At 43.3% G+C, this 57,671-nt stretch carries 61 protein-coding genes and 2 riboswitches (1 of these 63 running past the window's edge); of the genes, 57 read left to right on the forward strand and 4 right to left on the reverse strand.

Annotation, left to right across the window (positions count from 1 at the left end; all coding sequences use genetic code 11):
* Positions 1-127 precede the first annotated feature (127 nt).
* The 13 genes from JJE29_01065 (at position 128) to JJE29_01125 (ending at position 19,253) form a co-directional block, all read left to right on the forward strand.
* Positions 128-1,726, forward strand: coding sequence for an IS1634 family transposase (locus JJE29_01065; protein MBK5251227.1), 1,599 nt, complete (start codon positions 128-130; stop codon positions 1,724-1,726).
* 68 nt (positions 1,727-1,794) lie between these two features.
* Positions 1,795-2,823, forward strand: coding sequence for a hypothetical protein (locus JJE29_01070; GenBank protein ID MBK5251228.1), 1,029 nt, complete (start codon positions 1,795-1,797; stop codon positions 2,821-2,823).
* On the forward strand, positions 2,824-4,440 hold the full coding sequence (locus tag JJE29_01075; protein ID MBK5251229.1) for a hypothetical protein: 1,617 nt from the start codon (positions 2,824-2,826) through the stop codon (positions 4,438-4,440). It begins immediately after the preceding gene.
* On the forward strand, positions 4,427-5,128 hold the full coding sequence (locus JJE29_01080) for a hypothetical protein (GenBank protein ID MBK5251230.1): 702 nt from the start codon (positions 4,427-4,429) through the stop codon (positions 5,126-5,128). Before JJE29_01075 ends, JJE29_01080 begins: the two co-directional genes overlap by 14 nt.
* Positions 5,128-9,525: a hypothetical protein gene (locus JJE29_01085; protein ID MBK5251231.1), complete on the forward strand. Its 4,398-nt coding sequence runs from the start codon at positions 5,128-5,130 to the stop codon at positions 9,523-9,525. The genes JJE29_01080 and JJE29_01085 overlap by 1 nt, the downstream gene beginning before the upstream one ends.
* Before the next feature lie 249 nt (positions 9,526-9,774).
* Positions 9,775-10,587: a hypothetical protein gene (locus JJE29_01090; GenBank protein MBK5251232.1), complete on the forward strand. Its 813-nt coding sequence runs from the start codon at positions 9,775-9,777 to the stop codon at positions 10,585-10,587.
* A gap of 231 nt (positions 10,588-10,818) precedes the next feature.
* The gene (locus JJE29_01095; protein ID MBK5251233.1) at positions 10,819-12,123 is read left to right on the forward strand and encodes a patatin-like phospholipase family protein; all 1,305 of its coding nucleotides are present in this window, start codon (positions 10,819-10,821) and stop codon (positions 12,121-12,123) included.
* Entirely contained in the window at positions 12,110-13,834 is a 1,725-nt protein-coding gene (locus JJE29_01100; GenBank protein MBK5251234.1) for a phospho-sugar mutase, read from the forward strand. The genes JJE29_01095 and JJE29_01100 overlap by 14 nt, the downstream gene beginning before the upstream one ends.
* A 142-nt stretch (positions 13,835-13,976) precedes the next feature.
* On the forward strand, positions 13,977-15,107 hold the full coding sequence (locus JJE29_01105) for a hypothetical protein (GenBank protein ID MBK5251235.1): 1,131 nt from the start codon (positions 13,977-13,979) through the stop codon (positions 15,105-15,107).
* A 135-nt stretch (positions 15,108-15,242) separates the two neighbouring features.
* Positions 15,243-16,628 carry a glucose-6-phosphate isomerase gene (locus JJE29_01110; GenBank protein MBK5251236.1) on the forward strand — a complete coding sequence of 462 codons (1,386 nt, stop codon included), beginning with the start codon at positions 15,243-15,245 and terminating at the stop codon, positions 16,626-16,628.
* Positions 16,629-16,642: 14 nt separating this feature from the next.
* Positions 16,643-17,824, forward strand: a complete 1,182-nt coding sequence (locus tag JJE29_01115; protein ID MBK5251237.1) for a hypothetical protein — start codon at positions 16,643-16,645, stop codon at positions 17,822-17,824.
* Positions 17,825-17,850: 26 nt separating this feature from the next.
* Complete coding sequence (locus tag JJE29_01120; protein ID MBK5251238.1) at positions 17,851-18,774, forward strand: AEC family transporter; 924 nt, start codon at positions 17,851-17,853, stop codon at positions 18,772-18,774.
* Positions 18,775-18,788: 14 nt separating this feature from the next.
* Positions 18,789-19,253 carry a DUF1893 domain-containing protein gene (locus tag JJE29_01125; GenBank protein ID MBK5251239.1) on the forward strand — a complete coding sequence of 155 codons (465 nt, stop codon included), beginning with the start codon at positions 18,789-18,791 and terminating at the stop codon, positions 19,251-19,253.
* A gap of 213 nt (positions 19,254-19,466) precedes the next feature.
* Here JJE29_01125 and JJE29_01130 read toward each other — a convergent pair whose 3' ends face one another.
* The 4 genes from JJE29_01130 to JJE29_01145 form a co-directional block, all read right to left on the reverse strand.
* Positions 19,467-22,268 (reverse strand): phosphodiester glycosidase family protein, encoded by a 2,802-nt coding sequence (locus tag JJE29_01130; GenBank protein ID MBK5251240.1) that lies wholly within the window; start codon positions 22,266-22,268, stop codon positions 19,467-19,469.
* 21 nt (positions 22,269-22,289) lie between these two features.
* The gene (locus tag JJE29_01135) at positions 22,290-23,012 is read right to left on the reverse strand and encodes a tRNA 2-thiocytidine(32) synthetase TtcA (protein ID MBK5251241.1); all 723 of its coding nucleotides are present in this window, start codon (positions 23,010-23,012) and stop codon (positions 22,290-22,292) included.
* A gap of 1,002 nt (positions 23,013-24,014) precedes the next feature.
* Positions 24,015-25,220, reverse strand: coding sequence for a methionine adenosyltransferase (locus JJE29_01140; GenBank protein MBK5251242.1), 1,206 nt, complete (start codon positions 25,218-25,220; stop codon positions 24,015-24,017).
* A 97-nt stretch (positions 25,221-25,317) separates the two neighbouring features.
* A riboswitch (SAM riboswitch) is annotated at positions 25,318-25,417 on the reverse strand.
* Positions 25,418-25,501: 84 nt separating this feature from the next.
* Positions 25,502-25,975 (reverse strand): small multi-drug export protein, encoded by a 474-nt coding sequence (locus JJE29_01145; GenBank protein ID MBK5251243.1) that lies wholly within the window; start codon positions 25,973-25,975, stop codon positions 25,502-25,504.
* A 297-nt stretch (positions 25,976-26,272) separates the two neighbouring features.
* On the opposite strand from JJE29_01145, the gene JJE29_01150 reads away from it, so the two are divergent.
* The 44 genes from JJE29_01150 to flhA form a co-directional block, all read left to right on the forward strand.
* Positions 26,273-26,854, forward strand: a complete 582-nt coding sequence (locus JJE29_01150) for a sigma-70 family RNA polymerase sigma factor (protein ID MBK5251244.1) — start codon at positions 26,273-26,275, stop codon at positions 26,852-26,854.
* A 64-nt stretch (positions 26,855-26,918) separates the two neighbouring features.
* Positions 26,919-27,146, forward strand: coding sequence for a DUF1659 domain-containing protein (locus JJE29_01155; GenBank protein ID MBK5251245.1), 228 nt, complete (start codon positions 26,919-26,921; stop codon positions 27,144-27,146).
* Between the two features lie 17 nt (positions 27,147-27,163).
* The gene (locus JJE29_01160; GenBank protein MBK5251246.1) at positions 27,164-27,376 is read left to right on the forward strand and encodes a DUF2922 domain-containing protein; all 213 of its coding nucleotides are present in this window, start codon (positions 27,164-27,166) and stop codon (positions 27,374-27,376) included.
* Between the two features lie 138 nt (positions 27,377-27,514).
* Positions 27,515-27,658 carry a YvrJ family protein gene (locus tag JJE29_01165; GenBank protein ID MBK5251247.1) on the forward strand — a complete coding sequence of 48 codons (144 nt, stop codon included), beginning with the start codon at positions 27,515-27,517 and terminating at the stop codon, positions 27,656-27,658.
* Positions 27,659-28,650: 992 nt separating this feature from the next.
* Complete coding sequence (locus JJE29_01170) at positions 28,651-28,764, forward strand: hypothetical protein (protein MBK5251248.1); 114 nt, start codon at positions 28,651-28,653, stop codon at positions 28,762-28,764.
* A gap of 85 nt (positions 28,765-28,849) precedes the next feature.
* Positions 28,850-28,996: a hypothetical protein gene (locus tag JJE29_01175; protein ID MBK5251249.1), complete on the forward strand. Its 147-nt coding sequence runs from the start codon at positions 28,850-28,852 to the stop codon at positions 28,994-28,996.
* A gap of 53 nt (positions 28,997-29,049) precedes the next feature.
* Positions 29,050-29,256 carry a hypothetical protein gene (locus tag JJE29_01180; protein ID MBK5251250.1) on the forward strand — a complete coding sequence of 69 codons (207 nt, stop codon included), beginning with the start codon at positions 29,050-29,052 and terminating at the stop codon, positions 29,254-29,256.
* 60 nt (positions 29,257-29,316) lie between these two features.
* Positions 29,317-29,679 (forward strand): response regulator, encoded by a 363-nt coding sequence (locus JJE29_01185; protein ID MBK5251251.1) that lies wholly within the window; start codon positions 29,317-29,319, stop codon positions 29,677-29,679.
* A gap of 21 nt (positions 29,680-29,700) precedes the next feature.
* Positions 29,701-30,684: a flagellar motor switch protein FliM gene (gene fliM, locus JJE29_01190; protein ID MBK5251252.1), complete on the forward strand. Its 984-nt coding sequence runs from the start codon at positions 29,701-29,703 to the stop codon at positions 30,682-30,684.
* A 3-nt stretch (positions 30,685-30,687) separates the two neighbouring features.
* Entirely contained in the window at positions 30,688-31,764 is a 1,077-nt protein-coding gene (gene fliY / locus JJE29_01195) for a flagellar motor switch phosphatase FliY (protein MBK5251253.1), read from the forward strand.
* 140 nt (positions 31,765-31,904) lie between these two features.
* A complete protein-coding gene (flgM, locus tag JJE29_01200; protein MBK5251254.1) occupies positions 31,905-32,195 on the forward strand; it encodes a flagellar biosynthesis anti-sigma factor FlgM in 291 nt (96 codons plus the stop codon).
* Between the two features lie 3 nt (positions 32,196-32,198).
* Positions 32,199-32,648, forward strand: a complete 450-nt coding sequence (flgN, locus tag JJE29_01205) for a flagellar export chaperone FlgN (GenBank protein MBK5251255.1) — start codon at positions 32,199-32,201, stop codon at positions 32,646-32,648.
* A 9-nt stretch (positions 32,649-32,657) separates the two neighbouring features.
* Positions 32,658-34,238, forward strand: a complete 1,581-nt coding sequence (gene flgK / locus JJE29_01210; protein MBK5251256.1) for a flagellar hook-associated protein FlgK — start codon at positions 32,658-32,660, stop codon at positions 34,236-34,238.
* 10 nt (positions 34,239-34,248) lie between these two features.
* Positions 34,249-35,139 (forward strand): flagellar hook-associated protein FlgL, encoded by an 891-nt coding sequence (gene flgL, locus JJE29_01215; GenBank protein ID MBK5251257.1) that lies wholly within the window; start codon positions 34,249-34,251, stop codon positions 35,137-35,139.
* Positions 35,140-35,159: 20 nt separating this feature from the next.
* Positions 35,160-35,594: a flagellar assembly protein FliW gene (locus JJE29_01220; GenBank protein ID MBK5251258.1), complete on the forward strand. Its 435-nt coding sequence runs from the start codon at positions 35,160-35,162 to the stop codon at positions 35,592-35,594.
* 3 nt (positions 35,595-35,597) lie between these two features.
* Positions 35,598-35,846: a carbon storage regulator CsrA gene (gene csrA / locus JJE29_01225; GenBank protein ID MBK5251259.1), complete on the forward strand. Its 249-nt coding sequence runs from the start codon at positions 35,598-35,600 to the stop codon at positions 35,844-35,846.
* 149 nt (positions 35,847-35,995) lie between these two features.
* On the forward strand, positions 35,996-37,174 hold the full coding sequence (locus JJE29_01230; GenBank protein MBK5251260.1) for a flagellin: 1,179 nt from the start codon (positions 35,996-35,998) through the stop codon (positions 37,172-37,174).
* Between the two features lie 227 nt (positions 37,175-37,401).
* The gene (locus JJE29_01235; GenBank protein ID MBK5251261.1) at positions 37,402-37,782 is read left to right on the forward strand and encodes a flagellar protein FlaG; all 381 of its coding nucleotides are present in this window, start codon (positions 37,402-37,404) and stop codon (positions 37,780-37,782) included.
* Positions 37,783-37,792: 10 nt separating this feature from the next.
* Positions 37,793-39,193, forward strand: a complete 1,401-nt coding sequence (fliD, locus tag JJE29_01240; protein MBK5251262.1) for a flagellar filament capping protein FliD — start codon at positions 37,793-37,795, stop codon at positions 39,191-39,193.
* A gap of 33 nt (positions 39,194-39,226) precedes the next feature.
* Entirely contained in the window at positions 39,227-39,592 is a 366-nt protein-coding gene (locus JJE29_01245; GenBank protein MBK5251263.1) for a hypothetical protein, read from the forward strand.
* 8 nt (positions 39,593-39,600) lie between these two features.
* Complete coding sequence (fliS, locus tag JJE29_01250) at positions 39,601-39,966, forward strand: flagellar export chaperone FliS (protein ID MBK5251264.1); 366 nt, start codon at positions 39,601-39,603, stop codon at positions 39,964-39,966.
* Positions 39,967-39,982: 16 nt separating this feature from the next.
* A complete protein-coding gene (locus tag JJE29_01255) occupies positions 39,983-40,444 on the forward strand; it encodes a hypothetical protein (protein ID MBK5251265.1) in 462 nt (153 codons plus the stop codon).
* 253 nt (positions 40,445-40,697) lie between these two features.
* Positions 40,698-41,114 carry a flagellar basal body rod protein FlgB gene (gene flgB, locus JJE29_01260; GenBank protein MBK5251266.1) on the forward strand — a complete coding sequence of 139 codons (417 nt, stop codon included), beginning with the start codon at positions 40,698-40,700 and terminating at the stop codon, positions 41,112-41,114.
* Between the two features lie 2 nt (positions 41,115-41,116).
* Entirely contained in the window at positions 41,117-41,551 is a 435-nt protein-coding gene (gene flgC, locus JJE29_01265) for a flagellar basal body rod protein FlgC (GenBank protein ID MBK5251267.1), read from the forward strand.
* Between the two features lie 18 nt (positions 41,552-41,569).
* Entirely contained in the window at positions 41,570-41,857 is a 288-nt protein-coding gene (gene fliE / locus JJE29_01270; GenBank protein MBK5251268.1) for a flagellar hook-basal body complex protein FliE, read from the forward strand.
* A gap of 3 nt (positions 41,858-41,860) precedes the next feature.
* Positions 41,861-41,947, forward strand: a riboswitch (cyclic di-GMP riboswitch).
* Between the two features lie 101 nt (positions 41,948-42,048).
* Positions 42,049-43,647, forward strand: coding sequence for a flagellar M-ring protein FliF (gene fliF / locus JJE29_01275; protein ID MBK5251269.1), 1,599 nt, complete (start codon positions 42,049-42,051; stop codon positions 43,645-43,647).
* 6 nt (positions 43,648-43,653) lie between these two features.
* Entirely contained in the window at positions 43,654-44,676 is a 1,023-nt protein-coding gene (gene fliG, locus JJE29_01280; protein ID MBK5251270.1) for a flagellar motor switch protein FliG, read from the forward strand.
* Positions 44,660-45,427, forward strand: coding sequence for a hypothetical protein (locus JJE29_01285; GenBank protein MBK5251271.1), 768 nt, complete (start codon positions 44,660-44,662; stop codon positions 45,425-45,427). Before fliG ends, JJE29_01285 begins: the two co-directional genes overlap by 17 nt.
* Complete coding sequence (gene fliI / locus JJE29_01290; protein MBK5251272.1) at positions 45,417-46,730, forward strand: flagellar protein export ATPase FliI; 1,314 nt, start codon at positions 45,417-45,419, stop codon at positions 46,728-46,730. Before JJE29_01285 ends, fliI begins: the two co-directional genes overlap by 11 nt.
* Positions 46,731-46,742: 12 nt before the next feature.
* Positions 46,743-47,186 (forward strand): flagellar export protein FliJ, encoded by a 444-nt coding sequence (gene fliJ / locus JJE29_01295; protein MBK5251273.1) that lies wholly within the window; start codon positions 46,743-46,745, stop codon positions 47,184-47,186.
* Between the two features lie 28 nt (positions 47,187-47,214).
* Positions 47,215-48,678 carry a flagellar hook-length control protein FliK gene (locus JJE29_01300; GenBank protein MBK5251274.1) on the forward strand — a complete coding sequence of 488 codons (1,464 nt, stop codon included), beginning with the start codon at positions 47,215-47,217 and terminating at the stop codon, positions 48,676-48,678.
* Positions 48,679-48,686: 8 nt separating this feature from the next.
* Complete coding sequence (locus JJE29_01305) at positions 48,687-49,181, forward strand: flagellar biosynthesis protein FlgD (GenBank protein ID MBK5251275.1); 495 nt, start codon at positions 48,687-48,689, stop codon at positions 49,179-49,181.
* Positions 49,182-49,226: 45 nt separating this feature from the next.
* Complete coding sequence (locus JJE29_01310) at positions 49,227-49,601, forward strand: flagellar biosynthesis protein (protein MBK5251276.1); 375 nt, start codon at positions 49,227-49,229, stop codon at positions 49,599-49,601.
* Positions 49,602-49,686: 85 nt separating this feature from the next.
* Complete coding sequence (locus JJE29_01315) at positions 49,687-50,607, forward strand: flagellar hook-basal body complex protein (protein MBK5251277.1); 921 nt, start codon at positions 49,687-49,689, stop codon at positions 50,605-50,607.
* 185 nt (positions 50,608-50,792) lie between these two features.
* Complete coding sequence (locus JJE29_01320) at positions 50,793-50,981, forward strand: flagellar FlbD family protein (protein ID MBK5251278.1); 189 nt, start codon at positions 50,793-50,795, stop codon at positions 50,979-50,981.
* A gap of 11 nt (positions 50,982-50,992) precedes the next feature.
* Entirely contained in the window at positions 50,993-51,796 is an 804-nt protein-coding gene (locus JJE29_01325; GenBank protein ID MBK5251279.1) for a motility protein A, read from the forward strand.
* Positions 51,786-52,517 (forward strand): OmpA family protein, encoded by a 732-nt coding sequence (locus tag JJE29_01330; protein MBK5251280.1) that lies wholly within the window; start codon positions 51,786-51,788, stop codon positions 52,515-52,517. Before JJE29_01325 ends, JJE29_01330 begins: the two co-directional genes overlap by 11 nt.
* 13 nt (positions 52,518-52,530) lie before the next feature.
* Positions 52,531-53,013, forward strand: coding sequence for a flagellar basal body-associated FliL family protein (locus JJE29_01335; protein MBK5251281.1), 483 nt, complete (start codon positions 52,531-52,533; stop codon positions 53,011-53,013).
* Between the two features lie 25 nt (positions 53,014-53,038).
* Positions 53,039-53,401: a flagellar biosynthetic protein FliO gene (gene fliO, locus JJE29_01340; protein MBK5251282.1), complete on the forward strand. Its 363-nt coding sequence runs from the start codon at positions 53,039-53,041 to the stop codon at positions 53,399-53,401.
* Positions 53,388-54,155 carry a flagellar type III secretion system pore protein FliP gene (gene fliP / locus JJE29_01345; protein ID MBK5251283.1) on the forward strand — a complete coding sequence of 256 codons (768 nt, stop codon included), beginning with the start codon at positions 53,388-53,390 and terminating at the stop codon, positions 54,153-54,155. The genes fliO and fliP overlap by 14 nt, the downstream gene beginning before the upstream one ends.
* Positions 54,156-54,167: 12 nt before the next feature.
* On the forward strand, positions 54,168-54,437 hold the full coding sequence (gene fliQ, locus JJE29_01350; protein ID MBK5251284.1) for a flagellar biosynthesis protein FliQ: 270 nt from the start codon (positions 54,168-54,170) through the stop codon (positions 54,435-54,437).
* A gap of 7 nt (positions 54,438-54,444) precedes the next feature.
* Positions 54,445-55,230 (forward strand): flagellar biosynthetic protein FliR, encoded by a 786-nt coding sequence (gene fliR, locus JJE29_01355; protein ID MBK5251285.1) that lies wholly within the window; start codon positions 54,445-54,447, stop codon positions 55,228-55,230.
* A gap of 4 nt (positions 55,231-55,234) precedes the next feature.
* Positions 55,235-56,446: a flagellar biosynthesis protein FlhB gene (flhB, locus tag JJE29_01360; GenBank protein MBK5251286.1), complete on the forward strand. Its 1,212-nt coding sequence runs from the start codon at positions 55,235-55,237 to the stop codon at positions 56,444-56,446.
* Positions 56,446-57,671, forward strand: the 5' portion of a protein-coding gene (gene flhA, locus JJE29_01365) for a flagellar biosynthesis protein FlhA (GenBank protein MBK5251287.1). The gene runs 862 nt beyond the window's last position; 1,226 of the gene's 2,088 nt are visible here — the first part of the coding sequence; its start codon is at positions 56,446-56,448; the stop codon falls past the right edge of the window. Before flhB ends, flhA begins: the two co-directional genes overlap by 1 nt.

Here is a 57,671-nt window from a genome sequence, read left to right on the forward strand (position 1 = left end):
CCTGCATTCCCGAAAAATTATAACGAGGAATGTCGTAAACCCTTGATTTGACGCTGTTTCAAGCATATTATCCTTGTAAAACCTTCCGAAACATGTTATAATTATAACGTGGAACGGAGGTACTACTATGGCTCTTGTATATGTGAAGAATAAGAAAAACGGCACTACCTATGTATATGAATCAACCAACTATTGGGACAAGGAAAAGCAGCAATCAAGAAGTAAGCGTGTCTGCATTGGTAAATCAGATGAAGCAGGTAATCTCATCCCATCAAAACGCTTCAGTGAACCCCAGCCTGTATCGCCTCTAAAGCGAGGACCAGTACCTGCGACGCAAGCAAAACGTAGTTTTTATGGAGCTACCTATTTATTTGACGCTTTAGGCGACAAGCTTGATGTCACCAAAGACTTGAGAACCTGCTTCCCGGACACCTATAAGCAGATCTTGTCTATTGCATATTACTTGATTCTTGAAGATCGGAATCCATTAAGTCGCTTTCCGAAATGGGAGCGTACTCACAAACATCCTTACGAGAAGAATATTTCATCTCAAAGAAGCAGTGAACTTTTTTCATCCATCACAGAAGACAGCAAAGAACACTTCTTCAAACTCCAAGGAAAACGCCGAACTGAAAATGAATACTGGGCCTATGATACAACCAGTATATCTTCCTATTCGGAATCGCTTAAGCAGGTCAAGTATGGCAGAAACAAGGACCATGATCCTCTGGCGCAGATTAATCTAGCATTGTTGTTTGGTGAAACATCCAATCTTCCTTTTTATTACCGGAAGCTACCTGGAAACATACCAGATGTCAAAACATTGAAAAACCTTCTTGCAGACATGGATTTTTTAGGCTTTGCCAAGGTGAAACTGGTAATGGATCGTGGTTTCTACAGCGAAGATAATGTCAATGCACTCTATCAAAATCACCTAAAATTCTTAATGGCAACAAAAGTGTCCTTGAAATTTGTACGTAAAGAGTTAGATCAGGTACGTGATACCATAAGGTCTAGGTCAAACTACAACACCATGTACCAACTTCATGCACATACAGCCATGATTGCTTGGGAGTATACACAAATCCGTCCTTATAAATGTGATGTCATCAAAGAGTCTCGAAGAATGTATCTCCACATCTATTACAATGGCGAGAAAGCCCTTGAACAGGAAAACAAGTTCAACCTTCTCCTGGATAAGCTTGAAGAAGAACTAATTTCAGGCAAGCGAAAGCCAGAAAATGAGAAGCAATACAATAAGTATTTTGATGTAACAACAACACCAGTAAGAGGAACCAAAGTAACTGCCAAACAGGAGGCAATCAATCAAGCTCAAAAAGACTATGGTTTCTTTGCATTGATTAGCAACGAAATCAATGAACCGATAGAAGCATTGGAAATCTACCGAAACAAAGACTTGATAGAAAAAGGATTTGGTAATTTGAAGGAACGTCTGAATATGCGACGTACAACCGTTTCATCTGATAGTGCCTTGGAAGGTAAGCTGTTTGTGCAATTCATAGCGTTAGTCTATTTGTCTTATATAAAAAAACAGATGTCTGATCAAGGTCTTTTCAAAAAGTATACAATGCAGGAGCTACTTGATGAATTGGATATCATTGAATGCTTTGAGCAACCAGGAAATAACATACGTATTGGTGAAATGACCAAGAAACAAGAGGGACTTTATCACAAGCTTGGTGTTAAGCCACCAACCACGTTATAATTGCTCGGGAATTCAGGTTACAACAAAGGACGATTAAACGGAAGCAAACAGCGGATTAAGGAGAACGTATGTTTAAAGGAAAGCTTTTTTCATTTAAGCGCAAAATTATCTCGATTGATGAATTGTCAAAAATTGCGAGTGTAGGCGAGTACTATGATTTTGCAATGCTCGTCGAGGGATTTATTGAGAAAGGTATACTAAAGCCGGTAAAGTCTTCAGGCAGGAACGGCAGGAGTCCGTCCGTTTTTAATGAGTACAGGATAATTAGGCCAAAAGCTGATTATGCTGAGGCTATTGAAGATATCAAGAAGCTGCATCCGCGGTTCGATCATTCCAAATATGCGAAACGACCATCGGATTATATCAAGAACAAGCGAGAAATCGATTTGCTAAGTGATTTCTTGTGGAAAAATGAAGGGCAGTTTAATGAAGTAATGTCGGTTAACGAGAGATCTTTTCAGATATGGGGAGAAGAAAAATTGTTGAAGGGTGGTTCTGTTGTCAAGAAAATTTTCAAGTACAATGGCTGGGACATGTCAGAACTCAATTGTTTTGAAACGCCTGAGCCTTTTTTTGACTATGTTTTTTCTTTTGGGGAAAAAACGAATGTTCTGATTCTCGAAAATAAGGACACTTGGTTTGGATTGAGGAAGATCATGAAGGAAGAAAGCAAGAACAGACTTTTTAGGGAATACAATGTGCTGCTTTATGGAGAGGGAAAGAAGATCATAAGCAGAAGAATGAGACTTGAGGACTATAATTTTTTGCTCGGGAATAGCAATAACCGATATTTCTATTTTGGAGATTTGGATTATGAAGGCATAGATATTTTTCAGAAGCTTGTATTGCGGAATGAGGGGATTAGCATTTCTCTTTGCACGGAGCTGTACACTTGGATGGTCGAGGAGTCGAAAAAGTATGAATTGCCATTCACTAAGAAAGGGCAGAAAGAGGTGGACGTTTCGGGTTTCCTGAGTTGGTTTTGCGAGGATGATGCCTTGGTGATAAGAAACATATTGGAAAGCAGAAGGTATATTCCCCAGGAAATATTGAATTACGCCATGCTAAAGAAATGTATGGATAAGGGGGAGGCATAGATGATAGACTTTCTCGACGGATTTGAAAAGAGAATGGAGATAGTGGGGGTTGTTGAATCCATTGTAAATCGCAAAAAAAAGGATATGGAGATTGAAAGTCTTTTCGGAGACAATGATTTTGTGAGCCTGGTTTTTTCGGTGCTTCTTTATATCATGGAGAAAACGCTTTCGGAGGACAGCGATTGCGATATTGACCATATTCAGGGTTTCATAGGGAGCATACTCCCGGAACATTATGGTCTTGAGATAGACAAGGGCGACCTTGGTAATTTGACGGGATATATAATAAAGAATGTGCTTCAAAATGAGGGAGTTTCATATTCTTTTAGTGCAGTGAGCTATTCGTCAGGAAATAAAATGGATATTCCGATTAGATTGATAAGGGACCGCGTGGTAGAAGACGGGGGCTTATATAGGGTAAATTATTCGTTGACGGATCAGGGATATGATTTTCTTTTCAGAACCAAAGAGGTGGATCAGGAAATCAAGATGACCATAGAGGAATTGAAGTTAAGGGAGCTTATAAAGCGAAAAAATTTCAAGAAGGCCCATGACCAAAGCCTGCAGCTAATACAGATGGTGCGGCAAAAGAAAAAGGAAATCAGTTTCTTTGTGTCGAAAATAAAGGAAAATATTCATGATGTGGATATTGGAGAATATGAACAGCTTGTAGACAGTACATATAAGTTGCTGGGTGAGGAATACAGCCTTATGGGGGATATCATGGATATGGCCCTGAAGTCGGAAAACAGGATTAGGGAAGATTGCCAAGCGGGCATGGAGCTTGACGATAAATTGAGAAAAGCTCAGCATGACATAAAGAAGATTGGCGAAAATATAAAAGCGGCTCTGAGCGAGCAGAGGCATCTAATAGTAAACCGCCAGAGCCTGACAAAGATATATAAGGCTACGATGAGCGATTCGTTTGAGCGCAATATTGAAAATAGGTATGACATGGAGGATATCATATTAAGACAGATGGAAGAGCATGTCGATATGGCAGATGAGTTCTGGCAACTTGTAAATCCGCTTTTCATGCCGAATGTATACTCTAACATCAATATAAGGAGCATGTATGAGCCCCAAGGAATGATACAGCTCGAAAGCGGCGAAGAAAGTGCTGTTATCGAAAAGGAAGAGCTCATGGAAGATTGCGAGAGGGAAAGGATTGAAGGAATAAATGAAACGTATGTAGAGATAATGGAATATCTTTTGACATATGTACGTGAAAAAAGAGAGGTCAGTTTTGATGAGGTGATAAATTCACTTGAGGCCGATAAGGAAACATTCGAAAAGTTCACCAAAGACAGGCTTCTCTTTATGACAATCCTGAAGCTTTATGACATAGGATCTATAGATGTTGAAGAATGGGAAAGACGGGGCGGGAAGGTTGTCATGAATCTGTCTGAAGAGTTTAACCTGGAGTATTGCCTCGGCAGGCTGGCGGATGAACGGGAATGTCTCCGCGGAGTCAAGAGGCTTGATGTATCGAAGCTTGGAGACGAACTCATAGAAGTGGAGATAAATAGAAGCAAGGAAGGCGCCTTAAAAGAAATAAGCAAGATAGAGATGTCTAATTTTTGTATAAAGGTGGTAAAACGGGATGAATTCAATTAACTCGGCAGTGAAAATTTTTAGGGTGCTATTGGAAAATGGGCAACTCGATAGGGAAGACAGCAGCGATCTTTTTGTCGAATACTTGAATTCGGAGGTGCAGGATGCTCTCGGCGAATTCGAGGAAGAAATGGAATGCAGGATAATAAAGATAAAAAACACTATTTACCTTCTTCCGAATTGCGATAACGGATTTTTGGGATTTAAAGGGAAGAATTTCAAGGGCTATTTTGGGTCTAATTCGACACTTAAGGACAACTATCTTGCTTACTATATCACGATGTTTCTATTGTTCAAGTTTTATGGAGGGAAAAATAAGAATCCCAAGCAACGGGAGTTTATTAGGGTGATGACACTGATAGAAGAACTTGATATGAGGTTTGATTCTATTTTAAGCAGGGCGCGGGAGGAAGTGCTTGAAAAAGAAGAGGAGCTTAATGTCAATCTGATAGGTATCGCCGAGCTCTGGAACCAGAAGATTGCACTCGAGATGAACAAGCGCACTACGAAGCACGGAACGGTAACAAGGGTTTGCAATTTACTAAGAGACGAGAAGCTTGTAAGATTCATAGAGGACAAAAAGGAAATACGCACGACTAAGAAACTCGACGATCTTATGACATATTATTTCCTTAACGACAGCAGGATTGACGAGATAAACGGACTATTCCGGACGGGGGGGGTGGAATAATGCCTCAGATTAACAGGATTAGGATTATTAATTTTTCATATAATAACAACAACAGGAACATACTTGACGAGACCTTCGATTTTTACCAAGGGGAAAACGCTCTTTTGAGCCTAAAGAACGGGGGCGGAAAGAGTGTGCTTGTGCAGCTGTTGTTTCAGCCGATTATTCCCAAATCCAAACTCATGGGCAGGAGGATAGAGGATTTTTTCATAGGCAGGAATACTCCTTCGTACGTGATGATAGAGTGGAAGCTCGAGGATGAAGGTGGCTATCTGCTTACGGGAATCGGACTGGCAAACAGGATAGCGAGAGGCGGAGAAGGCGAGGAACCGGGCAACAATGTAAAATATTTTACATTTACATCGGCATATCGTAATGAGAATGCTTTCGACATAGTTGGGATTCCCCTGGTCGAAAAACATGGAAACGGCATTAGCATAGAGGAGTTCAGGGAAGCAAAGAGAATCATTGGAGGGAAGGAAAAGGCCTCAGGTTCAGATGTCAGGATGTTTACCGAAGAGGATGCAGTTGAGTACAGAAGATATCTCGAGAGTTACAACATTTTTCGGGACGAGTGGAAATCGATAGTTCTCAAGATAAATGAGTCTGAGGGTGGGGTTATCGAGATTTTCGAAAAATGCAAGACATCGCAGATATTGATGAATGAATGGATTTTGAAATCGATTGAAAAAGTTGTAAATAAAGAGGACCGGGATCAGAATATGTTGGAAAAGATGCTCGAAAATCTGGTCGAGGAAATGATAGACAACGAAGCGTATATCTACGAGAAGGAAATTTACCATGAGTTTCTCAAGGATACCGAGGACCATCTTATCCGGCTTGACGAGTTGATGATTTCCATCGACAAGGAGAAGGAAATAGAGGATTCCATGGCGAGGATGTACGGAAGCCTCTTAAAAAGGCTCGGGATTGCCAACAAGGAGACGGAAACGCAAAGAATAGCAATATCTGCTTGCAAAGAGGAACTGAATAGGATAACTCTCGAGGAGCGTTCGAAGGAATACTACGATGCTCTTGATAAGGTCGGGAAATTGTCGAGAGTGAGAGCTGAAAAAGAGGAAGAGCTGAAGGCTGCCGAAAAAGAGCTTGAGAATAATAAGAGGGGAATCGCGGTTCAGGAAGCCGCAAGGGGATTCGCGCGCATAAAAGCGCTTAAGCAAGCAATTTCAATTATAAAAGAGAAGATCGGCAAGATAAAAAATGATGGGGACAATAGGAAAAAGATAAAGAACCTTGAATATTCGTTAAGGATTGCGTACGAGAAGGCTTTGGAGAAACTGAGGGGCGAGATAGACGGAGCGAGTTTGAGAAAGAAGGAAATAGAAAGTGAAATAGGTGAATTGGATGAGGTTTTGAGGGCCATCGGCTCCAATACTGAATTGCTTCAAAGAAAGTTAGGCGGAGCCGAAAATAAAGTGAAAGATTTTCTAATTTATGAGAAGAAGGCTGCTGAAGCCCTTTCCATAAAATACGAAAGAAATCTGCTGGGAGAGATAGAGAATGATTATTATGAAAGATATTCTCTTGCTGCAGAAAATGAGCTCAATAACTTGAAGGAAGAAAAAGCTGATATTGATGGTGATGTTGTAAGGGCAAATGAGAGGGAAGTGCAGATAGAAAAGGACTTGGAGGAGAAAAGGCAAAGTGGGCAGGATGCGGCGGTAGAGTTTTCGAGGCTCGCGGGCAAAATCGAAGACTATCGAGACAAGGAAGAAGCAGTAAAGCCTTTGCTTGAGAGATACGAAATTGATTTCAGGGAAAGATTTCGGCATGGAGAGAACAGTATGATCCTTTGCGGGATCATAAAAGAGCTTGAAAAAAAGGAAAGGGAGATAGATCTGGATGTGAGAGTCATGAGGGAAAACATTGATTCATTGAGGGACGGATCGCTTCATGTTTCCAAGGAATTCAAGCAATGGCTGATAAACCACGATATTGGTTTTGAAACCGGGGAAAACTATCTTAGGAAGCAGAAGCCGGAAAGAAGAGGCGCGCTTACAAGCAAAAATCCTATGCTTCCGTTTTCGTTTTTGCTCTACGAGGATGACATTGCAAGTATAGGGACAATGGAAATTGGTATAGACATGCATCAGATGGTGCCGATTATGTCCTATGGGGACGTGAAAAATAAATTTGATTCAGAAGGAAATTTGCTTCAGGTGCAGGACGGAATTCGTTTCATATGCCTCTACGACGAGAAGATGATAGATACCGACAATTTGGAAATTTACATGGAAGAGAAAAAAAGAGAATTGAAAGAAATAGAGGGTAAACTCGGGCACTATAGGGAGGAACTCAATTGCGCGAGGAATGATGCGCAAGAATTGAATCTATTCGCTTTTGACGAAAACTATGCCTATGAGCTTGAAAAGAAGAATGAAAGCGCCTTGGCGCGCATTGCTTCGATAGACGAGGAAACAATAAGGCTTGGTGAAGAGCGGGACAGAATCAAGAAAAGACTCAAAGAGTGCAGAGAAAGGATCGTCGAAATCGGTTCGCTAGCAAAAGAGTGCGAAGCGAGGAAGCGGGGGCTTGGGGAATTTATAGAAAAAGAAAAAGGGTATCAGGCAAGCAGGCAGCTTGTAGCAGAGTGCGAAAATGGCTTGCGTGGGAATAAAAAGGAAAGGGAAAGAAAAGAAAAAGAAAAGGATTGCCTAGGTAAAGAGAAGGAATCCATAGGTGATATTATAATGAGGCTGGGCATGGAGATAAAAGATAAGGAGAAGGGGTATGCGTGCTATGCGGAGGCCGTGGACGGAGAGCTTTTGGATGATGATCTGGAATCCATGGAGGGAAGGCTGAGGGTCCTGCATAGCAAGATATCGTTACGCCTTGAGGAGCTTGAGAAGGAGCTGGAGGAAAAGTTCGGAGAGTTAAAAGAAAAAGAGACCATGCTTGAAGTGTGCGAGTTAAAGGAATCGGAATACAGGGATGTTGCCTTTGACTTGAAAAGGTTGAAGGAGCTTAAGGTTATGGGGCGCGCTTTGGAGGCTAGTTGCGGGGAAGCTGATGAGGCTTTGAACAAAGCGTATGGAAGCCTCAAACATGCCGAGGGGATGCTTGAAACTGCGCAAAAGGAAATATTGAAACTGACAGATGTCATTTTGGAAAGATCATCGATAAAGATGAATTTTGAGGGCCGTAGGGAGACGGAAGTAGCCGGAATGAGAAGCGCCGAAAAAAGGATTATTGAGCTTGAGAAGATATGCAGTGAGTGCAGGGACATAATAAGTGATATAAAAGCGAAGATAAACATTGGTTCATATAGCAAAGACGCCGGATATGAAATAGTAATAAGTTTCAGGGAGGATTTTGGGAAGCTTGAAATGGATCTTCGGGACGTAAAGGCAGAGAATGAAAAGCTTGAGAGGAATGCAGAAATAAACTATGGAGACATGAAAAACGAATTTGTCGATAAGAATGTAAACCTTAAAAAAATCTTTGACGGACTGGGATCGTTAGTTCAAAAGGCAAGGAGCAATAAGGATGACTACTATTATCTGTGGGAAAGGATGACAGATAGCAAAGAAATATTGGACAAGTTGATAAAGGTCTGTGAACAAATGCTTTCGAGTTTCGAGAAGACCAAAAGGGACATGATACAACATAGTTATATGCATGGGAAGCAGGTATACGACGAAATTCAAAAGATTGGCGAGAATTCTTCCATAAAGCTTGAAGGGAAGTCGCGCCCGGTTCCTATGCTGAAGATTGATATGGAGCCGCTTGAAGCCGTGGAGAAGGAAAATATCGACAAGATGAAAATGTATATAGAGAATTGCATTGGGATAATAAAAGAGGACATGAAAGAGAACAAAAAAATTGAAGATGTTCGCAAGAAAATTCACAGATATATGTCGACGAAGGAACTTTTAAATGTACTTTCCGATATGGGCAAGATGACTGTTCGCGCATACAAGATAGATGTGAATTCTAGAAACAACAGATACAAAACATGGGAACAGGTGATAAAGGAGAATTCCGGTGGGGAAAGATTCGTTTCGTTTTTTGCCGTGCTTGTGGCGTTGATGTCCTATACGAGGACGAGCCTTAAGCTTGAGGATGACTATAGAAGGAACAGGGATACAAAGGTACTTGTTATGGATAATCCCTTTGGGCCAATATCATCCGAGCATTTGCTCAAGCCGCTGTTCAAGATAGCAGAGAAATACAATACACAGCTTATATGCCTTACGGATTTGAAACAAAATTCAATCCTCAACTGCTTTAATCTTATTTACATGATTAAGATAAGAAAAAGCGTATTCGGTACTAGTGAATACATTCAAGTAGAGAGGCAGATAAAAAACGGCGCTGAAATGGAACAGGACGAAAAACTCGAAAAGGCCGTAATGATGTCGCAAATCAGTTTTTAACAAATAAAGATGAGAGGATTCGGATACGGAAGCGGATATGGTCCGAGGAACGGAACGATAAGAGCAGGCAATGGCAGATAGATTTACAGAAAAAGAATAAGATAAATAATATCGAGGAGGCATCTTTCGATTGATTTCGGGGGTTGATTGTGTGTGTGAATATAAATATTGCAAATTGTGATAAAAAATTAACATTTCGATGCGTCTTATGGTATATAATGAAAGTAGAAACCTAAAGGTGGGGATATCATGAAGCGGTTCGAAAGTTACATTCAGGAGCATATGTGCCACTACAAGATGGACTTTTTGAGAGTCAAGGAAAAAGGTGTTTACCGGTATGACGGGCGCGTGTACAATTATTGCTTCATTTTGCCCGAGGGGGACAAGGAAAAGAACATAATCCAGAAATACAGGGAACGTTTTTGGAACTCGTCCTATGCGCTGAAAGAGAATGACGAGGGCTTTTGCCATCTCGATTCTGCCCAGGCCATTTGCATAAACTTTTTTTATCCATTGATAGAGGGAGGATATCTTGAGGATTTCATCCAAATAATCGGCATGGGTAACAGAAAAATCAATTACAAGGATTGCATTAATCGCGAAGATCACTTTGAGCTTGACATAGAAACGGAGATTGGTCATATGTTTTTCAATATCAAATACACAGGAAAGGCTTATGGTAGTCTTGAGGATACTGAGGAAAACAGAAAGGCGTATGAGGATATTTATAAGCCGGCGCTTGAAAAGTCGGATGCCATAAGGGATGTTTATAAGGAGAAAAAGATATTCTTCAAGCATTATGAAATAATGGAATCGCTTCTTAAAATTAAAGGGGAAGATTCTGTTGTATTCATGCTTCCTTATGAGAACGAGATGCTTAAGAGCTACATACACATAATTGAGGATATTCTAAAGCCAACTTATCTGGAAAAGCTTAAGATTGTTTATTGGGAGGATATTTTTACATCCCTTCCCGATTCGATGATGCCTATGTACAGCGAGTTTATCTTGAAATATTTTCCGTATATAACATACAAGGTAAAGAGACAAATTCTCAAATAATGCAGATAGCATAAGTGAAAAGATTTTGCCGAATTTCAAATATTTTTATATTAAAAGACACCCGCTGGGTGTCTTTGTCAATTGATAGGCAAACCCTGCTAGAAGTGACGCGGCTTCTAAATTTGTGGTTATGCAAAGGGTTCTAATGGTATAATCTGAATAGAAAGAAATCTCAGCATTGAGGCATGTTTCATTTGTCTTTTTGAGGGAGTGACAATAGGAGGATAATTTATGGGGAAGCTGGGTTTGGTTCTTGAAGGCGGAGGCGCCAAGGGAGCTTATCAGGTTGGAGCATACAAGGCTCTTATGGAGCTTGGAATAGAGATCGACGGGATTGCGGGAACATCCATTGGAGCAATCAACGGTGCGATGATAGCTCAGGGTTCTTTCGAGAGGTGCTACGATGTTTGGCACGGGATAAGACCGTCAACGCTTTTTGATGTTGACGAGGGTTATATTAAACGCATAATAGGCTTTGAGCTTGATGAAAAGAGCCTTTCTTATGCGGCAAAAGCTATCAAGGAAATAATGCAGAACAATGGTCTTGACACAACCCTTGTGAAGGGCATAATCAGGGACAATATAGATGAGAAAATGCTTAGGGATTCGAAAATGGATTTCGGGTTTGTTACTTTTTCTCTCACGGACATGAAGCCTCTTGAGTTATACAAGGAGGATGTTCCCTTGGGCAAGATGCATGATTATATAATGGCTTCTGCGTCTGTGCCTGTTTTTAAGTTAGAAAAGATAGACAATAAGATTTTTATTGACGGGGGCTTTCATGACAACATGCCTGTGAATCTCCTAGCGAGAAAGGGCTATAAGGATATAATAGTAATAAGGTCCTTTGGCATGGGCAGGGTTAAGAAGGTGGACCACGAGAACCTAAACATAACCTACATAACTCCATCGGAACCACTGGGCCGCACACTGGATTTTACCAACGACAAGGCGCTAAGGAACATCGAAATGGGCTATTATGATACGCTTAGGTTATATAGGGGATACAGAGGCGAAAAGTATTGCATTGAAACAGACGCGGGAGAAGATTTTTTTCTGGATTTTTTCAAGGGCCTGGATGAGAAAACCGTTCTTGAAATGGGAAGAGTTTTCGGAATTTCGGGAATGCCTTGGAGGCGCATGCTGTTTGAGCATATACTGCCTAGGATGGCTGCGGTGCTCGACCTTAAGGATACGGCTACATATGGAGACCTATTGTTGAGATTTCTGGAGCAGCAGGCGAAGGCGTACAATGTAAATCGTTTTGCTGTTTATAGCATGGAGGAGCTTTTTAATGAGGCAAAGAAGAAATATAAGCCAACGAACAGTGGCGTTTTCAACAAGCTGCCGGATTTTGTCAAGCAAAACGAGCTTTTGATGCTTTCACGAAACGTCAAGGACGAAATACTTGCTGAATTTATGGGTATTCTCATGAATAGGGAAGAAAAAAAAACGGACTTATTTATTTCAGATAAAGCAAATCGAAAAGTTGCGAGAGATATTGAAAAAGGGAGGAAGAGAAATGGAAAACAATAAATTTTACGAGGAATGGCTTGCTGCAAAAGAAATAGATGAAGATACAAAATTGGAGTTGAAAGGTATTGCAGGCGACGCTGAAGAGATAGAGGACAGGTTCTATAAGGACCTGGAATTCGGGACCGGAGGAATGCGAGGCATTCGCGGGGCCGGCCGGAACAGAATAAACAAATACAATATAAGAAAGGTTACCCAGGGACTGGCTTCGTATCTCGATAAAAATGTGGACGGAGCGGCGGAGAAGGGTGTTGCAATTGCCTATGACAGCCGTATAAAGTCAGATGAATTTGCATGGGAGGCGTCAGAGGTTCTTGCCGGAAACGGCATAAGGGTTTATCTTTACGAGGGAATAAGATCCACTCCCCAGCTTTCATTTACAGTGAAGAGGTTGGGTTGTGCGGGGGGTATTGTCCTCACCGCCAGTCATAACCCGCCGGAGTATAACGGGTACAAGGTTTACGGGGAAAACGGGGGACAGATAGTCCCCAAGATAAGTGAGCCTCTTATTGCTGAGGTTAAAAGGATTGAGGGCTTCAAGGGGATTTTGAGAATGAATCGCGAAGAGGCTCTAAAAAAGGGAATGATAAAGCTTATAGGCAGCGAAATGGACGAGGAATATTACGAATCGGTTTTAAGTTTGTCGACTGTGAATGCTGAGAACCGCGAGGCTGTAAAGGGTTTAAAAATAGTATATACGCCGCTTCACGGGGTTGGCTTAGAGCCTGTTACAGAGGTGCTTTCACGGGATGGATTCCAGCATGTGACTGTGGTGCCTGAACAGGAAAAGCCCGATGGAACCTTTCCGACGGTGAAAAAGCCGAATCCTGAGGAGCCGGAGGCGCTTAAAATGGCGCTTGATCTGGCAGAGAAAAACGGAGCGGACCTGGTAATAGCTACCGATCCGGATTCGGACAGGGTTGGACTTGCGGCAAGAAACAGCCAAGGAAGGCTTGAATCGCTTTTGGGAAACCAGGTGGGACCGCTTCTTATAGATTATATTCTTTCGCATAAAAAGCTAATGAAAGGTGATTTTATCGTCAAGACGGTTGTGACATCGGACATGGGAGCAGCTGTTGCAAGGCATTACGGCGTGGACAGTTACGAGACTCTGACAGGCTTCAAGTGGATTTGCGACAAGGCAATGGAGCTTGAGAGAGAGGGCGGAAAGCGCTTTGTTTTCGGATACGAGGAAAGCATAGGGTACCTTGCAGGAGACTTTACCAAGGACAAGGATGCAGTTATTTCTGCAATGATAGCGTCTGAGATGGCAGCCTTTTTCAAGGCCAATGGCATGACTCTGCATGATGCACTTAGGGCATTGTGGGAAAGGCACGGCTTCTACAAGGACCACCTGATTTCGCTTTGGCTTGAGGGACGCGACGGCAAGGAACGCATAGGGAGAATAATGAAAAGCTTCAGGAATAATTCGCCAAGGATAATCGGCGGAGCTGCTGTAACTGAAATAGTTGATTTCAATTCATCGACTAAAACCTATGTGGACAGAAAGGAATCGGAAATTTTGAGGTTCCATAAATCCAATGTTTTGAAATTTAAATTTGGAGATAGTTGCTGGTTTGCCATAAGGCCCAGCGGAACCGAACCGAAGATTAAGATATATTTCTCGGTCATGGATAGGGATGAGGCGAAGGCTTCTAAAAAGATGGAGGATATGATAGGTGAAGTCAGCAAATTGATTGAAGAGGTAAAATAGTGGGAAGTAGAAAGTAGAAAGTAGAAAGTAGAAAGTAGAAAGTAGAAAGTAGAAAGTAGAAAGTAGAACGAAAAAGACTAAAGATAAAAAACTAAAAAGAGTAAATCCATAAAGAGAAAAAATGTTTTATGGGGAGGTTTGCATGGAAAAGGGGTTCTTGCATGTTGTGGGAAGAAACGATGAAGATGAATTTTTGGAAAGCGGATGCACTGCAACACGATTAACTGGGGTTGCCGGGTGTTATGTTCTTTGGAAGGTGCCGAGTGGACAGCTCATGCAATTCTTTTGCATGGATTTTGAGAGCGAGGGTATAAAGGGCTACAAGAGTCTTCTTAATGGAACCGAAGAGCAAAGGCAGGACATGATGAAGGAGGCAATAGGTGTTTACGGAGAGAATTTCGAAAGTCTTTCCGAGAGGGATGCTATAGATTTGCTGAATCTAATGTATGCTGTAAATCTAAAATTTCATCTGCCTCTTCCGGGAAAAACTGCTGAATATGCTCATTTGCTTAATCGCGAAAAAGTTGTGCCGGATGATGCAAGGAGGATTCTGGATAAGAGGCTTTCGAAACAAATGGAAACTGATTTTGAAGCCGCGAATTATTATATGAGTAGGGCTCTTGCAAATGACATCGAGGCTGAAAAGCAGCTTTTGGTTGTGGGAAGCAGGCTTGAGCTTGCTACATTGCCCGGGAAATCCATTCTCCTTAAAAACGATGTTATTCCAAGAGAATGTTTTCCGGGGACAAGGTACGTCAATTGCACTGCATTGGCAAGAAAGGGAACCGATTATTTTATCGTAATGGCGAGATTAAGCCTTATGGATACCGAAGAGGGCATAAAGCTTATTGGTGCGCAGTTTCTCGAAAAGAAACATTTGACGGCTGCAGAGGCCTCAATGATTATAAAGAGGACTGAATATTTGATGGTTTATCAGGTTGCGGACAAGGAGTGTTTTGGACAAGCTCTTTTGGTTGAAAAGCCTTGTGTCGAAAGGGAGCAACATGAAAAGGGAATGCTTTACACGCAGTTTAAGCGCGACAATAATCATTATAAGGAGCAGACTTATTTCATGAATGATGATATTTTCGGTTTATATTTTCTCATGGATGAAGGCAAACTGGTTGCTGTAACATATAGCGAGGATGGAATAAACGAAATAAATAAATTCTTTAGTAGGCCATGCTTTAGAAAATGCCTGACGATAGAAAAGGCTTTTTATTCTGAAAGCCCCTTATTTTATCATATTGTGCATCAAAAGGAAGAGAAGTAAAATAAGTGGGCAGTGGGCAGTGGGCAGCTGGCAGTAAAAGACAAAGGCAAAAGCAAAAGACAACGCATCGTGTGATGTCGCGTAATCCGAAGTTAACGTGCTTTGGGAAGAAAAAACAGTAAAGAAGTTTGCAGTGTGAAGGGTAAAAAGGAATATGGAAAGGGGAGTCCTATGGATATCAGGCTTGATTATGATCGGGCAAAGACGGATTTATCGGGAATTATTCATGAGTTGGAGCATGCCTTCAGCAGAATTTTAAGGAAAAGAAATCAAGGTTATCTTGGATTCATGGATTTGGTGAGTCATCAAAAGGATATTGAAAGGATTAAGAAAAAGTCAGAATGGATAAGGCAAAGGTTTGATAATTTTGTTGTCATAGGCATTGGAGGGTCGAGTCTTGGCAGTTTGGCTCTGCATGAGGCCTTGAACGGAAAGTATTACAATGACAAACCGAAATCCATTCGGAATGGTCCCAAATTTTATGTGTTGGATAATCCTGACCCTGAAAGTGTTGGTGACCTGCTTGATATTCTGGAGCCCGAAAAAACGGTTTTTAATGTTATAACTAAATCGGGCAGTACTTCAGAAACCATGTCAAATTTTATGATAGTCTACGACTGGCTATATAAAAATCTTCCGGAAAAGGCTGTTGCCGAGCGTATCATAGCAACCACCGATGCAAAGGATAGCATTCTTTTGGATATTGCCCGGGAAAAAGGTCTAGACACTTTTTATATACCTGGAAATGTAGGGGGGAGATTCTCGGTTCTTTCTCCGGTGGGACTGCTTTCGGCTTGCACCTGCGGCATAGATATTGACGGGCTGCTCATGGGGGCCGAAGATATGGCGAATCGCTGCAACAATTTTTACCCGGAGGACAATCCTGCACTGATGGATGCCGCTGTGCATTTCATGATGATGAAAGCCGGAAGGAATATTTCCGTTTTGATGCCCTATGCCGACAGGCTAAGATATTTGTCGGACTGGCATTCCCAGCTTTGGGCTGAAAGTCTTGGAAAGAAGAGCGACAATGATGAAAAGGTTGTCCATACCGGGCAGACTCCTGTCAAGGCGCTTGGCACGATAGATCAGCATTCGCAGGTTCAGCTTTATGCCGAGGGTCCGGACGATAAGATTATAACTTTTTTAAGGGTTGAAAGGTTTCGCAGGGATATGGCTATTCCGGGACGTTTTTCAGGCTACAAGAATCTTGAGGTGCTTGCGAATAGGGGCTTGTCAGAATTAATGAATGCGGAACAATTGGCCACAGAGGATGCTCTTTCTGAATTTGGAAGGCCAATTCTTACCATCGTTTTTCCTGAGATCAATGAGGAGACTGTGGGCCAGTTTATATATATGCAGGAGCTCAAAACGGCTTATTGTGGGGAGCTTCTAAACATCAATGCTTTTAATCAGCCTGGAGTTGAATTGGGCAAGGTTCTCACGCGGAAGTATATGATGAAGACGGGTGAAAATCCGGAACGGTTTAAGAATCAGACTTTGTCAAAGGATGGAATCTAAGGCAGGTGGTAGAAATGAAAGAAAATAAATCAACAGAACTGAAAATTCTAAAGGGCGGCCGAGACAAGGGAAATTTGTCAGGCATTGGGCCCGGGAGTTTTCTTTGGGCCGAGGCGACAAACACCAGGCTTATGGGTGTCGTTGGGGTAAAGGTTTGCTGGAAGCTTGAAAGCGGCGATTTCTTTTATCAATTTTTCCACTTAGATAGCGAGGCTTACGGAATTGACGGATACGAGAGTCTAATAAATCCCAACATATATGAAATTGACTATATAGCAATGCATATGATGGGCGGACTTGGAGGATCTTTTAAAACTATATATTACAATGAACTCATCTATCTGTTAAGATGGTTCTATGATTTAAATTTAAAGAACGAAGAACCCCTTCCTGAAGGGTTCGGGGAGTTTGAAAAGCTTTTAGCAGATTCGGATACTATTTGCGATGTGGAAGGTCTTATGGGCAGGATATGCGAGCATATCGAAAACGAAGCCCACTGCATACATTATTTTTTGATGAGGATTTTCGGCGGGGATTATGTGGCTGCCGGCTTTCTTATGGACGACATGGTGGAAGACAATATCAGTTCCGATGTTCCAGATGGTATTCTTCTCAGGAATGAAGTTTCATGCAAAAGAAAGACCAAAAGGGGCAGAGTTTGCCAGACGGAATCGCTTGTTGAGGCCAAATTCGGTTATATGCTTGTGCATTCCGAATTAAAGGTTGTACATTCTGAAGATGGCTACAAGATACGCATGGCGAAAAAGCTTGAGGATATGCGTGTATCAAACATAGAGGCGGCGTTTCTGCTTAAAAAGCCGGAGTATTTGGCTATTTATGAGATTGACTCCTTTGAAGAGTTCTTGATGGTTTTTAAGATAGAGAATCCATCTATGATGAACAGCATACATGAATCCGGGGTTCTTTTCACATATTTCAACAAGGACAACGACCATGTGAAAGAGGATTTGTATTATTTGAACGGAGACATACACAGCGTATATTTCATAACACGCGGAGAGCAGCTTATTGTTGCTTCATTCGAGAAAGAAAAGATGGGAGAGGCCAAGGAGATGCTTTCCGGCAAGGCGTACGGCGAAATGCTTGTTGAGAACGAGGATATGTTAATGGAGGAGCCGGTGTTTTATGAATTCGTAAACAGCGGAGAGGACGATATATATGATTTTTTTGATTAAAAGGGTATAGGATAGGGGGAAGCGGTTTGGTAGTTGTAACGCAGGTGTTGATTCTTTTTTTTATGATAATAACAGGATTCGTGGCAAAGAGGTTTGAAATAATCAAAAATGAAATGAACGAAGGTTTGATAAATCTTGTGCTTTACGTGATGCTTCCGTCTTTGATATTGACATCGATGGATTTTGATTTTTCACCGGAGATTCTGGCTAAAAGCGGAAAGATTTTTGTCATTTCCATAGTAATTTATTCGGTTATAATGGCTATATCATTTTTGATTCCGAAGATAGTGGGAGGCGAAAAAAGCCAAACGGCCATTTATCAATATGCGTTTATTTTTGTGAATGTGGCCTACATGGGATACCCTGTAGTCAATTCCGTTTATGGAAAGATAGGGGTTTTCTATACGGCTATTTTTAATTTGCCGTTCAATCTTTTCATATGGACAGTAGGTCTTTGGATACTTACCAAGGATCATGAGGAATTTAAGGGGCAGGTTGCAAGCTTTGAAATCAAGAGGTTTCTAAATCCGGCTATAATAGCTGTTTTTGCCGGATTCATTTTGTTCTTGTTTTCAATCCGCTTGCCGCAAATAATATATGACACATTGGGAACGCTCGGGAGCGCTACCATGCCGCTGTCGATGATTTTTATTGGGTCGGTACTGGCGGATGTGGAAATTAAGGATATTCTTACAGACAAGAAGGCGCTTGCGTATTCTGTGCTCCGCCAGACACTTGTTCCTCTTGTGATATTGTATTCCCTAAAGGCCCTGGGTTTTACGGGATACATGGTAGGGATTCCGGCTGTCATTTCAGGTATGCCTACTGCGGCCAACACGGCTCTCATGGCATCGAAGTATAAAAATGATTACCATCTAGCATCGAGGCTTGTTTTTGTGTCAACGTTTGTATCTATTTTCACCATTCCGGTGATAGTGATGCTGGTATAGGAGGGGGAAAAAAGATGCATAAGGATTTGAAAATGGCTGTGGATATGCTTTATAGCGAGGGCAGGGCTCTTGTGCTTGTAAGAAACGGAGAAGTTTTGAAGAGGGATGACAGACGAGGAATAGGACCGATGTATGACATTGCAACAGGTGAAAGGTCATTGTCTGATGGAAGCAGTCTTGCCGACAAGGTAATAGGAAAGGCAGCTGCAATGCTTGCGGTCGACGCAGGGATTGCCAGGCTTTATGCTCTTGTAATAAGCGAGGAAGCAGAAAAGGTTTTGTCTGATGCAAAGATGGAGTATCATTTCAAAACAATGGTGCCTTTCATACAGAACAGGGAAAAAACAGGCAAGTGTCCCATGGAGCGGTTGGCTGGGGGCATTGAATTTGGGGATACGGAAGTGTTGAAGGAAAGGCTTAGGGAGTTTTTAAAAACAGTAGAAAGTTGGAAAGTGGAAAGAAAAAACAGTGGAAAGTAGAAAGTGGAAAGTGGAAAGAAAAAGATAAAAGATAAAAGATAAACGATAAACGATAAAAGAAAAAGATTAAAGAAAAAGATTAAAGAAATTCAAAGTGTTCATAAATAAGGGTTCAAGTGTTTGGTTTGAGTTTTTAGCTTTTGTATTTACTGCAAACTGCCAACTGCCATCTGCAAACTGAAAACCCCCTCTTCTTCGGAAGAGGGGGTTTGTTTATGGTCTTTTATAGATGGGATCCGATGTGTATTTCAGCCCGTCATTGGTGATGTATATGGTCATAAGGTTTAGGTCGGTGAATATGTCTATTCCGGCAATTTTGGGTGTTGAAGGGGCTGCTATAATCTTGAGCCCACTTTTCATTTTGCTGATTAAGTTTCCATCTCTTGAGGGGACAATTGCATAGGTTTTTCCTCCGGTGCGCGCTCTGTAATCCTCGAGCCACTCAAGTACAAGATCTTCTTCTAGTGGGTCGGAGAAGTTCCACGGCTCGGACATAGACAGAAGTATGTTTTTTTCTCCGGCCTTTTCGAGCTGGTCTCTGAGCCATGGTATCTGGGATGCACTTGAGGTTCGAAGTCCTGTTTTTGAAGAGTTGTCGAGATTTAGAACAAGAAGGTTTGTGCCGCCCGTGGCGCTATAGCCGGCGGAGTTCCCTATTAGGGGGGCCTTCAGTCTTTTGTTAAGATCTTCGCTAATAGGACTAGGAGCCAAAGCAAAGTTGGATTTTTCGGCCAAAGCTGCAAGTCTTATATGGATTAGTCTGTCAAGCATTGTGGAAACAGGCCTTGTGTTTCCAAAGACTGAGATGGTGAGGAGCGGATTCTCGGGCGCATTGTCAAGAAGGTTTTCGTCTTTGGGAATCGCGAGTTCTTGAACATTTACCTGGCCGCTTGATGGTGTTTTGTAGAAGGCTGTCAGCTCGTCGAACCAAATTTGACCCGAGGCTTTGTTTTCGGGATCTGTCTCTACTAGGTAAATTTGTTCAAGCCGTATGGGGAATGATACACCTGATGGGATGGACGCCTTAACGAAACGCCAGCCATCCCAGTCCACATAGCGAGCAAGGTCTAAAGTAGATGATTTTCCTTCGTTGTCTGTAATTTTGGCCCTGAGCCAGTGTCCTCCGCCATTATCGCCCTTTATCCAAAGCCCTATCTGGGACGGCGTGGAGTATATTTTTTTATTTAGATTTAGATAGGCGGCCCTGGTGGCATCACTGCCGCTGAAGTCATATGTCATGACTCCCGATGAGTCGCCAATTTTGCTTATGCCGCCATCTATTCCGTAGGACCCCGTTACGGCCTCTGGATACCCGGAGAATGTGTCTCCTGGGTTTTCAAAGTCGTTGAAAACGAATGAAGTGTATCCTATTGAAACCGGAATTTCATCGGTGAAGGTGCCGAGAGAAACCGAAACTTTACCGCTTGATGCACGGTTTGAGGCGGAAAAGGTGTTGCCGGAAAGGCTACCGATACGATCCGGAACGGTGGCTGAAATGTCTTCGAAGTCGACAGAAACTTCATATCCTTCGGAGGTATGGACAATTGCTTTTATTTCCGCAGTCCCATTAAGGTCGAGTGAAATGTTTCTCGGATAGAGACGGATTCCTACGGGATTTTCTACGCATAGAAGGGTTATGCTACGAGAATTGCCTTTGTAGGTGCCCGTGATTGTCGAGCGTCCTGATCCTTCCGGATAGAAGCGTCCGCTTTTAACTAGCCCATTTCCGGCTACAGACCATTCCACTTCATTGGGGTTGCCAATAGCGGGGTTTCTGTTCTTGTCGAAAAATAGGGTTTCTAGTAAACGCGATGTGCCGTCAACAACCCTTTCGTCCGATACATCTATGCGAAAATCCGAGGCTGCAAGGTTTGTCTTGAGGCTTGTTGCCGCTATTGCGTTTGCAACACACCTTTCGGCCGAGCCGGAAGGTGTGTTGGCTATTGAAAGATTCGTTTCGCCAAGGCGGCGAGCGAGCATTTCTGTCGAGCCGCCACCGTCAAGGTTGATTGCGTTCCATGCGCCAAGGTTTTTCATGTAGGAGGCAAGCTCTGCCTCTGTCATTCCTGCTGCCGATGAGCTTCTGCCGTCTACCGTAAGGAGCCAAAACCTGCTTCCACTTTTGTCTACGCCAAGTGCCGTTCTGGGGTTGCGTCCCGGAATAGGCATGGAGAAGCTGCTTGGAATTGCTCCGTTTTTAAGAAGGAGGCTCCCTCCTCCGAATGCGTCTGTGATGTTTTCTATTGAAGGAATCAATTCCATTTCCAGATTAACCAGTTGGTTTTGCTTGAAGGATTCTGTCAAAGCTGATACTTTTGTACCGATAGCTGCAACAATAAAATCTAGAGAATCAATGTCGAGTGAGGATGCTTCTGTTTCAAAGCCGGTTACCTGTCCATTTGCGACTCCCATGTATATTGCGTCGGGCTTTTGGGGAGGAAGGCCTTCCCATGCCTTATCGTATACTATGATTCTGTCGTTTTTAAGATATGGCTTGTTGATTAATTCCACGGAGAGTTTGCTTCGGCTTGAGAGGTTATTAAGCGTATATGTTTCTTCAAAGGCTCCTCCGATTTGAAGCATGCCGTCAGCATCTGTCCATGCGGTGTTGAAGCCGGGGTCTTTTATTGAGCTGGATAAAAGAATGCCGTCTTTTATTACGGGGCCCATTGATACTGAAAGGCCGGTGTCGAAGAAGTCCCCGTTTACGACTGCCACGGCACCTGGCTGCGCAAGAGCAAGGACTGAAAGCGCGGCTCTTGCGTTTGCCTTTTCTTCAGAGAGAAGGCTAAGGCTCACCCCATTTTCTGACAGGTCTCCCTCTGTGATATGTATTGGAAGCCAACCGTTTTCTGTAAAAATCATGTTTTCCGTATATGTGATACCGTTTCCTATCTGTTCGGTAAATTCAGTTTCGTGCAGTATGTCGTAATCGGCGAAGGCAAATGTGCCGGAAGCAAGAAGGCAAGCCAAACCTATGCAAAATATCTTTATCTTTTTCATTTTCATTTTCATTTCATTATCCTCTTTTCAATTTTACTTTTGTTTTGGGTTCCAAATGCTTAGTTGTTTGGGGTTTGTAAGAGCCTTGAGGAGATTTTCCCGTCCTCTGGGGTTTTCTTTGTCTATCTCACGCAGGAGTTCCTTCATGTAATCCCTTTTCGTTGCGCCCTCGGCGGGGCATTTGCTTTTTATTACGGGAAAGTTGTTGCGCCTTGTTGCGCTAATTATGTCCTTTTCCTCGGCATAAACCAGTGGCCTTATTACGGTTATTCCCTGGCGGTCAAGATGGGTTACCGGCATGAATGAGTGTATTCTGCCTTCATACAACATACTTAGAAGCAAAGTTTCTATAGCGTCGTCTCTGTGATGTCCTAGGGCAGCCTTGCTTACGCCGTGCTTCTTTAGCAGGTTGTAAAGGGCCCCTCTCCTGAGGTTTGCGCACAGCGAGCATGGATTCTTTTCCTTTCGCACATCAAATACGATTTTATATATGTTTGTTTTTTCAATGATGTATTCTATTCCAAGATCTAAGCAGAATTTTTTTATTGGGCCGAAATCGAATTCTTCATATCCCATGTCAATAGAGAAGGCTTTTATTGTGAATGGAACCGGGTAAAAGTTTCTTAGCAGGTGGAGCCCATAGAGAAGGGTAAGTGAATCCTTTCCTCCGGATATTCCAACACCGATTACATCTCCCGGTTGTATCATTTCATATTCCTGGGCGGCTTTTCGCATACAGCCTAGCACTTTTCGCATATTTTTCTCCTTTGATTGTTCTGATGCCTTCATTATACATCTGTTGGGAGGGGGACTTGATTAAGAAAGGGTTACAAAGGGGTCGCAGGTTGGGGTTTGCATTTCCGGCTGCGCCCTGCTGATGTTTCTCAGCCCCCTTTGTCTTTCGCGAAAATCTAAAATTCGCAAACTCACTCCGTGTCGGGCCAAGGCCAAAGCGAATTTCTAACGATTTTCACTTATCCAAAGTGGTGAGAAACTATCCATCGCGCGATGCCGTTCAATCCGAAGCCCCAACCTGCTTTTGGGGATAAGAAAGTACAAGGGAAAAAGGAAATCCAAAGGGGTCGCAGTTTAAGAATCGAATTTTCGGCAAGGTACGTTCTTACATCCTCTGGCTCGTGAACTAATTATGCAGCTGCGAACTGCTCATGCTTCGCGTGCCCTGTGGGTATTCGATGGGTTTTGTCTATCAAAAGGGGTCGCAGGTTAGGGCTTGCATTTCCGGCTGCGCCCTGCTGATGTTTTTCAATCCCCTTTGTCTTTCGATAAAACCTAAAATCCGCAAACTCGCTTCGCATCGGGCCAAGGCCAAAGCGGATTTCTGACGATTTTATCTTATCCAAAGTGGTGAGAAACTATCCATCGCGCGATGCCGTTCAATCCGAAGCCCCAACCTGCTTTTGGGGATAGGAAAGTGCAAGGGAAAGGAGTAAGACAAAAATCTACGAATACTTACAGGGCACGCGAAGCTATGGATCGTTCGATGCTTTTAATCAGGTTCATTCGCCAAGCTTGTTATATGAAGCTAGCCGTGTTTCGGATTGTATCGGTTTTCAAGATGCCGTTCAATCCGAAGCTCTAACCTGCTCTTGGGGATAGGAAAGTGCAAGGGGAAAGTGAGAAAAAAATGAAATCGAGAAGGGGGCGCAGTTTAAGAATCGTATTTTCGGCTGCACAAAAAAAGAAAGCGCAAGGTTTTCACTTTACGCTTTCTCTTTTTGTTGATTTTAAATATGTTTCTTATTTATCTAATCCGGCTTCTTTTCGGAGTATCTCGGCTTTGTCTGTTTTTTCCCAGGCAACGTCTAGGTCTTCTCTTCCCATGTGTCCATATGCCGCAAGTTTTTTGTATATGGGTTTTCTGAGGTCAAGTTTCTCTATAATGGCTGCAGGCCTAAGATCAAAATGCTTTTGAACAAGCTCAGAGATTTTATCTTCGTCAATCACTGCAGTTCCGAAGGTTTCAACCATTACGGACACGGGTCGGGCAACACCTATGGCGTATGCCAGTTGCACCTCGCACTTGTCTGCAAGTCCTGCTGCGACAACATTCTTTGCTACATATCTTGCGGCGTAGGATGCAGAACGGTCGACCTTTGTGGGATCTTTACCGGAGAAGGCTCCGCCGCCGTGTCTTGAATATCCTCCGTAGGTGTCGACAATTATTTTTCTTCCTGTAAGGCCCGCGTCTCCCTGTGGTCCTCCGGTGACGAACTTGCCTGTTGGATTAACATAGTATTTTGTATTCTCATCAAGCAGATTCTTGGGAATTACAGCCTTTATAACATGCTCGATCATGTCTTTTTCGATTTGTTCATGTGTAGCTGTTTCGCTGTGCTGCGTAGAAATTACAACGGCGTCAACCCTTGCCGGTTTTCCGTCGACATACTCGACAGTAACCTGGGATTTTCCATCGGGTCTAAGGTATGAGAGATAGAAAGACTTGTCCTTTCTTACAAAAGCCAAACGCTTAACGAGTTTGTGCGCAAGAGAAATGGGAAGAGGCATCAGCTCGGGAGTTTCGTTGCATGCAAATCCATACATGAGTCCCTGGTCTCCGGCTCCTGTTTTATTGTAACGATCTTCATCGTTTTCGCTTTCCTTTTTCTCCTTGGAATTGTCAACTCCAAGCGCTATATCACTTGACTGCTTGTCTATGGATGTAAGCACCGAACAGGTGTCGCAGTCGAATCCGTACTTAGCCCTTGTGTATCCTATTTCTCGCACTGTATCCCTTACTATTCCTGTTATGTCTACATAGCAATTGGTAGTTATCTCACCAATTACAAGCACCAAGCCTGTTGTAACGGCTGTTTCGCAAGCCACGCGAGCCTCGGGATCTTCCTTGATTATTGCGTCGAGGATTGCATCCGAAATTTGGTCGCAGATCTTGTCTGGATGCCCTTCGGTCACCGATTCGGCCGTCATTAAGAATTTTTTTGTCATTTTGATGCCTCCTTGTTTTGGTTGTTTCTTGATACCCGGAGCGACTTTTAATTAAAAAACCTCTTCCCAAAGGAAGAGGCATATTTATACCGTCTGTTCCTCATCTTCCAGATTCAATCTGTAGGATTTGGCACCGCGTATTTCTACCGGTTGCCGGGCTTCGTAGGGCCTATTCCCTCCACCACTCTTGATAAGGTATCAAGTTTTTATTTAGTTTTACAACATATATAGTACACCCTGCGCAAATACCTGTCAAGAAGCTTTTTGCGCTTTTTTCTTGCTTATATTATTGCCTTGCTAAGGAGCGTTACAAGAATAGCTGCTATGCAATCTCCGGTTAAAATTGCTAGAAATGCTCTTTTTATGGGGATGTTGAAAAGGGATGCGGCCATTGCACCAGTCCAGACTCCCGTAGAAGGGAGCGGTATGGCAACGAAAAGAATCAGTCCGTATGCACTGTATTTCTTTATGTTTTCCGCCCTGCGATTTGTTCTGCGCGTCAATGTGTCTACTATTTTAACACCGGTATTGCTTCCCCTCATCCTAGTGAATACAGGCTTCATAAATAAAAGTATGAAGGGTACAGGGAGCATGCTTCCTGCTAAAGAAATCAATGCCGCTGAAAAAGGATTCATTCCTTCCGCAATTCCGAGAGGAATGGCGCCCCTGAGCTCGACTATGGGAAGCGCCGCAACTAAAAAAACCCGTATTTCTAAAGCCATGAAATTTATCAATTTAATTATGGACGTTTCCAATAGATATCACCGCCTAAAGCATTCTAACGATATTATACACTAATCCGGCTTGAAAGAATCCTTAATTATAAAACCGTGGGGCTTTCACTGCGTAGCAATGATATAGAAGAATTCGGTAGCTCGACAGTTTTTTACCCAACTTAAAAATTATAAACGCTATTTTTAATCCGGTTTAAATTAAAACAATATTCTATGGCCAACTTTTTACAAGGTCGGCTTTTTTCTTTTGAAATGAAAAACCGTATGATGGCACTGCCAGGCAAATCATGGGAACCGGTTCCCCAAAGGAATGGGGAAATGGACAAAAGTATACAGTATATGGTTGTTGACACGGCGGAGGGCAGGTCTGATTTTCGGGGGGTTGTAGTCAGAAGGCTTGAACCCCTTATAAAGAAATCCATTGGTAGATTCTATTATGGCGATATGGATTATGAGGACCTGATGCAAGAGGGCAGGCTGCGCCTACTCAAGGAAATTGACCGTTTTGATCCGGAAAGAGGCACGGTATTTCTTGGTGTTGCGCAGAAGTCGTTAAGGTATCTTTATTGTGAGCTAAGGAGGAAAAAAGTTCCGCTTTGCCTGCTCAATGTTTGCATTAGAGGGGACGGCGATAACAGGGAAGAAATAGACCTAATTGAGGATTTGGTAGATATCGGGGACCTTTGCATAGGCAAGGAGATCAGGCTGACTATGAAGGGGGCTTTCGATAGGTTGAGGCCTGTGCACAAGGATATGATCAGGGAGTATTTTTTGAAAGGAAAAACACTTAGGCAGATAGCCGGAGAGAGGGGAATACACTACATGACGGCTGTGCAGCGAAAGAGAAGGGCTCTTGAGGAATTGGGAAAAAATCTTGAAGATATGGGATACGAAGTATAAACAATCCGGTCAAGGCTCATTTATATAGTAGACCGGTCGGAAGAAAAAAAAGGAGGTGCTTTGTATGGCAGTAGTATCGCAGGCAAAAGATTCTAAACTTAGAATCAAGTACATCGAGGGTATCGATGTTGAGGGAAACAACATCGTTAAGACCAAGACCTATTCAAAGGTCAAGGCAGAATCGGCGGATGCCGATGTTTATGCGGCAGCCGATGCAATGATGAATCTTCAATCTAAATCGATTGAGGAAATTGCAAGAATTGATGAAGAAGAACTGGTAGATGAAGTATAGGAAGGGGGGCATAAAAAATGAGCGATAGGCTTGAAATGACTTTCAACAACAACGCAGGAACAACCTCGAAAATCTCTGTCGACAATCCAAAAGTGGATTTGACGGCGGTTGAGGTTCAAACGGGAATGGGCGCAATAGTGACTGCAAATATCTTTGACAGCACCGGTGGGGATCTTGTTTCCGCAAAGAGCGCCAGGGTTGTAAGCACAGAAATCAATGAGTTGTTCTAGGATGGCAGTAGGCAGTAGGCAGTAGGCAGTAGGCAGTAGGCAGCAGGCAGAAAAAGATAAAAGCAGTAAAAGAAACAGGCGGAAGGCGGTCGAGTGGTGACCGCCTTTTGTCAACTTAAAAAAAGAGGGTGATTGCGGATGGAAGAGATTTATGCGAATGTTGCCAATCTGGGTTTCCCGATAGCCGTTTCAGTATACCTGCTGGTGCGGATTGAAGGGAAACTCGAGAGGCTTACGGAAAGTATTCTTGAGCTTTCCAGGGTAATCAATATAGAGAGATAGCAGGGAAAACAGCAAAAGAAGCGTGCAGCGGGCAGTGGGCAGAAAAAGATAAAGAAAAAGATAAAGAAAAAGATAAAAGAGCAAAGGCAGTGGGCAGTGGGCAGTTGGCAGTGGGCAGTTGGCAGAAAAGGATAAAGATAAAGATAAAATAGCAAGGGAAGCGTGCAGCGGGCAGAAAAAGACAGAACAATCATTGGTTTTGTTCTTTTGGTAGTATAACAAAATCTGGGTTCTTTCTCATATTGTGTGGATTTAGCTTTTAACTAAGTTAAGATGATACATTATAATTGCCAATTGTGATATACTTTTTCATGAGTGATTTACTTATTACTCCTACTCATAAGATAGCCTCACGGAACTAACCGAGCGTGTTTTTTCAAGGCTTTCATAAAACACTAATATTACAATCCTCCTATTTTTACTAGGAGGTATTTCTTTTTTTGCTTGTGAAATTGGAAATTATTTTTGTAAAATCCATCTGATAGACTATTAAAATCTTGACTTCATGAACCGACTTGGTATGCTAGCCAACAGTTCCTAAAGTAAAGACATGAAAAGCCGTTATCTGTCTTTTATATAGACATCCAATAGCGACTACTGCAGCTACTGCAGCTACTGCGACTACTATCACGAGATTCCACTAATTTATCACCTTAAAACCCTACAGCGACTGCTAAGACTACTATATTTTTCTGTCACGAGATTCCTACTCGATTGTGAAAAAGGAACTTTGGTATAGACGACTAAATGAATTTTAAAAATTACCGATAGAATAAACATAAGCAGTCTTTATATGGCAAAACGAATTATACATAGAGTGAATGATCGAAATCTATAGCCATAAGATGGAACAATTGGTCGAGCAATTGGAAACCATTATCATAAACAATGAAAAGACTTAGGACATTTTATAGGATATCTCTGAAATTTTAAACGGGAAACCGGAGGCAGATAATAATCGGAACCTTGAAGATGTACAGGACGAAGGTGTTTTGGACTTGGATTTAGAGGCGGGCGACAGGTTTTACCATGTTAAAATCAGTTTTGATGAAGATTCTCAGCTGGAAAATGTAAGGACTTTTTCCATCGTAAATGGTATAATGTAATTCGGTAAGTAGGTTTTTCATTATCCTTCGGATTTTAAAAGCGATTCTAACGAAGCATTAATTCGAGTAAAAGGCTTTGAAAAATTTGGAAATAGAAGAAATCGATGTGAATATTTACAAGTCGATTGCTGGGGAATTACAAGGCGAAAGCAGAAATTCAGAAAAAGAAGTATCGGAGAAAAAGGAATCATCTTTAATTATCGAGAAAGCAAAAGATAAAGGAAGACAATAAACTGAATAAAGTTGCGAAAAAGCAAAAATATATAAGTGTTAAACGGAAAGGGATTGAATAGGGGAAGAATTGTTGAAGAGGCGATAGAAAAGGGATTTTTTACCAATAAAGAAATCGCCGGCTTTTACGGACGGGAAGTCGGCATGGATGTGGTGGCTCGCGATATTGAGAAAATCGGTGGTGTAGTCCGAATCGAAAGTCACAGAGGAATAATATTGAAGCGGTTCGCAATATCCTTGAAACCTTACGAATCCCGGTAAAAACAATGGAAGTGAAGAAATTACAGTAAAAGGATTATTGTTTTCGGGAGGTTTATTTAAATGGCGAAAAGCGTTTTAATAGTGGATGATGCAGTATTTGTTAGAATGATGGTTAAGGACATACTCGAAAAAAATGGTTTCATGGTTGTAGGTGAAGCGGGAAACGGAATAAAGGCAGTAGAGGAGTACAAAAAACTGAAACCGGACATTGTGACGATGGATATAACTATGCCGGAGATGAACGGAATCGAAGCCTTGAAGGAAATCAAGAAATTCGATCCAAAAGCAAAAGTGATTATGTGCAGCGCTAGGGGACAACAGGTTATGGTCTTGGACGCCATTAAGGCAGGTGCCATGGATTTCATTGTCAAGCCTTTTAACGGTGAACGTGTTGTCGAGGCAATTTACAAGGCATTGAAATAAACTCCGTAAAGAGGTGGTCTCATGGAAAAAATATTATCTCAAGCAGAAATCGATACTTTAATCAATGAGATAAGCAGTGGCGCTGAGAAATCCGAAAAAATTGTAAAGACGGAGGAAAAACGGCGGATAAAAAATTACGATTTTAGAAGACCCAACAAGTTTTCTAAAAATCATATAAATGTCATCAAATCCATTTACCAAAATTACGCCAGAATCCTATCCAATATTTTATCCAATCAAATGAGAGCTGATATTGAAATGAAGGTGGCATCCGTTGAGCAGGTCATCTATGGTGAATTCATGCGTTCTGTTTTAAATCCTACGCTCATGTGTATTTTTAGAATGGAACCATTGAGAGGTCCCATGATATTGGAGGCTAAACCGCAGTTGGGATTTCAATTGGTGGATTTGCTATGCGGTGGAACGTTGCGTAATAACATCGAGTTGAGGGAATTCACGGAAATTGAAATCAGCATAATAAAGGAGGTTATGGCCATGATGATAAACGAAAACAAGATGGCCTGGAAGGAATTTTTAGATTTGGAACCCGTCATGGACGGGATAGAAACCAACGGCCAATTGAACGAGATATTGTCGTTTGGAGTAGCCGTTTGCCTAATAACTTTTAGTATCAATATAAATGGCGAACAAAGTTTGATTAATATGTGCATCCCGTATAGAGCTTTTGACGGATCCCTTGACAAACTCCACACTAATACTTATCAAGAAATGGATAGTATGGCATCTGTAGATATGCACCGATTCGACATAGAGCAAATCATAGGAAAAAGCAACGTGAATCTGAGGGTGAATCTCGGAGAAGCGCAAATCACTGTGGAGGATTTCATGGAGCTTAGTTGCGGAGATGTGCTGCAACTGGACATACTGGCAGGGGAACCCATGAAACTATACGTAGAGGACTGCGAGTATCTGCGTGTTCAGCCTGGTCTCTACAATAAAAAATTGGCAGTTCAGGTCGTAGAATATACAAGAAAGGATGTGTAATAGGTGAGCGACAACTTTTTATCTCGGGAAGAAATTGATTCTCTGCACCGCAAGAGTATGGACGTAGACGATACGGAAGATATCAGTCCTCAGGAAAGAGATGTAATGGGGGAAGTGGGAAACCTTTCCATGTCGACAGTGACCACGGCCTTGTCAACTTTATTGAATAAACAAGTCAGTATTACGACTACGCAAGTGGAGTTGACAACATTCAAGGAACTGGTCGCCAACTTCGAGACACCCTATGTTTTGTTGCAGGTGAAATTTAATGAGGGGCTTCACGGAACAAACGCTCTTTTGATGAGAAACAGGGACGCATCAATCATTGCCAACCTCATGATGGGTGGAGATGGCAGCAATCCGAACAAGGAAATGTCGGAAATAGAGTTCAGTGCAGTGTCTGAAGCTATGAATCAAATGATAGGCTCGACTTCAACGGCTATATCTACCATGCTGGGACGGTCTGTGGACATAGATACGCCCTTCATCCAGGTAGGGGATGATACTGGAAAAATCGAACTTCAAGATCTTTCGGCCGACACGAAAGTCGTAAAAATTGTTTTTAATATGAAAATCGAAGACCTGATTGATAGCGAAATCACGCAATTGTATATGATTGAAACCGCCAAAGAGATTTCAAAGGGTATGCTGGAAGGCCTCGACTCACCGGATTCAAAGCCTGAAAATACCTTTGGAGAAGAGCTTGAAACGAAACCCTTCTTTGAATCTGAAGTTTTTGAAATGGAAAGACCTAATGAAGATGTTCGAATCCAAAAACCGATGTTTGCGGAATTAAAGGAGCAATCAAGGCAAAGGGGTCCGAGAAACATAGATCTAATTTTCGATGTGCCGCTGGAATTAAGCGTGGTTCTTGGAAAGACGAAAAAAAGCATAAAGGATATTTTGGCGCTTGAGCCGGGAACCATTGTGGAATTGAATAAATTGGTTGAAGAGCCACTGGAAATATACATCAACGGCAAACATTTGGCACAGGGAGAAGTAGTAGTGGTGGATGAAAAATTCGGTATACGTATCACAAATATTCTCAGCGCAGCTGAAAGGGTACTCAAATTGGGTTAATAGAGAGCAAGTCAGAAATTTTCGATTCAGAAATCCTTGATTTTTAAGAAAGTTTTTTGAAACAGTAAACTTCTACATGGGGATGCCGATATAATAATAAGGGAAGATATGGACAAGACCGGATAAAGAGGTGGATAGTTATGAAGATAAACAGAACGGGATATGCACAGTTTGTACAAAAACTTGAAAAAAGCATAGAAAAGAATAATATAAGCTCAAAATCGGGAGAAAAGGACACCATCAAATTGTCCGAGGCCTCACAAAAAATCAAAGATTATGCCAAGGCCATTAAAACCATGGATTTCGGAAATGCCAATAAGGTTGAATCCATAAAAGCAAAATTGCAGGCAGGAACATACAAAGTGTCTTCAAGGGAATTGGCAGACCGCATACTTGCTGAAATCAATCAGCAGATGTACAAGGAGAAATAAATCATGAGGCATTTATTGCAGCGACAGGAAAATCTTTTGAGGCGGCTTGCAGATTTGCTTCGCGAGGAGAAAGATGTTCTAATACATGAAGACGGGAAGCGTCTAATGAAGCTTGTTGCCCTCAAAGAGTCGATACAGAAGGATTTGGATCAAACGGAAAACTTTAGAAAAGAGGCATGGGGAAATATTTCCTTGGGTGAGATGGTCCGTCAATTGGACGAAAAAAGGGGTCGGAGCCTTTTTGAAAAGGGCGAAGCCATAAAGAATCTTGCGGATGAAGTCAAGGCGCTTCAGGAAATAAATATTATGCTCACTCAGCAATCCGTGAAGTATGCCCAACGGCTCATGGACATACTTCAAAAAGCTATTAGAAAGAGCGGAATCACCTATGGACAAAAGGGTACTGTTGCGAACAAGCAAGGAGTGACAGCATCTATGGACAGATCGGTTTAGGGGGAAGTCATGTCAGGCATATTTCAAGCATTTAATGTGGCAAAGCTCGGCATGCAGGTGCAGCAATATGCCGTAAACACCACGAGTCACAACATTTCAAATGCAAATACGGAAGGGTTCTCAAGGCAGAGGGTCAATCTGCAGACGACCCAGCCTTTTAGTTATGCCGGCATCGGACAGTTAGGTACCGGCGTGGAAGTCGTCTCCATAACCCGGACTAGAGACGAACTCCTCGATGCACAGATACGTTTTGAGAACGCCATAGAGGGGCGTTTCGAATCCGGAGAGGCTGCCCTTGAGCAGGTGGAAATGATATTGCTCGAGCCGAGCGATACGGGGCTCAATTCAACCTTGGGCGAATTTTGGAATTCGTGGCAGGAATTGAGCAAAACTCCTGAGAATGTCAGTGCCAAGACTATAGTTGCGCAGGGAGCAGTTACTCTGACAGGCACAGTAAACCACTTGGACGGACAGATGGAAACCCTTAAAGCAGACCTGACGACCTTACAGACGTCAAAGGTCTATGATGCAAACGTGCTTTTGGGACAGATAAACGATATGAACGACCAGATATATAGAGTTAATATCAAGGGAATGGAGCCAAACGATCTCATGGACCGAAGGGATCTCCTCGTGGACAGGCTTTCTTCCATAATAAACATAGAAACGAGCCTAGACAAGAACGGCAGCATGGAGATAACAAACAGGGAGACAGGCAAGATTCTACTTGACGTGAATCCAAAAGAGCCTGCCGAGATGGAAATGTCCGTAGTTCAATCAGTCGTGTTTGTGGAAGGCGATACGGATGGAGAATGGCATCTCACAGTTTCACTAAAGGGTGATCCAACTGATATTCATACCGTAAAAACGAACGTTGCTGATTATACGCAGGGTGATGTTATTTTCACCGATCCCAGAGAGGATTGGAATGATGGAACAGTGATATTGACGAAACCGGACCTCAAGGAAGGCGCTCTGGTGGGAAACACCATGGCAATGACAGATATTTCAAACTATCAGGACCAGCTGGATTTGCTCGTCAATGGGATAGCGCAAGCGGTAAACAAAATTCATAATCCTGATGGTGTTACGGTGGATTTCTTCACGGGACAAGAAGGCGAACCATTCACTGCCGAAAACATATCTGTAAATGCGGCTATTCTGCAGGATGAGAATTTGGTGCAGGCGGGAGCAGTTTTGGACGGCCCCGCCGGCGACGGAAGCCGGGCACTGGCTATCGCCCAGCTCAGGAACGGTCGGTTCGACATGGCTGCAATCGGTTTGGATTTAGCCGGATACGATGCCGTGGATATGTCTGTGCCCTCGAATGCGGAGGGAACCTTTGACAGCTTCTACAAGGGAATCATTGCTACAGTCGGAATCGACACGCAGAGCGCCCAGCGGGGATTAGAGAACCAGGAAACCCTGCTGCTTCAGCTTAACCAGCGCAAGGAATCCATTTCAGGAGTTTCCATAGACGAGGAAGTGGCAAACCTCATACAATACCAGACGGCCTATCAAGCCAACGCAAGGGTAATGTCCACACTGACGCAGATGTTGGACACCCTCTTGAATGGACTGTTCGCATAGGAGGGACATGATGAGAGTCACAAACAGCAGTATAATGGCTAATTATCTGTATAATCTGAACAGGAATTTGGAAAACATGCAGAAGTTTCAGAATCAGCTTTCCACGGGGAAGGAAATCACAAGGCCCTCAGACGACCCGTTCCTGGCGACCAGGGCATTGGATATTCAGACTTCTATCGACCGTAACGACCAGTACCTTAGAAACATAGAAGATTCCAGCGGTTGGACCGAGATGACAGACAGCGCATTGGGAGGCATGGGAGATATGCTTCAAAAAATCCGTGAGCTGACCGTCTACGGGGCAAACGGAACCTTGGCGCCGGAAGACATGAAGGCTATAGCAAACGAGGTTGGGCAAAACATAGAGGCTATCGCACAGATTGGGAATACAAACTACGATGGCAGGTACGTTTTGGCCGGGCAGAAAACCACGGAGCCGCCATTTTCGGTTTCGGGATATATGCTTGCATACGGAGGAGACGATGGGGCGCTTAACCGCGAGCTCTCTGAGAACGTAACAATGGATGTAAGTGTTTCCGGAGGCCGGCTTACGGACGGCTCCGTGGAATCCTTGGGGGATACATTGAAAAACATAATGAACAGATTGGAATCGGGGCAAAACTCTGAACTTTCTTCGGATTCGTTGGAGAAGCTGGATGAGCACCTCGAAAATCTACTGAGTCTTCGGGCGGAGATTGGCGCCAAGTACAACCGGCTCCAGGCCGCGAAATCAAAAAACGAGGCTGAGACAATCAATTTGACAGAGCTGCTATCGGAGACAGAGGACATAGACATGGCCGAGAAAATCATGGAGTTTTCCATGATGGAAAATGTATATCAGGCTTCATTGGCGACGGGGGCAAGGATACTCCAGCCATCGCTATTGGATTATTTGAGATAAGAGAAGAGGTGCGTAGCGAGGTGAAGGTCAATACAAGAATTTTGGGAGAAATCGAAGTGGCACCTGAGGCAATTATAACGTTCAAGGAAGGACTTCTTGGTTTGGAAGAATTCAAAGCGTACGTGCTTCTTGAACTCCCGGACAATGATAGGTTTTATTGCCTTCAAAGCCTAGAGCGTCCGGATACGGCATTTTTTGTTATACGGCCTTGGGATTTCTTCCCCGACTACGAGGCGGAGATTCCCGATGGCGAGATGAGAACCGTGGGGATCTCAAAGGTTGATCAGGTGAATCTTTATTGCATTCTTACTATTTCCGGAGAAATAAAGGAAATGACGGCAAATCTTCTCGCACCGATTATTATTGGAGGCGAAAAAAATGAAGGGAAACAGGTTGTACTTAAGAAAACCGAGTATAAGACAAAGCATCGGCTCTTTACGGGGAAAGGGGTGTAGATTGTGCTCGTGCTAAGCAGGAAGGAAAACGAAGGTATAATAATAGGGGAAGGAATCATCGTCCGCGTCATGGGAATAGAGGACGGGCGGGTCAGTATAGGGATAGAGGCCCCCAAGGAGGTGTCAATCCACCGCGAGGAAGTCTTCGAGGCCATCAGAAAAGAGAACATGGAAGCGTCCGGGGCGACTGCGGGCCTTATGGATGCATTGGGTGAATTGAATGGATTGCAACCTTGGAAAGACCGAAAATGAAAACGGTCTTTTTTTATTTGCATTTTTTTAAAAAAAGCTAAACAAATAGATGGGCCTTCCGATATATACATTAGGCGAAGACTTCGGCCGAAGCTTCATCAAAAAAATCAGGCAAGGATGCCAAAAACAAATTCAAGGAGGAAAAAGAAATGAGAATCAATCACAATATTGCAGCGCTCAACACGTATTCAAGATTAAACAGTGCAAGCAATGCACAAGCCAAATCATTGGAAAAACTTTCATCTGGGCTTAGAATCAACAGAGCAGGGGACGATGCGGCGGGTCTTGCGATATCCGAGAAGATGCGCGGACAGATCAGCGGACTCAACCAAGCCTCAAGAAACGCACAGGACGGAATTTCCATGATTCAGACAGCAGAAGGCGCGCTAAACGAAACGCATTCCATGCTACAAAGAATAAGGGAATTGGCAGTGCAATCAAACAATGACACGAACACCTCGGACGATATTGTAGAAATACAAAAGGAAATCAAAGCTTTGACAGACCAGATTGACAGCATTGCAAGTGATACAGAATTCAACGGAAAAAAATTGCTAAATGGCACTCTCGCACTAAAACTTAAGGTGGATGATCCCGACCTCTTCCCTGAAGAAGCTGGCACAGCTGTTGGTTCTGTTGGGATTTTGGTCGACGCGGATGTGGATGTTTCTGCAGCTAAAGCAAGTGCGATATATACATTTACTTATGGATTGGCAGCTGAAGAGATTTCTTTGTCAAATGGTGAGGGTTTAAGTCAGACAGTAGGTATAGGCACTCTCGGGGCTGTTGCGGAAGGTGATGTTCTTAATTTTGATAAGCTGGGCGTAAAAATCACGATAGGCGCAACTGCTTCAGTAGCAGGTCTTGATGGACAAACGCTTATAACCGAAGATGATGCAGCAGTATCCGGAAGCGCTAATCTGCAAATTGGTGCGAATGCAGGACAGGAATTGAGGCTTTCTTTTAGCGATATGAGCGCAGATGCGTTGGGGATGAGCGCTGGCGCAACATTTGCGTTGAGTGGAGTTGATGTAAGCAGTGATATAAATACTTTTACGGACACTCTAGGAGTGATCGATCAGGCGATTTCAGATGTTTCAAGTTCAAGATCGACATTGGGAGCTGGGCAGAACCGCCTCGAGCACTCAATCAACAACTTGACAACTTCGGCAGAGAATCTCACAGCCGCCGAATCTAGAGTCAGAGACGTAGACATGGCCAAGGAAATGATGGAATTCACAAAGAACAACATATTGAGCCAGGCCGCCACGTCTATGCTTGCCCAGGCGAACCAACAGCCTCAATCGGTTCTTCAGCTTCTCAGATAGCATATGTAATGAAAGACAGCAAGCCGGCCGAATTGTCGGCCGGCTTGCATTTTTAATGCGAATAAAGCGTTATGAATAACATTCATAAAAAATGGACCGAGTTTCTTCCTAATATATAGCGGACTGAAAAAAGGCATAAGTGAACTTGGCCGGGACGTGAAATTTCAGGAATTCGGATTATTATGAATGGTATTCATAATAATAATGCGATAAGGAGGGACTTCTGAATGATAAGCGTGCAGAAATCAAATGGAGTTAAAACGGAAACTTTAGCAAAACCGTTTTCAATAGGGAAGTTTCCACAAAAAATTTTGGACCGGTCTGCTGATAATATCAAGAAGTCGGGGACAGAGCATCTGCAAGAGGAATTGAAAGAACCGCCGAGCCGTGAGGAATTAGAGGAGATATTAAAGTTAGCCGGACAGATCATTTTCGGGAATGACACACATTACGAATTCAAGCTTCATGAGAAGACGGGAACCATGATGTGCAAGCTGGTCAACAACGAGACCAACGAAACAGTGAGTGAGATCCCGTCCGAAAAGATTCTGGACGTGGTCGCAGGAATATGGGAATTAGTAGGAATAATTGTAGACGAAAAGGGTTAGGAGTGATTTTATGAGCAGCGGCATAAATTTTTTGGGTTCGTATTCCGGAATAGACCAGAGCACCATCGATTCCTTGATGGAAATGGAAAAGCTTCCACTGGTGCAGATGGCGAGTCAGAAAACCGAATACGAGAGCAAGCAGGACGCCTGGAGGGATATAAACACGCGCCTCGACAGCCTGATGACCAAGGTGAGGGACATCCAGTACGATTCGGTCTACGAAGGCAAGGCGGCAACGAGTACGGATTCGGGGACGGTTTCGGCTGCCGCGACAGCAGAGGCCATGAGCGGAACCTATGAGATAGTGATAGGCCGCATTGCGACCTCATCGCGGATCATAGGGGCAAAGGTTCTCGCGGTGGGGGAGACTAACGACACCGCGCTCGGCATCGCGGGGAGCTTCACAATTACGAACGGTGACGGGTTGTTTGAAACCGTCATGGTTGAGGCTACGGACACCCTTTCCACCATAGTGGGAAAAATAAACAACCTGAACGACACTCTCGAGGTGGCGGCGACGGTGGTGGACGGCCGTCTGGTTTTAAAGGACGACAATAAAGGAGCACGGACACTAACCCTTGCAGATGCGGCCGGAACGCCTCTTGCATCGCTGGGTTTGGATGTTGTAGATCCTTTGGTGACATCGGAGACCGGCCTTACCGCGCAGTTTTCCATAAACGGAATCGATATCGAAAGGGATACAAACGAGATTGACGATGCCGTAGTGGGGCTTACGATAACGCTTGGCGCAGAAACGAATGTAGGGGATTCCAAGATCATAACGGTTTCAAACAACACGGCGCAGGCAATCGAAAAGGTTGAGGCATTTATCGCCCAATATAATTCGACGCTTGCATTTCTGCAGGAGAAATCCGATGCGGGGGATTCTGAAACGGCCGGAAGCGCCGGAAGCGCAGGGACGCTGGCAGGGGATTCGACGCTTCAGAGGATTATTTCAAGGCTCAGAACCATGGCGTCAAGCTCTTTTTCCGGGCTTGATTCGAAATTTTCGAACGCATCCCAGCTAGGGATTACTACAATTGACAAGGAGGGCCAGCTTCAATTGAATTCTTCGAAATTGACTGATGCCCTAGTCGAAGATGCGAAAGCAGTGAAGAACTTTTTCCATGACACGGATGCGGCTGGAAACGAAATAGGCCTGACTGCAAACTTGGAAAATTATATAAATAGCCTCATTGCGACGGGGACGGGAATAACGGAGGTCAGGGCAGACGGTCTGCAGCGTTCTTTGGACACGCTGAGCGACCGAATCGACGCGTTCACCGACCGCATGGAGACGAGGGAGACTTATTACATCCGCATATTCACGAGGCTCGATGTGGCGCTTCAACAGGCTGAAAGCCAGATGTCGATGCTTACGGGCCAGCTGGATTCCTTGTCTGGCTTGTAAGTAGCTGAAGCAGTTAAAACAGGAGTGGGGTAAATGCTGAATATCGACAAGGTGGACTCTCAAATTTTGAAGCTGGTCCTAGAGAAGACAGAAAAGGATTATGTCCACAAAAAAGACAATCCCTTTGTTGATAAGGACGGGAGACACAAGGAGAAGGACAGAAAGCGGGATTCTAGCGTTCTTAGACAGGAAATTCACCGGCTCAACAAGGTATTCGAGGTAAAAGGTGTGGACATATACCTGGTAGTTGTGGAGGATGAGCCGGAAAATAGCCTGCAGATAAAGGTGTTTGAAAAATCGAGCAACTATTTGATTCGAATATTGAGCGAAGATGAGATGGACCGGATCTTGAAAAAAATCATGGGGGATTCGGGCATAATCTTCGATCGGAGAGTGTAGGAGGAATTATGTATAATACAGCGAACGCATACAGAGTTTACGAAACCAATAATGTAACCACGGCCTCGCCTAAAAGGCTGATAATTATGCTTTGTGACGGAGCCATCCGCTTATGCAAATTGTCGGAAATAGCAATCAGGGAAAAGAATATTGAAAAGAAAAATGAGTACCTTAAGAGGGCTCAAGCCATCCTGGGTGAGCTTTCGTTTACTTTGAATTTCGATGCCGGTGAAATAGCCAATCAATTGAGTGATCTGTATGCTTTTATGATGCGGGAGCTGGTATACGCCAATATAAAAATGGACGCGGAAAAGGTCAAGAGTGTTCGTGAGCTTCTTGAGGAATTGAGGGAAGCGTGGTCGGAGATTGTTTGACGAGGGGGAACGAGTAATGGAGCAACTGAAATTTTTGATTGGTAATTTGAAGGCTCAAACAAAGAAGTACGAGGCTTTGAAACCGGCAATGGTCAAGGACGGGAAATCGGCGGAAGATATCTTGGAAATTCTCAAGAATAGTCAGGATATCATAGATGATATCAGCCAGCTTGCCAAAGAAAGGCGAAGGTTGGAGTACCACCTGGCTGGTTCCTTGGGACTGGAAAAGTTTGATAGAAAAGTCCTGGAGAATCGAGTGCCGGAAAATCTGCTTAAGGCTTTTGACGAGGCTGTGGCTGATTTGACGAGGGAGCTTAAAGCCATGGTTCATTGTCAGAGAGACAACATACAAGTCATTATGAAGGGAAAAGCCGATGTTGTCGAGATGTTGTCGGAAACTTCCAAGGGAAAGAAAAACTTAAAGACATATTATGTAAAGGACAGGGAGGCTTGCTTCATCGATAAAAAGTCGGAATGAACCGACTTATAAAAATATTCAAGTAATTTAAATATATTTATAAAGCATTCAGGCGTTGGAATTACAAGTGAATACAGTGAAAATACAGATTGCACACAGTGTAAAAAGCAGGTTGCCATAAAAAGGACTTGCTTTTTCTATTTCTATCAGTTATCCTTGACTTTGAGCATAAGGAATAAGAATTTTATATAATTCATAATAATAAATTCAGGTGTATTGTCATTGAAATTCGATCTGATAGGAAGTGACTGAAATGAGTATGCAAATCATCGGAAGTCGGGATTTTGAAATATTAAAAAAAGCTATGGATACTGCAACTCTTAGGCAGAAAACCATAGCCAACAACATTGCCAACGTAAATACCAAGGGCTACAAGGCACAGAAGGTGTCATTCGAGGAAGCCATGAAGTCTGCCATAGGTTCGCCGAAGGGGACTACGCTGAAGATGACTGACCAAGGGCATATGGGAACCGAAAGCAAAATAGAATCCGTTCGGCCTGAAATCGTCAGGGATGAATCTGCATCTCAACGGATGGATGGTAACAATGTGAATATTGAATCGGAAATGGTGAACCTTGCGGCAAATCAGCTTTTGTACAGTGCTTTGACCCAGCGGATTTCCAATAAGATTTCAGTTCTGAGATATGTTATCCATGAAGGGAGAGGATAATTTTGAAATTATTCGATTCACTGGCTATCAGCGCTAGCGGGTTGACGGCCGAGCGGCTGAGGATGGATGTTATAGCCGCCAATATAGCCAATGCCAATACGACTCGCACAGAGGAAGGCGGTCCATACAGAAGAAAAGTGGCAGTTTTTCGAGAAAAACTACAGACTGAACTCAATAGGGATGTTTTTAAGGGAGACTGTCCGGGAACTGGCGTAGAAGCGGTTGGAATTGAAGAGGATCAAAGCCCTTTCAAACGGGTTTACGACCCTAGCCACCCCGACGCCGACGAGGATGGGTATGTGGAATTGCCAAATGTCAATCTTCTCAATGAAATGGTAGACATGATTGCGGCCACTAGAGCTTATGAAGCAAATATTACAATCCTTAATTCAAGCAAGGCTATGTATGCTAAGGCTCTTGAAATAGGCAAAGGCTAATGATGATGGGAGATAGGGATGAGAATAGAATCTTTACTTAATGTGGGAATTGTTTCGGGTGACAAGTCTTTAGGCGCCGACAAGGCAACATCTTTTTCGGAGACTATGAGAAAGCAATTGGAAGAGGTCAATGAGCTACAGATACAATCCGAAAAAAACTCTGAAGCTTTGGCTCTTGGCGAAACTGATGACATACACAATGTTTTAATACAGGGCGAAGAGGCAAGATTGGCACTTGAAATGACTGTTCAGGTAAGGAATAAAGTCATCGAAGCCTACCAGGAAATCATGAAAATGCAAATTTAATAGTTTTGGAAAGGGCAAACCAATTGAAAAATTGGGACGCAAAGTAATCGGGTCTACGGCGGTAAACGCTATGGCAGCCGGACTATAACCTGACAGAATACAGGGGAGCCTTTTATAATAGGGCTTTTTTTTGTGTGCTCATGTATGCCCGTCATAAGAGATAAAATAATAGAAAAAGGGAGCCATGGGAAATGGAAAATCCGAAACAAATGGCTAACAGAGTGGATAAAATATGGAAAAATATGAGTAAAACCAAGCGATTAGGAGTTGCAGGATTGTGTTCTGCGTTTTTGATTGCATTGGTCGCCTATTACATATTTTTTGGACAGGTGAATTATGTACCTATCTTTCCAAACCTCGAAATGAACGATTCGGCCGACATCATCAAGAAACTCGATGAAATGAAAATAAGCGATTATAGGATTGAGGATGAAGGCATGACCATATTGGTGCCGGAATCACAGGTGGGACGTTTACGTATCGATCTTGCAATGGATGGGTTATTGCCTAAAAGCAGTAAGGGTTTTGAAATTTTTGACGATACAGGGTTCGCAGTCACTGACGAGGACCGCAAAATCATGTATCAGAGGGCTTTGGAGGGAGAATTGGCCCGTTCGGTCATGTCTTTGGAGGAAGTGGAGTATGCCAGGGTACATCTGGCCCTTTCGGAAGAATCGGTTTTTACCCGGGAGGCAAAACCGGGGAGTGCCACGGTGGTACTCAAGATTAATTCCCTCAATAGACTGGAGCCACAGCATATACGGGGCATTATTGCCTTGGTTTCGGGAGCGGTTAGAAATGTTCCAGAAGGGAATGTTCGGGTTATAGATACTAATGCCAATCTTCTTAGCGAAGGAATTTTTATGGACGAGTCAGAAATGTCGGCAACCGCCCTGGTCAACAGCCATCTTGCTATGGAGGCGGCATTTGAAAGTGATCTCGAGGTGGGGATTCAGAATATGTTGGAGCAGACTTTGGGGGTTGGAAATGTTCTTGTCAAAATCAATGCAGATATGGATTTTGATTCAGAGGAGACAACCATTGTCGAATATGATGATGAAAAGGTTTTAAGGAGCCAGCAGGACCGATTGGAGCGTTCCGACAGTCTAAATGCTACGGCAGGTTCGAGTCCTGTGGATAATAATCTGGAATATTATATAGAAAACCCGGATGCTGTTGCCGAAGACGGCAATGTCAGCAACTTCGAGACGACTCGCAATTATGAAATAGGGGAGACACGGATGCATCGGATAAAGGCGCCAGGGGAGGTTCGACGGATTTCGACCTCTGTAGTTTACAATGGAACTCTTTCGCAAGATAAAGGTACGGCTATTCGTAACCTTATCGTGGCTGCTGTGGGATATGACGAGAGCAGAGGGGACCTCATCAGCGTGGAAGGAATGGCATTCGACAAAACTTATCAGAATCAATTGATTGCGGAAATGGAAGTGCAACAGGCGACAACCTTTGAGATAGAGCAGAAAAGGCAAAAATATCTGCTCTATGGCGGCATCGCCGGTGGTTTTTTGTTTTTGATTCTTTTGGCCGTAATGGTGTTGATTCTACGAAAGGGCCAAAAAGGGACCCGCTTTAGAGAAAGGCTCGATATGAACATAGGGCAACCCTTGCCGCTTGAGAATGTAATGGATAATGTCATAGAGGAGGCCACTGTGAGAATGGAATCCATGGAAGACGGGGAACTTGAAAAAAGTGTCAAGATGTATGCCGATGAACATCCGGAAAAGCTGGCGGAATTGGTGAAGACTTGGGTTTTGAAGGATGAGGTGTGATGAAAGGTGAATAAACTAACTGAATTAGAGGAATTGAACGGGGTGGAAAAAGCAGCAGTTTTGTTCATATCTTTGGGCTCGGAAAAATCCTCCAAAATTCTAAAGATGCTTCCGGAACCGATGATCGAGAAAATCACATACGGAATAGCCAATATAACCAGCGTGGAACCCAAAGTCAGAGATAGCATACTCCTGGAATTCGTGGAAATGAACAAGGCAAGGGAGCATATCCGCCAGGGCGGCATTGATTACGCCAGGGACATTCTGACCCGTGCTCTGGGAAATAAGCGGGCTCAGAATATTATTGATAATTTGAGTCCGGTGGCCATGAATAAAAAGCCTTTTTCCATAGCTCGCGAAACAGACCCCATGCAAGTACTAAAGACTATCGTGAACGAGCATCCTCAGACCATAGCTTTAATAATGTGTTTTCTGGAGCCTGAGAATTCGGCGCGCATTCTTTCAGAACTGCCTGATGAAGTTAAATCGGATGTGGCCTACCGTATCGCGACTATGAACAAGACATCCCCTACGGTCATCATGCGGGTGGAGAAAATCCTCGATGGCAAGCTATCCAATGTGAAAGACAACCAATTTGAATCCTACGGGGGAATCAAGACCATAGTGGACATCCTTAACTCAGCCGACCGATCTACCGAGAAGAATATCATCGAGGAAATGGCTAAGGAAAATCCGAAACTAGTCGAGGAAATAAAGGACGGCATGTTTGTTTTCGAAGATATCATCAGTCTTGATAGCGCATCCATTCAGAGAATGCTTAGAGAAATTGACGGCGCAGACCTTGCTCTTTCAATCAAAGGAGCCTCTAGGGATATGGCTGAAATTATATACAAGAATCTCTCCAAGAGGGCGGTCGAAGTCCTCAAGGATGACGTCGAGTTTCTCGGACCGGTACGCCTTGTTTCCGTGGAAGAAGCCCAGCATAAAATTGTGGCGGTCATAAGAAGACTGGATGAGGCTGGAGAAATATACATGAATAGGGGGGGCGAGGATGCAATCATCTCATAAGATATACAAAAATCGGCAAATGGATGACAGTCGAGGAATATGCCCCATACCAGTCAAAGAAAATCCGGTAGGCATCAGGGAATATTCCTTTGACGGACAGGCTGATTCCCTGATTCGTCAGACTAAACAACGGGCTGACGAACTGCTTAGGATGGCGGAGCAGGAAAGCAAGGAAATTATTTCCGCGGCAGAAGATGAAGCGTTGGAAGCTGTGGAGGAAGAGAAAAGAAAAGGCTATGAAACCGGATACAAAACCGGAGCTGAAGAAGGGTACGGGGAAGGATGCGAAGTCGGCCGGCAAGAAGTTTTGAAGGAAAGTCAAAAAAAAATTGATGAGGCCGGAAAGATACTGAAAACAGCCCACAAGGAATCACGTGCATATATACAAAAAACGGAAAACGAAATTATAGGCTTGGCTGTAAAAATTGCGGAAACAATCATTAAAAAAGAACTCGAATTGGACGATAGTATTATTGTGGGGATTGCAAAGGATGCTTTGGCAGAAGTCCGGAGTATGAGCCAAATAGTGATTCGGACCGGAAAGCAGGAAGCGGTGATAATTCAGAATAATTTGACAGAACTCCAGGAACTATGTCCAAACGGCGTGTTCACGATTCTAAGGGATGAAACGGTACAGGCGGGAGGCTGTTTCATCGAAACGGACATTAACATCATCGATGCCACCGTAGACAAGAAACTGGAGAATGTCAAACGGGTTCTTATGGAAACGGGGCAAAGGCATGGAAAATAGCCGACACTTCGATTTGTACCACAAGGCACTATCGGGTAAGTCATTTTATCAAAAAATCGGGAAGGTAACTCAAGTCATAGGTTTGACCATACAGGTTGAGGGAGTCAAAAGTTTTGTAGGAGAGGTCTGCCGCATTGAAATTGACGACCATAAGCATGTATTAGCGGAAGTAGTGGGCTTCAAAAACGAAAAAGTGCTGCTGATGCCTCTAGGGGATATCAGTGGGATTGGTCCAGGTTGCAGGGTGGTTTCCACGGGCAAGTCCCTGCAGATAAAGGTTGGAGAAAATCTTTTGGGAAAAGTTCTTGACGGATTAGGAGAACCTATCGATAAGGAATACTTGTATTTGGATAAGGAAGTAGACATCTATAGGAATCCTCCCAATCCATTGAAGCGCAAATCCATTAAAATGCCAATGTGCACCGGCATAAGGGCGATTGACGGGTTGTTGACTTGCGGAGAAGGTCAGAGGCTAGGCATTTTCGCCGGTAGCGGAGTAGGCAAGAGCATTCTTTTAGGCAAAATCGCAAGATCCTCTAATGCCGATGTCAATGTCATTGCTCTAATAGGAGAACGAAACCGAGAATTGCGCAATGTTTTGGACAAGGACCTGGGAGAGGATGGACTCAAGAAATCGGTTGTGATTTGCGCAACTTCGGATCAACCCGCTCTCGTCCGATTAAAGGGGGCTTTCACTGCTACAGCCATTGCCGAGTATTACAGGGACCAAGGACTGAAGGTCATGTTCATGATGGATTCAGTTACGCGTTTTGCAATGGCGCAGAGAGAAGTGGGCCTGGCTATTGGGGAACCGCCCACTACCAAAGGATACACTCCTTCGGTTTTCGCACTTTTACCTAAATTGCTGGAGCGGACCGGAATGGCTGAAAAGGGTTCCATTACAGCTTTTTATACAGTTCTGGTTGACGGTGACGACATGAATGAGCCCATTGCGGATGCAGTCCGGGGTATTTTGGATGGACATATTGTTCTGTCGAGGAAATTGGCGGCAAAGAATCATTTTCCTGCCATTGATGTGCAGGAAAGTATCAGCCGCCTTATGAAGCAGATAGTGGACAAAGATTATTATGAGATGGCCGGTAGAATCCGTGACAGCCTTACAGTTTATGAAAAAGCTGAAGATTTGATTAATGTTGGGGCCTATGTCAAAGGATCAAACCCCAAGATTGATAGAGCTATAGCTCTGAACGATAAATTGATAGAGTTTCTTCAACAGGAAGTAGAAGAAGAGTCTTCCATGAAAGAAACCTTGGACGCCATGAAACTTTTGTTCATAAAGTAGGGGAGGATTGAAATGAAGGGATTCGACTATACATTGGAGAATGTGCTCAAACTTAGGATTCAAACCGAGGTTGAGCGTCTCTCTGAATTTTCGAGTGCTCAGCGAAATTACAACGAGCATATGGAGTCCGTTGTAAAAATTGAGTCGGAAATCGATGGCATCATCGATTCTTTTCAAAAAGCGAAACCGACCCAGGTAGCATCTAGGAAGCATTACTATTTTTATCTTGAGAATCTCCGGTTTAAGAAAGGACAACAGAATGATCTTTTGCATGAAGCTGGAAAGTTTTGCGAACGGAAACGTCAGGCTTTTGAAAAGGCTCAAATAAAGCGCAAGACAATCGAAAGCCATCGGGAAAAGCAATTGGACGTTTATAAGCTGGGGGAAAAGAAGAAAGAGGAGTGTATACTCGATGAAATGGCTGTAATCGCCTTCAAAAGGAGGCTTGAATTATAGAAAGTCAAAGCAAATAGGAGGTGAATATATGGAATGCGCAATAAAATTGAATATAGGCAAAAAGGCGGAATTTACGCTGAGCACCGGGAAGGCAGGCAAGACTGATATAGGTGAATCCGTAGGAAAAGGTGAAAGATTCGAGGCTTTGATGCGCAGGTTTATGAGTGTAGACGGCAAGAACGTCGAAACCCAAGTACCGACGCACAAGGTATTGCCGGAAAAAGACATGTTGTCTGCATTGGCTGGTGTCCAGATGGAGATGAAGGTGATTATTGAAGCCGTAGAGATTGAGGATGTTACTGCGGGGAAGGAACTTTCGGAAGCTGATTTTGATAAAGGGAAAAAGACGGTCGGCAAAGTCTGTCTTGATAATCTTGGCAGATTTCCTGAGATACCGCGAGAATTCATTAAAGAAACCGGAATGATGCAGGATGTCAATTTGAAATCCGAATCAGAGAGGCTGAATGATGAGGCAGTCGCCCAGCCCCTTGAAGCAGGAAGAGGCAGTGAAATTACCGACAGGACTGCTGGTGAATGGTTGCAAAATCCGGGAGCTGAATCTGTTGCAGTGGCAGGGACTTTCTATGCTGAGCAAGGATTGCCTGATATCGTTTCCGAAAAGCGAACGGTAGACAAGAATGCAATGTTTTCACCGTCTGCGGGGGTACAGGAAAATATACAGGGATTGGAATCAAAGCAACCGAAAAATCTTGAAACTATCGCGATGAACGAAGACGAAAAAAGATTTTTACATTCCGCTAGGAGGCAGAGCGTTTTGAACCGCTTGCCTGAAATGCAAAAGCAAGGACAAGAAGAAACCGGCACATTGCAAACAGGGAAAGGCGCGCTCGTGGAAACCGGCGAAATGAAGAACACCGCAAAACCCGAACTGAAGAACACCGCAAAACCCGAACTGAAGAACACCGCAAAACCCGAACTGAAGAACGGAATTTCAGAGCAGGCTGCTAAAATGGTCGAGGGTGTACCTGCTATTGATACAAAAATTGCCGGATTGGAAACAGTCAAGGCGGAGACGGTTGATGCTGCGAGAGCAATTACAAATTTCGAGGAAATCGGTGAGAAGATTGAGTTTGGAATGAACAAAGCCCGTGAAAATGGAGAAACCGTAATGAGGGTGCGATTGAAGCCGGAGGAATTGGGCAGGATAGAAATTAAACTGACGAACGAGGACGGCGCGGTGAAGGCTCGGATTTTTGTGGAAAACGAAGGCGTCAAAGAACAATTGAAAAATTTTCTCATGGATGATAGGGCTTTTTCGAGGCAAAACGGTCTACGACTGAAAGAAATAGAAGTGAGTGTTTTCAATCAACAAACAGGCAATTCGGAGGAATTCGGACAAAGAGCTTTCGATTTTCAGAGAGAGGCCCGTCAAGATGATTTTACGGATGATTTTCGGGAAGAACGCAATGATTTGTTGTGGCAAACTGAAGAAGGGCGAGGCGCACAAAAGGGATTGGATTTATTCGCTTAGGAGGTGAAATGATGGAAGTAAGCAACGTAAGCAGCTATGTGGATGCATCGCAAAGTAGCAGTAGCGGACAGAAACTCGGTAAAAATGAATTTTTTCAGATTCTTGCTGCACAGCTTCAGTTTCAGGATCCCATGGAAGGTGGGGATAATTCGGAATATGTGGCCCAATTGGCGCAGTTTTCTGCCCTTGAGCAGATGGAGAATTTAAATTTAGCCATTGCAGATTTGAAAAACAATCAGAACCTGCTTTTTGGAAGTCAGATGATAGGAAAGACTGTAGAGGTTGTGGGAGAAAATGAGATAGTCAAGGGAGAAGTCCAATCGGTCAGGGTTCGCGAATCGGGACTCTATATCGTAGTGGGGGACCAGGAATATGTGGCGGAGGACATACTGAACATGACTTTAACACCGGATGAACAGGTGCAGCAGATCATTGAAGGAATGGAGCATATTGGCCAGGTCTTGGATCAAGCCTTTGCACCGGAACCTCAAGTTGTTATCTAAATGCTTTAAGGAAGTGATTAAATGGCTTACAGAGTGAATAATGGAATGCTTTATCCGGTTGACCGACCAGGGAAAAGCAAGAATAACGGCACTGACAAAGCAAACCGCGGTGACGGGAACTTCAGGCAGATTCTTAATAAGACATTAGATAATAAGTCGGAGCTGAAAGTTTCAGCACACGCACTCAGACGACTGGAACAGAGGAATTTAAGGCTTACGGAGAACGACATGAGGAATCTTGAAAAGGCAGTTGACAAGGCTGAAGCCAAGGGGGCAAAAGAATCATTGCTTCTTTACAAGGAAATGGCTTTTGTAGCAAGCATCCACAACCGTACAATAATTACGGCAGTGGGGCAGAAAGATGCAAAGGAAAACGTTTTTACAAACATAGACAGTGCAGTCATCATCGACGAAGATTGACAGGCCGGACCTCCAAGAGGAAGCCTGGCGCCGCGGATTGAATGAAGCGGCGCACATCTTCAAAACACAAGGGAGGAATTTTAATATGTTAAGATCACTTTATGCAGGCGTAAGTGGAATGAGAAGCAATCAGGTAAAGATGGATGTAATAGGCAACAATATCGCAAACGTAAACACAACGGCATTCAAGTCGGGGCGAGCAAGGTTTCAGGATCTTTTCAGCCAGACTCTTGCAAACGCGCAGATGCCTTCCGATACAGGCCTGGGCGGAATAAACCCCAAGCAGGTTGGCCTTGGAGTTGGAGTTGCGGCGATTGACACGGTAATGAGCGGAGGCTCTCTTAAGCCTACGGGAAGAGAACTCGACTTCGCAATCGAAGGGGAAGGTTTCTTTGTGGTATCTCGGGATAGTGCAGGAGACATGAAGCGCTACACGCGCGACGGAGCCTTCTTCACCGACTACGAGGGTAATTTGGTTAATGCTGAGGGACTTCGCGTGCTTGGGTATGCTGCCGACGGATTGACTGGAAGCGTCGGGGCGTATGATCACACTGGCACAACCGTCATCACCAGCCCAAGCGATTCCACACAAAGCGATCTGCTGGTGTCCATATGCATTCCAAATGAAATGACCGTTGGGGCGAACACCGTCAGCTTGGAGACCTTTTCCATAGACGGTTCAGGATTGATACAAGGCATATACAGTGATGGAGAGGTATACTCATTGGGACAAATAGGCATTGGCAAATTCAAAAATCCGGGAGGGCTTGACAAGCTGGGAGGAAATACATACCGGGATACACGAAATTCGGGGGAAGTTGAAGTCGGAGTGGCTAACGAAAACGGCTTCGGAGCAATAAGGCCGGGAGTATTGGAAATGTCGAATGTGGACCTTGCCAATGAATTCACCGAGATGATAATCACCAGCCGGGCCTATCAGGCTAATGCGAAGACGATTTCGACCTCGGATGAAATGCTTCAGGAATTGATCAACCTCAAGCGATAATTGGGAAGTGGAAAGATTAAAGATTAAAGATTAAAGATTAAAGATATCAGGAAAAGATGTAAAAAATAAAGTGGGAAATGGAAAAACAAATAAAAATCATAAGCCGGCTAAAATTTAATTCGAGTCGGTAGGAAGTCAGGGGCGGGCGCATAGAATGCCCGCCCCGATAAAGGAGTTGTTTTCAAGTGGTAAGACTGACTTCATTAAAGGGTGAACCTTTTTATCTCAATGCAGAACTGATTGAAAAAATTGAGGAAATCCCTGATACTCTAATTACCTTGACAAGCGGCAAGAAAATCAGGGTAAGTCAAAAGGCGCTGGAAGTAGTGGAGAGCGTCATAGCCTACCGCAGAAAAATAAATGGCGGGCTTTAGGAGGCTAAAGAATGAAAAAAATCGATATTTTTCCATTGCTGGCCATATTTATAGGAACCACGATGATTATAATAGCTATTTCAACGCAGGGAAATATTATGGTATTCTGGAGTCTTTCATCTCTGGTTATAACCGTTTTAGGTTCATTCTGCGCACTCATGGCTAGCTATCCTATAAAAGTGCTATTGGGTGTTCCCAAGATTTTAAAGCAGGCATTCATATCTAATATGGACAATCGCAGCAATTTAGTTGTTTTGTTCGCAAATCTTTCACGCAAGGCACGTTCGGAGGGTCTATTATCGATAGAGGAAGAAGTGGAGAAAATAGAAAACGAATTTCTCATCAGGGGCTTGCGGATGGTAGTGGACGGAATTGAGCCGGAGAACATCAAGTCTATTTTGGGTCTTGAAATCGCTACAATTGAAAGACGTCATGGTGTTGGACATAATATTTTCAAGTCATGGGGGGAGTTAGCCCCGGCTTTTGGCATGATTGGTACTCTCATCGGCCTTGTTATCATGTTGAGCGACCTTAACGACGCCAGTGCCATCGGGGTAGGCATGGCCACGGCGTTGATAACCACTTTCTATGGAGCTTTTTTTGCCAACATGTTACTTATTCCTGTCGCCACCAAGTTGCAAAGTCAGACCGAAGAGGAAATTTTTACCAGAGAAATGATGATTGAAGGGATTTTGTCTATTCAGTCGGGAACAAACCCGAAAATTGTTGAAGAAAAATTGACTACTTACTTATCGCCATATGAAAGAAAGAAGGACCGGGAGGAGGAAGCTGTGGTGATAAAAAATGCCTCTTAGAAGAAAAAAACAGGATGATGGCAGAGGTTCTCCATCTTGGATGACTACTTTTTCAGATCTCATGACACTTTTGCTGACTTTTTTTATCCTGCTATACTCAATGTCGACTATCGACGTCTTTAAATTCGAGAATGTGGCTAGCGCTTTGCAAAGTGTTCTGATTGGCGAGGCCAAACCGACAATTTTCTCCGACGACATTCCGCCGGGCAATGTTCCGATTAATGATCTTTTGCCTATTGAACAAACCCAGATTGAAGAGATGAACACGGAACTGGTACAGCTCTACCAATTGGTGAATGAATATGTTAAAAGAGAGGGTCTCCAAGCTGAGATATCTGTAAGGGCTGATCGGAGAGGAGTTATTATAGACATCAAGGAGAAGGTGCTTTTCGATTCAGGAGCGGCCGTATTGAAGGGAAATAGCAAGGAGGTACTTGATAAGGTTGTGATGCTAATAGAACAATTTGACAATAAAATAATCGTCGAGGGACATACGGATACAGTGCCGATAAATACGGCCAAGTTCCCTAGCAACTGGGAACTTTCGGTAATCAGAGCCATAAACGTACTGAGGTATTTTACCGAAGAAAAGGATATAGATCCTGTACGAATATCTGTAGCCGGATACGGAAAATACAAACCCATTTCAACCAATGACAACACCTTGGGTAGAGCCATGAACCGTCGGGTGAATATTTTGATTTTGGTAGAAACGGAATAGGAGGAAATTGAAATTGACAGATAATGCAAATAGTAAGGGCAACGCTCACGATGACAAAAATCCTAAGAAGAAAGTAAAAACACTAATCATAATTGCGGTTCTCGTTTTAGCTTTGGCAGCCGCTTCGTTTTTTGCATATGCCTACTTCACAAAGACCTTTATTTTCAATGAGGACTCCAAGGTTGCACCTGTGGCGGAAGTTGTTTATCCCTTGGGCGAATTCGTTATAAATCTGAACGATTCCAACAACAGAAGCTATTTGAAGACTCAGATAGCCGTAGGGTATGCAAACAAAAAAGACGAGATTTTTATAAAGGATAAAAAGTTTCAAATCCGGGATATAATTATACAAACTCTTCGCTCGAAGACTGCGGAGGATATAAGGGCAGTCGAAAAGACGGATGAATTAAAGGTAGAGATTATGAACAAATTAAATGAACTTTTCGAGCCGGAACTGATTTTGGAAGTCTATATTGTCGATATTTTGATTCAGTGATTTAAAAAGAGAAGAGGACAGCAATATGGGAAATATGAATTTTACTCAAAGCCTTATTAAATTGTTCATAGCCTTTCCGGTGGTAATCATGGTCGCTTATTTCAGCCTCAGGTTGGGGAATCGATATCTGAAAAGAATGGGAAATACGAGGAATCTCGAGGTTATTGAGACTGTTCCGATTTATAACAAGGCGGTTCTGAGCATTGTCCGCATATTTGACGCCTACTATGTGTTGGGCGTTACGGAGCACGGGGTTGAAACAATCCGCGAGTTGTCGGATACGGAAATCGATGCCTTCCTCAGAAATGGTTTTTCCAATGGAAGGAGTTTCGTGGGGAAACTGAAAAGTTTCAAATGGAAAGAGAAAGTGAAGGATGGCTATGAATAGGAAACTGGCATTTTTAATACTGGCGATTATTATCATCGTTTTCATGGGCAATGTGTCCTTCGCAGAGGAAGTGGATTTGCCGATTCCAAGAATCGGCATCAATGTCGACGAGGCAGAAACACCGGACGATTATGTCGATGGCATCAAAATATTGATTATGTTGACCGTACTGACACTTGTGCCTTCGTTTTTAGTTCTAATGACGTCTTTTACGAGGATTATCATTGTGCTTTCTTTCCTTAGAAGTGCCATGGCCACCCAGCAGACGCCTCCTAATCAGATATTAATCGGATTGGCGCTTTTCTTGACATTTTTTCTTATGGCGCCGGTTTACACGGAGGTCATCGAAGATGCGGTGAATCCTTACTTGACAAATGAAATTTCGCAGGAGGAAGCCATCGACATAGGTTCAAAGCCAATCAAGAATTTTATGCTTAATCAGACCAGAGAAAAGGATCTGGCTCTTTTTATAAATCTGTCGGGTGACGAATTTCCTGAAACCAGCATAGAAACGTCTTTCATGGCAGTGATTCCGGCTTTTATTATCAGTGAGCTAAAAACCGCATTCCAGATGGGCTTCATGCTATTTATACCATTCATCGTCATAGATTTAATCGTGGCAAGCATACTTATGTCAATGGGCATGTTCATGCTGCCGCCGGTAATGATATCGCTTCCGTTTAAACTTTTACTTTTTGTAATGGTGGACGGGTGGTATCTAGTTGTGAAATCCATTATGGAAAGTTTTATTTAGGGGGGATGTATCATGACTCAGTCAATGGTTGGCGATATCATGAGAGATGCGTTGACAACCGTGCTACTTACAGCCGGTCCCGTTTTAATGGCGGCGCTGCTTGTCGGACTTATTGTTAGTATATTTCAAGCTACAACACAGATTCAGGAGCAAACTCTCACTTTTGTACCCAAAATTGTAGCTGTGTTCTTCACAATTATGATTACAGGACCATATATGTTGAGTAAATTGACGGATTTTACGACGCAAATGTTCACTAACATTGCCACCATGATCAGGTAGGTGTTCCATGACAATTTATAATTTTACGGTTTATTTTCTTATTTTAGCAAGAATTGCCAGCTTCATGGGAACGTCACTGATTTTTTCAGTTCGAGGACTTCCGAATTTGTTGAAGGTCGGTTTTGCGGTAATACTTAGTATTTTGCTATATCCGATAGCTCATGCAGATGTCTTTGTGGAACCAACGTTGATAGGCTATGTATTGCAGGTGGTTTTTGAAGTGATCTTTGGACTGGCTCTCGGTTTTACGACCAACATTATTTTTATTGCAATGCAGATGGGCGGGCAGCTGATTGATTTTCAAATAGGGTTTTCAATGGCTTCGGTATATGACCCGTTGACTAAGAACAAGGTATCACTTTACGGCCGGTTGTATTACTGGATGGGGCTGGCATTGTTTTTCGCTGTGGATGCCCATCATTATCTTGTTTATGTCATGGCTAGAATGTTTGAAATTTTGCCGGTAGGAGGAGTTGTAACGGAGCATTTGAAGGCTGCAGATGTCATTTTTCTTTTTACATCGAGCTTTCGTACGGCTTTTCAGATTGCAGTGCCGTTGCTGCTTATACTCTTCATGACGGATGTCATTATGGGTATGCTTGCTAGGACGGTACCACAGCTTAATGTGTTTATTTTGGGATTGCCACTTAAGGTTCTTATAGGGGTGTCGGCTTCGATTTTGCTTATGCCGTCAATCATCCGAATGATGATTCCGGTAATTGAAAGCATTCCCTTTCAATTGGAAAAACTGATGGAGGTGCTTGCGGTTTTATATATGGGAGGTTGGAGTTGATCTGATGGGACACACGGAATGGATTTTATTTTTTGCAATAATAATTTTTATAGACGGTGTTGCATGGGACAGAAGTGGCGAATTCGTTTTTTTGCCCGCGGGATTTACCGGAAGCATTAGGCCGGTTTTCGATTCCGACCGGTTTGATTCGATATTTTTTGCGGCGGATGAAAAGACCGAAGATCCTACCCCGAAGAAACTCAGTGAAGCACGTAAAAAGGGGCAGGTTGCAAAAAGCACCGACTTGAACTCAATCATCATACTTATTTTGGCGGCTATTTTATTAATGTACGCCGGAGAATACGGGTTCGAGAAATTGTATTTCTTTTTGTATGGAGCCCTGTCTAATGCTGATTATAAGGTCACTATAGGGAATCTAAGGCCATTGCTCATCTATTATGGTTATTCTTATTTATCCGTAGTGGCCATTGTTTTTGCTACGGTAATGGTGGCGGGGACGGTAGCGAATTTATCCCAATCAGGTTTCCTTTTTTCGGTGGAACCACTTAAACCGAATTTCAAAAAATTGAATCCGTTGGAGGGATTTAAAAATCTGTTTTCGAAAAAGACATTGTTCAATTTGATAAAGACTCTTTTTAAATTTCTGCTAGTTGGATACATCGTTTACACTTTTGCTAAAAAAAATATTCCCATGGTTTTTTCATCAGTTGGAATGAAAGCGGAAGCGGTTTTTCCATTAACAAAGGACTTGATATACAGATTGGTGGTTAGGATTGCCGTGGTTTTGGGGATTCTTGCTATAGTGGATTTCGTTTATCAGAAATATGATTTCAAGAAGAACCTCAAGATGACGAAGAATGAAATTAAGGAAGAGATGAAACAGATGGAGGGAGACCCTAAAATCAAGTCCCGAAGGAAACAGAAACAACGGCAATTGGCCATGAGCCGAATGATGGCCGATGTACCCCAAGCAACGGTGATTTTGACAAATCCGACACACCTGTCTGTTGCCTTGAAATATGAGGACAAAAAGAATGAAGCCCCGGTTGTAGTGGCCAAAGGGGCGGACTTGATAGCTTTTAAGATAAGGGAAATCGCCAAGGTTAACGACATTCCTCTTATTGAGAACAAACCCCTGGCAAGAATGTTGTACAAGCGTTCCAATGTAGGGGATGAGGTGCCGGCCGATCTATATCAGGCGGTGGCTGAAATATTGGCAATGGTTTATAAAATGAAGAAGAAGCATCGAAGGTAATGAAAGGAATACCCATGAAAAATAATCAAGTAAGCGCAATGAAGCAAATAAGCAACAATATGGGTACATTGACTGCATTTGGCGTCATTGGCATAATAGGTATGATAATTTTACCTATGCCTCCTATTTTGCTTGACATACTGTTGACTTTTAATATAACTTTGGCCATGATAATCTTGCTTATTACCATGTTTACCACGGATACTCTCCAGTTTTCGTCTTTTCCCACGCTGCTTTTGATTACAACATTGTTTCGTCTGGGGCTAAATGTCTCCTCGACTCGCCTGATTCTCAGTCAGGGGGCGGCGGGAGAAGTGATTGGTGCATTTGGAGGGTTTGTAACAGGAGACAATTATGTGGTGGGGGCCATTATTTTCATAATCATTGTTGTCATACAATTCATAGTTATAACCAACGGTGCCGGACGGGTTGCTGAAGTGGGAGCTCGTTTCACCCTTGATGCCATGCCGGGCAAGCAGATGAGCATTGATGCAGATCTTAATGCCGGAGTAATAACGGATCAGGATGCCAAAAGCCGAAGACAGAATTTGCAGAGAGAAGCGGATTTTTACGGATCTATGGATGGAGCAAGTAAATTTGTCAAAGGCGATGCCATTGCAGGAATCGTAATTGTAATAATAAACTTTCTCGGTGGCATAACTATTTTCGTGGGCCAGAAGGGTCTGCCGTTCGGAGAAGCCATACAGAAGTTTGGAATACTCACAATCGGGGACGGTCTCGTGAGTCAGGTTCCGGCACTCTTGATTTCCGTGGCTTCGGGAATATTAGTGACGCGGTCGGCTACTGGCACTGATTTTGGAAGTGAACTCTCAAAACAGCTTATGTCAGAGCCTAAAGCTATTGGAATAGTTTCTGTAGTGCTTCTGGGGCTTGGTCTGATTCCGGCCCTACCCAATTTCCTTTTCCTCAGCATTGGCACATTAAACGGAATTCTAGCCTATTTTCTTAATGAGGAAGCCAAACAAAAGAAACGGGCTGAAAGCGTTAAAAGAGCAAAACCTGCCGTTGCAATAGAAAGAGAACCGGAAGATGTTGTAAAATACATTCAAGTCGAAGCACTTGAGATAGAAATAGGGTACGGTCTTATTGCCTTGACGGATGCTTCTTCAGGGGGGGATTTATTAGATAGGATTGCGGCCGTTAGACGGCAATGCGCGACGGAAATGGGTATAATAGTTCAACCCATTCGCATACGCGACAATCT

The sequence above is a fragment of the Peptostreptococcaceae bacterium genome (assembly GCA_016649995.1).
Lineage (GTDB): Bacteria > Bacillota > Clostridia > Peptostreptococcales > BM714 > BM714.

Excerpts from the sequence above, each read along its gene's own strand:
- JJE29_01305 (MBK5251275.1), top strand. The coding sequence starts at position 48,687 with ATGATGGAAGTAAGCAACGTAAGCAGCTATGTGGATGCATCGCAAAGT.
- JJE29_01080 (MBK5251230.1), top strand. The coding sequence starts at position 4,427 with ATGAATTCAATTAACTCGGCAGTGAAAATTTTTAGGGTGCTATTGGAA.
- JJE29_01185 (MBK5251251.1), top strand. The coding sequence starts at position 29,317 with ATGGCGAAAAGCGTTTTAATAGTGGATGATGCAGTATTTGTTAGAATG.
- fliF (MBK5251269.1), top strand. The coding sequence starts at position 42,049 with ATGGAAAATCCGAAACAAATGGCTAACAGAGTGGATAAAATATGGAAA.
- flgN (MBK5251255.1), top strand. The coding sequence starts at position 32,199 with ATGAGGCATTTATTGCAGCGACAGGAAAATCTTTTGAGGCGGCTTGCA.
- JJE29_01140 (MBK5251242.1), bottom strand. The coding sequence starts at position 25,220 with ATGACAAAAAAATTCTTAATGACGGCCGAATCGGTGACCGAAGGGCAT.
- JJE29_01150 (MBK5251244.1), top strand. The coding sequence starts at position 26,273 with ATGGACAAAAGTATACAGTATATGGTTGTTGACACGGCGGAGGGCAGG.
- JJE29_01300 (MBK5251274.1), top strand. The coding sequence starts at position 47,215 with ATGGAATGCGCAATAAAATTGAATATAGGCAAAAAGGCGGAATTTACG.
- JJE29_01310 (MBK5251276.1), top strand. The coding sequence starts at position 49,227 with ATGCTTTATCCGGTTGACCGACCAGGGAAAAGCAAGAATAACGGCACT.
- JJE29_01115 (MBK5251237.1), top strand. The coding sequence starts at position 16,643 with ATGAAAGAAAATAAATCAACAGAACTGAAAATTCTAAAGGGCGGCCGA.
- fliP (MBK5251283.1), top strand. The coding sequence starts at position 53,388 with ATGGCTATGAATAGGAAACTGGCATTTTTAATACTGGCGATTATTATC.
- JJE29_01105 (MBK5251235.1), top strand. The coding sequence starts at position 13,977 with ATGGAAAAGGGGTTCTTGCATGTTGTGGGAAGAAACGATGAAGATGAA.
- fliO (MBK5251282.1), top strand. The coding sequence starts at position 53,039 with ATGGGAAATATGAATTTTACTCAAAGCCTTATTAAATTGTTCATAGCC.
- fliD (MBK5251262.1), top strand. The coding sequence starts at position 37,793 with ATGAGCAGCGGCATAAATTTTTTGGGTTCGTATTCCGGAATAGACCAG.
- JJE29_01065 (MBK5251227.1), top strand. The coding sequence starts at position 128 with ATGGCTCTTGTATATGTGAAGAATAAGAAAAACGGCACTACCTATGTA.
- JJE29_01330 (MBK5251280.1), top strand. The coding sequence starts at position 51,786 with ATGCCTCTTAGAAGAAAAAAACAGGATGATGGCAGAGGTTCTCCATCT.
- JJE29_01070 (MBK5251228.1), top strand. The coding sequence starts at position 1,795 with ATGTTTAAAGGAAAGCTTTTTTCATTTAAGCGCAAAATTATCTCGATT.
- fliI (MBK5251272.1), top strand. The coding sequence starts at position 45,417 with ATGGAAAATAGCCGACACTTCGATTTGTACCACAAGGCACTATCGGGT.
- JJE29_01245 (MBK5251263.1), top strand. The coding sequence starts at position 39,227 with ATGCTGAATATCGACAAGGTGGACTCTCAAATTTTGAAGCTGGTCCTA.
- JJE29_01325 (MBK5251279.1), top strand. The coding sequence starts at position 50,993 with ATGAAAAAAATCGATATTTTTCCATTGCTGGCCATATTTATAGGAACC.
- JJE29_01160 (MBK5251246.1), top strand. The coding sequence starts at position 27,164 with ATGAGCGATAGGCTTGAAATGACTTTCAACAACAACGCAGGAACAACC.
- JJE29_01155 (MBK5251245.1), top strand. The coding sequence starts at position 26,919 with ATGGCAGTAGTATCGCAGGCAAAAGATTCTAAACTTAGAATCAAGTAC.
- flgM (MBK5251254.1), top strand. The coding sequence starts at position 31,905 with ATGAAGATAAACAGAACGGGATATGCACAGTTTGTACAAAAACTTGAA.
- fliR (MBK5251285.1), top strand. The coding sequence starts at position 54,445 with ATGACAATTTATAATTTTACGGTTTATTTTCTTATTTTAGCAAGAATT.
- JJE29_01255 (MBK5251265.1), top strand. The coding sequence starts at position 39,983 with ATGGAGCAACTGAAATTTTTGATTGGTAATTTGAAGGCTCAAACAAAG.
- fliM (MBK5251252.1), top strand. The coding sequence starts at position 29,701 with ATGGAAAAAATATTATCTCAAGCAGAAATCGATACTTTAATCAATGAG.
- JJE29_01315 (MBK5251277.1), top strand. The coding sequence starts at position 49,687 with ATGTTAAGATCACTTTATGCAGGCGTAAGTGGAATGAGAAGCAATCAG.
- JJE29_01075 (MBK5251229.1), top strand. The coding sequence starts at position 2,824 with ATGATAGACTTTCTCGACGGATTTGAAAAGAGAATGGAGATAGTGGGG.
- flhB (MBK5251286.1), top strand. The coding sequence starts at position 55,235 with ATGGGACACACGGAATGGATTTTATTTTTTGCAATAATAATTTTTATA.
- JJE29_01165 (MBK5251247.1), top strand. The coding sequence starts at position 27,515 with ATGGAAGAGATTTATGCGAATGTTGCCAATCTGGGTTTCCCGATAGCC.
- JJE29_01085 (MBK5251231.1), top strand. The coding sequence starts at position 5,128 with ATGCCTCAGATTAACAGGATTAGGATTATTAATTTTTCATATAATAAC.
- JJE29_01285 (MBK5251271.1), top strand. The coding sequence starts at position 44,660 with ATGCAATCATCTCATAAGATATACAAAAATCGGCAAATGGATGACAGT.
- fliQ (MBK5251284.1), top strand. The coding sequence starts at position 54,168 with ATGACTCAGTCAATGGTTGGCGATATCATGAGAGATGCGTTGACAACC.
- JJE29_01095 (MBK5251233.1), top strand. The coding sequence starts at position 10,819 with ATGGGGAAGCTGGGTTTGGTTCTTGAAGGCGGAGGCGCCAAGGGAGCT.
- flgL (MBK5251257.1), top strand. The coding sequence starts at position 34,249 with ATGAGAGTCACAAACAGCAGTATAATGGCTAATTATCTGTATAATCTG.
- flgB (MBK5251266.1), top strand. The coding sequence starts at position 40,698 with ATGAGTATGCAAATCATCGGAAGTCGGGATTTTGAAATATTAAAAAAA.
- flgK (MBK5251256.1), top strand. The coding sequence starts at position 32,658 with ATGTCAGGCATATTTCAAGCATTTAATGTGGCAAAGCTCGGCATGCAG.
- JJE29_01135 (MBK5251241.1), bottom strand. The coding sequence starts at position 23,012 with ATGCGAAAAGTGCTAGGCTGTATGCGAAAAGCCGCCCAGGAATATGAA.
- JJE29_01230 (MBK5251260.1), top strand. The coding sequence starts at position 35,996 with ATGAGAATCAATCACAATATTGCAGCGCTCAACACGTATTCAAGATTA.
- JJE29_01100 (MBK5251234.1), top strand. The coding sequence starts at position 12,110 with ATGGAAAACAATAAATTTTACGAGGAATGGCTTGCTGCAAAAGAAATA.
- fliE (MBK5251268.1), top strand. The coding sequence starts at position 41,570 with ATGAGAATAGAATCTTTACTTAATGTGGGAATTGTTTCGGGTGACAAG.
- fliS (MBK5251264.1), top strand. The coding sequence starts at position 39,601 with ATGTATAATACAGCGAACGCATACAGAGTTTACGAAACCAATAATGTA.
- JJE29_01090 (MBK5251232.1), top strand. The coding sequence starts at position 9,775 with ATGAAGCGGTTCGAAAGTTACATTCAGGAGCATATGTGCCACTACAAG.
- JJE29_01130 (MBK5251240.1), bottom strand. The coding sequence starts at position 22,268 with ATGAAAATGAAAATGAAAAAGATAAAGATATTTTGCATAGGTTTGGCT.
- JJE29_01235 (MBK5251261.1), top strand. The coding sequence starts at position 37,402 with ATGATAAGCGTGCAGAAATCAAATGGAGTTAAAACGGAAACTTTAGCA.
- JJE29_01125 (MBK5251239.1), top strand. The coding sequence starts at position 18,789 with ATGCATAAGGATTTGAAAATGGCTGTGGATATGCTTTATAGCGAGGGC.
- fliJ (MBK5251273.1), top strand. The coding sequence starts at position 46,743 with ATGAAGGGATTCGACTATACATTGGAGAATGTGCTCAAACTTAGGATT.